At 72.2% G+C, this 55,008-nt stretch carries 54 protein-coding genes (2 of these 54 only partly in view); 33 read left to right on the top strand and 21 right to left on the bottom strand.

The window, feature by feature from the left end; genetic code table 11:
• Positions 1-1,369 carry the 3' portion of a PQQ-dependent methanol/ethanol family dehydrogenase gene (locus ACS5RC_RS01280; RefSeq protein WP_478342015.1) on the top strand. It extends 401 nt beyond the left edge of the window, so only the last 1,369 of its 1,770 coding nucleotides appear in the window; its start codon lies off the left edge, out of view; its stop codon occupies positions 1,367-1,369.
• Positions 1,370-1,510: 141 nt separating this feature from the next.
• On the opposite strand, the gene ACS5RC_RS01275 is transcribed toward ACS5RC_RS01280, so the two are convergent.
• Positions 1,511-2,944 (bottom strand): sensor domain-containing diguanylate cyclase, encoded by a 1,434-nt coding sequence (locus ACS5RC_RS01275; protein WP_478342014.1) that lies wholly within the window; start codon positions 2,942-2,944, stop codon positions 1,511-1,513.
• Between the two features lie 639 nt (positions 2,945-3,583).
• Between ACS5RC_RS01275 and ACS5RC_RS01270 the strand changes: the two genes are divergently transcribed.
• From ACS5RC_RS01270 to ACS5RC_RS01260, 3 genes are all read left to right on the top strand, one after another.
• Positions 3,584-4,498, top strand: a complete 915-nt coding sequence (locus tag ACS5RC_RS01270) for a LysR substrate-binding domain-containing protein (RefSeq protein ID WP_478342013.1) — start codon at positions 3,584-3,586, stop codon at positions 4,496-4,498.
• A gap of 120 nt (positions 4,499-4,618) precedes the next feature.
• Complete coding sequence (locus tag ACS5RC_RS01265) at positions 4,619-5,365, top strand: SDR family NAD(P)-dependent oxidoreductase (RefSeq protein ID WP_478342012.1); 747 nt, start codon at positions 4,619-4,621, stop codon at positions 5,363-5,365.
• A gap of 33 nt (positions 5,366-5,398) precedes the next feature.
• Entirely contained in the window at positions 5,399-5,797 is a 399-nt protein-coding gene (locus tag ACS5RC_RS01260) for a (R)-mandelonitrile lyase (RefSeq protein ID WP_478342011.1), read from the top strand.
• A gap of 268 nt (positions 5,798-6,065) precedes the next feature.
• Here ACS5RC_RS01260 and ACS5RC_RS01255 read toward each other — a convergent pair whose 3' ends face one another.
• Positions 6,066-6,314 carry a hypothetical protein gene (locus tag ACS5RC_RS01255; protein ID WP_478342010.1) on the bottom strand — a complete coding sequence of 83 codons (249 nt, stop codon included), beginning with the start codon at positions 6,312-6,314 and terminating at the stop codon, positions 6,066-6,068.
• 211 nt (positions 6,315-6,525) lie between these two features.
• Between ACS5RC_RS01255 and ACS5RC_RS01250 the strand changes: the two genes are divergently transcribed.
• The 4 genes from ACS5RC_RS01250 (at position 6,526) to atzF (ending at position 10,868) form a co-directional block, all read left to right on the top strand.
• Entirely contained in the window at positions 6,526-6,786 is a 261-nt protein-coding gene (locus ACS5RC_RS01250) for a hypothetical protein (RefSeq protein WP_478342009.1), read from the top strand.
• Between the two features lie 334 nt (positions 6,787-7,120).
• Positions 7,121-8,368, top strand: coding sequence for a NupC/NupG family nucleoside CNT transporter (locus ACS5RC_RS01245; protein ID WP_478342008.1), 1,248 nt, complete (start codon positions 7,121-7,123; stop codon positions 8,366-8,368).
• Between the two features lie 192 nt (positions 8,369-8,560).
• On the top strand, positions 8,561-8,869 hold the full coding sequence (locus ACS5RC_RS01240; RefSeq protein WP_478342007.1) for a hypothetical protein: 309 nt from the start codon (positions 8,561-8,563) through the stop codon (positions 8,867-8,869).
• Between the two features lie 202 nt (positions 8,870-9,071).
• On the top strand, positions 9,072-10,868 hold the full coding sequence (gene atzF, locus ACS5RC_RS01235) for an allophanate hydrolase (protein WP_478342006.1): 1,797 nt from the start codon (positions 9,072-9,074) through the stop codon (positions 10,866-10,868).
• 7 nt (positions 10,869-10,875) lie between these two features.
• On the opposite strand, the gene ACS5RC_RS01230 is transcribed toward atzF, so the two are convergent.
• Positions 10,876-11,754, bottom strand: coding sequence for a polysaccharide deacetylase family protein (locus tag ACS5RC_RS01230; protein ID WP_478342005.1), 879 nt, complete (start codon positions 11,752-11,754; stop codon positions 10,876-10,878).
• A gap of 399 nt (positions 11,755-12,153) precedes the next feature.
• On the opposite strand from ACS5RC_RS01230, the gene ACS5RC_RS01225 reads away from it, so the two are divergent.
• From ACS5RC_RS01225 to ACS5RC_RS01200, 6 genes are all read left to right on the top strand, one after another.
• Entirely contained in the window at positions 12,154-13,161 is a 1,008-nt protein-coding gene (locus tag ACS5RC_RS01225) for a hypothetical protein (protein WP_478342004.1), read from the top strand.
• A 434-nt stretch (positions 13,162-13,595) separates the two neighbouring features.
• Positions 13,596-14,954: an 8-oxoguanine deaminase gene (locus ACS5RC_RS01220; protein ID WP_478342003.1), complete on the top strand. Its 1,359-nt coding sequence runs from the start codon at positions 13,596-13,598 to the stop codon at positions 14,952-14,954.
• A gap of 1 nt (position 14,955) precedes the next feature.
• Positions 14,956-16,587 carry an ABC transporter ATP-binding protein gene (locus tag ACS5RC_RS01215; RefSeq protein WP_478342002.1) on the top strand — a complete coding sequence of 544 codons (1,632 nt, stop codon included), beginning with the start codon at positions 14,956-14,958 and terminating at the stop codon, positions 16,585-16,587.
• 5 nt (positions 16,588-16,592) lie between these two features.
• Entirely contained in the window at positions 16,593-17,681 is a 1,089-nt protein-coding gene (locus tag ACS5RC_RS01210) for an ABC transporter permease (protein ID WP_478342001.1), read from the top strand.
• A 10-nt stretch (positions 17,682-17,691) separates the two neighbouring features.
• Entirely contained in the window at positions 17,692-18,618 is a 927-nt protein-coding gene (locus ACS5RC_RS01205; protein WP_478342000.1) for an ABC transporter permease, read from the top strand.
• A 21-nt stretch (positions 18,619-18,639) separates the two neighbouring features.
• Positions 18,640-19,701: a BMP family ABC transporter substrate-binding protein gene (locus ACS5RC_RS01200; RefSeq protein ID WP_478341999.1), complete on the top strand. Its 1,062-nt coding sequence runs from the start codon at positions 18,640-18,642 to the stop codon at positions 19,699-19,701.
• A gap of 97 nt (positions 19,702-19,798) precedes the next feature.
• Here ACS5RC_RS01200 and ACS5RC_RS01195 read toward each other — a convergent pair whose 3' ends face one another.
• Positions 19,799-20,059 carry a hypothetical protein gene (locus ACS5RC_RS01195; RefSeq protein WP_478341998.1) on the bottom strand — a complete coding sequence of 87 codons (261 nt, stop codon included), beginning with the start codon at positions 20,057-20,059 and terminating at the stop codon, positions 19,799-19,801.
• A 138-nt stretch (positions 20,060-20,197) separates the two neighbouring features.
• Positions 20,198-20,398, bottom strand: coding sequence for a hypothetical protein (locus ACS5RC_RS01190; protein ID WP_478341997.1), 201 nt, complete (start codon positions 20,396-20,398; stop codon positions 20,198-20,200).
• Positions 20,399-20,918: 520 nt separating this feature from the next.
• Between ACS5RC_RS01190 and ACS5RC_RS01185 the strand changes: the two genes are divergently transcribed.
• Positions 20,919-21,167 carry a hypothetical protein gene (locus tag ACS5RC_RS01185; protein WP_478341996.1) on the top strand — a complete coding sequence of 83 codons (249 nt, stop codon included), beginning with the start codon at positions 20,919-20,921 and terminating at the stop codon, positions 21,165-21,167.
• A gap of 98 nt (positions 21,168-21,265) precedes the next feature.
• Here ACS5RC_RS01185 and ACS5RC_RS01180 read toward each other — a convergent pair whose 3' ends face one another.
• Positions 21,266-21,391 (bottom strand): hypothetical protein, encoded by a 126-nt coding sequence (locus ACS5RC_RS01180; protein ID WP_478341995.1) that lies wholly within the window; start codon positions 21,389-21,391, stop codon positions 21,266-21,268.
• Positions 21,392-21,490: 99 nt separating this feature from the next.
• Between ACS5RC_RS01180 and ACS5RC_RS01175 the strand changes: the two genes are divergently transcribed.
• The 9 genes from ACS5RC_RS01175 (at position 21,491) to ACS5RC_RS01135 (ending at position 31,903) form a co-directional block, all read left to right on the top strand.
• Positions 21,491-22,597: a BMP family ABC transporter substrate-binding protein gene (locus ACS5RC_RS01175; protein WP_478341994.1), complete on the top strand. Its 1,107-nt coding sequence runs from the start codon at positions 21,491-21,493 to the stop codon at positions 22,595-22,597.
• Between the two features lie 53 nt (positions 22,598-22,650).
• Entirely contained in the window at positions 22,651-23,811 is a 1,161-nt protein-coding gene (locus ACS5RC_RS01170) for an ABC transporter permease (protein ID WP_478341993.1), read from the top strand.
• 12 nt (positions 23,812-23,823) lie between these two features.
• Entirely contained in the window at positions 23,824-24,741 is a 918-nt protein-coding gene (locus ACS5RC_RS01165; protein ID WP_478341992.1) for an ABC transporter permease, read from the top strand.
• Positions 24,742-24,789: 48 nt separating this feature from the next.
• Entirely contained in the window at positions 24,790-25,818 is a 1,029-nt protein-coding gene (locus ACS5RC_RS01160; protein WP_478341991.1) for a formamidase, read from the top strand.
• The gene (gene biuH / locus ACS5RC_RS01155) at positions 25,815-26,567 is read left to right on the top strand and encodes a biuret amidohydrolase (RefSeq protein WP_478341990.1); all 753 of its coding nucleotides are present in this window, start codon (positions 25,815-25,817) and stop codon (positions 26,565-26,567) included. Before ACS5RC_RS01160 ends, biuH begins: the two co-directional genes overlap by 4 nt.
• Before the next feature lie 29 nt (positions 26,568-26,596).
• Positions 26,597-28,090: an ABC transporter ATP-binding protein gene (locus tag ACS5RC_RS01150; protein WP_478342636.1), complete on the top strand. Its 1,494-nt coding sequence runs from the start codon at positions 26,597-26,599 to the stop codon at positions 28,088-28,090.
• A gap of 465 nt (positions 28,091-28,555) precedes the next feature.
• The gene (locus ACS5RC_RS01145) at positions 28,556-29,032 is read left to right on the top strand and encodes a (2Fe-2S)-binding protein (RefSeq protein WP_478341989.1); all 477 of its coding nucleotides are present in this window, start codon (positions 28,556-28,558) and stop codon (positions 29,030-29,032) included.
• Complete coding sequence (locus ACS5RC_RS01140; RefSeq protein WP_478341988.1) at positions 29,029-31,380, top strand: xanthine dehydrogenase family protein molybdopterin-binding subunit; 2,352 nt, start codon at positions 29,029-29,031, stop codon at positions 31,378-31,380. The genes ACS5RC_RS01145 and ACS5RC_RS01140 overlap by 4 nt, the downstream gene beginning before the upstream one ends.
• 142 nt (positions 31,381-31,522) lie before the next feature.
• Entirely contained in the window at positions 31,523-31,903 is a 381-nt protein-coding gene (locus ACS5RC_RS01135) for a hypothetical protein (RefSeq protein WP_478341987.1), read from the top strand.
• 152 nt (positions 31,904-32,055) lie between these two features.
• On the opposite strand, the gene ACS5RC_RS01130 is transcribed toward ACS5RC_RS01135, so the two are convergent.
• Both ACS5RC_RS01130 and ACS5RC_RS01125 read right to left on the bottom strand, forming a co-directional pair.
• Positions 32,056-32,280 carry a hypothetical protein gene (locus tag ACS5RC_RS01130; RefSeq protein WP_478341986.1) on the bottom strand — a complete coding sequence of 75 codons (225 nt, stop codon included), beginning with the start codon at positions 32,278-32,280 and terminating at the stop codon, positions 32,056-32,058.
• Between the two features lie 215 nt (positions 32,281-32,495).
• Complete coding sequence (locus ACS5RC_RS01125) at positions 32,496-33,206, bottom strand: Sir2 family NAD-dependent protein deacetylase (protein WP_478341985.1); 711 nt, start codon at positions 33,204-33,206, stop codon at positions 32,496-32,498.
• Between the two features lie 76 nt (positions 33,207-33,282).
• Between ACS5RC_RS01125 and ACS5RC_RS01120 the strand changes: the two genes are divergently transcribed.
• Both ACS5RC_RS01120 and ACS5RC_RS01115 read left to right on the top strand, forming a co-directional pair.
• The gene (locus ACS5RC_RS01120; RefSeq protein WP_478341984.1) at positions 33,283-33,795 is read left to right on the top strand and encodes a hypothetical protein; all 513 of its coding nucleotides are present in this window, start codon (positions 33,283-33,285) and stop codon (positions 33,793-33,795) included.
• Between the two features lie 58 nt (positions 33,796-33,853).
• Entirely contained in the window at positions 33,854-34,465 is a 612-nt protein-coding gene (locus tag ACS5RC_RS01115; RefSeq protein WP_478341983.1) for a pyridoxamine 5'-phosphate oxidase family protein, read from the top strand.
• Between the two features lie 79 nt (positions 34,466-34,544).
• Here ACS5RC_RS01115 and ACS5RC_RS01110 read toward each other — a convergent pair whose 3' ends face one another.
• Together ACS5RC_RS01110 and ACS5RC_RS01105 are read right to left on the bottom strand one after the other, a co-directional pair.
• On the bottom strand, positions 34,545-34,982 hold the full coding sequence (locus ACS5RC_RS01110) for a PRC-barrel domain-containing protein (protein ID WP_478341982.1): 438 nt from the start codon (positions 34,980-34,982) through the stop codon (positions 34,545-34,547).
• 126 nt (positions 34,983-35,108) lie between these two features.
• Complete coding sequence (locus tag ACS5RC_RS01105) at positions 35,109-35,654, bottom strand: DUF2721 domain-containing protein (protein ID WP_478341981.1); 546 nt, start codon at positions 35,652-35,654, stop codon at positions 35,109-35,111.
• Between the two features lie 339 nt (positions 35,655-35,993).
• Here ACS5RC_RS01105 and ACS5RC_RS01100 point away from each other — a divergent pair, with 339 nt between their 5' ends.
• On the top strand, positions 35,994-36,368 hold the full coding sequence (locus tag ACS5RC_RS01100; protein ID WP_478341980.1) for an SWIB/MDM2 domain-containing protein: 375 nt from the start codon (positions 35,994-35,996) through the stop codon (positions 36,366-36,368).
• A 179-nt stretch (positions 36,369-36,547) separates the two neighbouring features.
• Here ACS5RC_RS01100 and ACS5RC_RS01095 read toward each other — a convergent pair whose 3' ends face one another.
• From ACS5RC_RS01095 to metX, 5 genes are all read right to left on the bottom strand, one after another.
• Positions 36,548-37,363, bottom strand: coding sequence for an SDR family NAD(P)-dependent oxidoreductase (locus ACS5RC_RS01095; protein WP_478342635.1), 816 nt, complete (start codon positions 37,361-37,363; stop codon positions 36,548-36,550).
• 172 nt (positions 37,364-37,535) lie between these two features.
• Positions 37,536-38,924, bottom strand: a complete 1,389-nt coding sequence (locus tag ACS5RC_RS01090) for an MFS transporter (protein WP_478341979.1) — start codon at positions 38,922-38,924, stop codon at positions 37,536-37,538.
• A gap of 82 nt (positions 38,925-39,006) precedes the next feature.
• Positions 39,007-39,576, bottom strand: a complete 570-nt coding sequence (locus ACS5RC_RS01085; RefSeq protein WP_478341978.1) for a TY-Chap domain-containing protein — start codon at positions 39,574-39,576, stop codon at positions 39,007-39,009.
• Positions 39,577-39,627: 51 nt separating this feature from the next.
• On the bottom strand, positions 39,628-40,326 hold the full coding sequence (gene metW / locus ACS5RC_RS01080) for a methionine biosynthesis protein MetW (RefSeq protein WP_478341977.1): 699 nt from the start codon (positions 40,324-40,326) through the stop codon (positions 39,628-39,630).
• Positions 40,323-41,537, bottom strand: a complete 1,215-nt coding sequence (metX, locus tag ACS5RC_RS01075; protein ID WP_478341976.1) for a homoserine O-acetyltransferase MetX — start codon at positions 41,535-41,537, stop codon at positions 40,323-40,325. The genes metW and metX overlap by 4 nt, the downstream gene beginning before the upstream one ends.
• A gap of 226 nt (positions 41,538-41,763) precedes the next feature.
• On the opposite strand from metX, the gene ACS5RC_RS01070 reads away from it, so the two are divergent.
• The gene (locus ACS5RC_RS01070) at positions 41,764-42,636 is read left to right on the top strand and encodes a chorismate mutase (protein ID WP_478341975.1); all 873 of its coding nucleotides are present in this window, start codon (positions 41,764-41,766) and stop codon (positions 42,634-42,636) included.
• Positions 42,637-42,708: 72 nt separating this feature from the next.
• Here ACS5RC_RS01070 and ACS5RC_RS01065 read toward each other — a convergent pair whose 3' ends face one another.
• Positions 42,709-43,032, bottom strand: a complete 324-nt coding sequence (locus ACS5RC_RS01065) for a YnfA family protein (RefSeq protein ID WP_478341974.1) — start codon at positions 43,030-43,032, stop codon at positions 42,709-42,711.
• Positions 43,033-43,137: 105 nt separating this feature from the next.
• Positions 43,138-44,823, bottom strand: a complete 1,686-nt coding sequence (locus ACS5RC_RS01060; protein ID WP_478341973.1) for a methyl-accepting chemotaxis protein — start codon at positions 44,821-44,823, stop codon at positions 43,138-43,140.
• 150 nt (positions 44,824-44,973) lie between these two features.
• Here ACS5RC_RS01060 and hisC point away from each other — a divergent pair, with 150 nt between their 5' ends.
• Together hisC and ACS5RC_RS01050 are read left to right on the top strand one after the other, a co-directional pair.
• Entirely contained in the window at positions 44,974-46,113 is a 1,140-nt protein-coding gene (gene hisC / locus ACS5RC_RS01055; RefSeq protein WP_478341972.1) for a histidinol-phosphate transaminase, read from the top strand.
• Positions 46,106-47,038 carry a prephenate/arogenate dehydrogenase family protein gene (locus ACS5RC_RS01050; protein ID WP_478341971.1) on the top strand — a complete coding sequence of 311 codons (933 nt, stop codon included), beginning with the start codon at positions 46,106-46,108 and terminating at the stop codon, positions 47,036-47,038. Before hisC ends, ACS5RC_RS01050 begins: the two co-directional genes overlap by 8 nt.
• A gap of 111 nt (positions 47,039-47,149) precedes the next feature.
• Here the strand turns inward: ACS5RC_RS01050 and ACS5RC_RS01045 are convergent, their stop codons facing one another.
• The 4 genes from ACS5RC_RS01045 to ggt all read right to left on the bottom strand — a co-directional run bounded on the left by ACS5RC_RS01045 (position 47,150) and on the right by ggt (position 51,660).
• A complete protein-coding gene (locus tag ACS5RC_RS01045) occupies positions 47,150-48,295 on the bottom strand; it encodes a DUF2125 domain-containing protein (protein ID WP_478341970.1) in 1,146 nt (381 codons plus the stop codon).
• 102 nt (positions 48,296-48,397) lie between these two features.
• A complete protein-coding gene (locus tag ACS5RC_RS01040; protein ID WP_478341969.1) occupies positions 48,398-48,829 on the bottom strand; it encodes a hypothetical protein in 432 nt (143 codons plus the stop codon).
• A gap of 209 nt (positions 48,830-49,038) precedes the next feature.
• Positions 49,039-49,812 carry a lysophospholipid acyltransferase family protein gene (locus tag ACS5RC_RS01035; RefSeq protein ID WP_478341968.1) on the bottom strand — a complete coding sequence of 258 codons (774 nt, stop codon included), beginning with the start codon at positions 49,810-49,812 and terminating at the stop codon, positions 49,039-49,041.
• 78 nt (positions 49,813-49,890) lie between these two features.
• Positions 49,891-51,660, bottom strand: coding sequence for a gamma-glutamyltransferase (ggt, locus tag ACS5RC_RS01030; RefSeq protein WP_478341967.1), 1,770 nt, complete (start codon positions 51,658-51,660; stop codon positions 49,891-49,893).
• A 204-nt stretch (positions 51,661-51,864) separates the two neighbouring features.
• On the opposite strand from ggt, the gene ACS5RC_RS01025 reads away from it, so the two are divergent.
• From ACS5RC_RS01025 to ACS5RC_RS01015, 3 genes are all read left to right on the top strand, one after another.
• Positions 51,865-52,185, top strand: coding sequence for a rhodanese-like domain-containing protein (locus ACS5RC_RS01025; RefSeq protein ID WP_478341966.1), 321 nt, complete (start codon positions 51,865-51,867; stop codon positions 52,183-52,185).
• 214 nt (positions 52,186-52,399) lie between these two features.
• On the top strand, positions 52,400-53,554 hold the full coding sequence (locus tag ACS5RC_RS01020; protein ID WP_478341965.1) for an efflux RND transporter periplasmic adaptor subunit: 1,155 nt from the start codon (positions 52,400-52,402) through the stop codon (positions 53,552-53,554).
• A 146-nt stretch (positions 53,555-53,700) separates the two neighbouring features.
• A protein-coding gene (locus ACS5RC_RS01015) for an efflux RND transporter permease subunit (RefSeq protein WP_478341964.1) crosses the window boundary here: on the top strand, positions 53,701-55,008 show its 5' end (the start). 1,905 nt of this gene lie beyond the right edge of the window; the window shows 1,308 of its 3,213 coding nt (coding positions 1-1,308); its start codon is at positions 53,701-53,703; the stop codon falls past the right edge of the window.

The following is a 55,008-nucleotide window of genomic DNA, read 5'->3' as shown; positions in this document are numbered from 1 at the left end:
GGTGAACCGCGGCGCCGCGCTCTACAAGGACAACGTCTATTTCGGCACGCTCGACGCCAAGCTCGTCGCCCTCAACGTCAAGACCGGCAAGGTGGTCTGGCGCAAGGACATCGACGACTTCAAGGCCGGCTACAGCTACACCGCGGCGCCGATCATCGTGAAGGGCAAGATCATCACCGGCGTCTCCGGCGGCGAGTTCGGCGTGGTCGGCCGCATCGAGGCGCGCGACGCCGAGACCGGCGAGATCGTGTGGAAGCGCCCCGTCATCGAGGGGCATATGGGCGAGCTCAACGGCAAGCCCTCGACCATGACCGGCAAGGTCAACGAGTCCTGGCCCGGCGACATGTGGAAGTTCGGCGGCGGCGCCACCTGGCTCGGCGGCACCTACGATCCCGAGACCAACCTGATCTACTTCGGCACCGGCAATCCCGGCCCGTGGAATTCCTGGCTGCGGCCGGGCGACAACAAGTGGTCGGCCTCGCGCCTCGCGCTCAACCCCGACACCGGCGAGATCGTCTGGGGCTTCCAGACCACGCCGCACGACGGCTGGGACTTCGACGGCGTGAACGAGTTCGTGCCCTTCGACATGCAGAAGGACGGCAAGACCATCAAGGCCGGCGGCACCGCCGACCGCAACGGCTTCTTCTACGTCCTCGACCGCACCAACGGGAAGTTCATCTCGGCGACGCCGTTCGTCGAGAAGATCAACTGGGCCAAGGGCATCGATAAGGACGGGCGCCCGATCTACAACCCCGAGAACCGCCCGGGCGATCCGAGCCAGGCCACCGGCGACGACAAGAAGGGCAAGTCCATCTTCGCGGTGCCGAGCTTCCTCGGCGGCAAGAACTGGATGCCGATCGGCTACAACCCCGGCACCAAGCTGTTCTACGTGCCCTCGAACGAGTGGGGCATGGACATCTGGAACGAGCCGGTGAACTACAAGAAGGGCGCGGCCTATCTCGGCGCCGGCTTCACCATCAAGCCGGTCTTCGACGACCATATCGGCTCCCTGAAGGCGATCGACCCGACCTCCGGCAAGGTGGTGTGGGAATACAAGAACAAGGCCCCGCTTTGGGCCGGCGTGCTCACCACCGCGGGCAACCTCGTCTTCACCGGCACGCCGGAGGGCTTCCTGAAGGCCTTCGACGCCAAGACCGGCGAGGAGGTCTGGAAATTCCAGGTCGGCACCGGCGTCGTCTCCTCGCCGATCACCTGGGAGCAGGACGGCGAGCAGTGGATCGGCGTCACTGCCGGCTGGGGCGGCGCGGTGCCGCTCTGGGGCGGCGAGGTCGCCAAGTCCACGGCCGGCATCAACCAGGGCGGCAGCTTCTGGGCCTTCAAGCTGCCCAAGACCGTGGCCTCGCGCTGACACGGGCGCTCGGGCAGCGGGCCCGACGGCCCGCCGCCTGACCCGCCGGGCCGACAGGGCCCGGCCCTTCGGCCGCCCCCGCCGCCCGGTTCGCGGCGGCGGACGGCGCGCCGGGACACTTCGCCTCCGCTCAGGCCGGGATCAGGCGGCCCAGCGGACCGTATTCCGGCCCGCTTCCTTCGCGTCGTACAGGGCCCGGTCGGCGCGCTGGGCCAGCCGCTCGTACTCCTCGCCCGGGCACGCCGCGGCCACCCCCATGCTCAGGCTGGTGAAGGCGACGGACTTGGCGTCGATCGCGAAGGGCGCGCCGTGGACGCTGGCGCGGATCCGCTCGCACACCGCCTTGGCGAGTTCCAGATCGCTGTTCAGGAGCAGGACCGCGAACTCGTCGCCGCCGAGCCGCGCGACCACGTCTCCCGCGCGGACATGCGCGGTGAGCAGCGCGGCGAGGTGCTTGAGCGCCCGATCCCCGGCCTGGTGGCCCCAGCGGTCGTTGATCTGCTTGAAATGATCGAAGTCGATCGCGATCAGGCTGAGCGCGGACGGACTTGACGCCGGCAACAGCGCCTTGACCTTCGCCTCGAAGCCGCCGCGGTTGAGGATTCCCGTCAGGGGATCGGTGAGGGCGCGCGTCGTCATCGCGTCGCCATGGGCGGCGAGCGCCGCCGTCAGCCGGGCCCGCGCCGACACTTCGGCGGCGACCGGCAGGCAGGTCATCAGCATGACCGCCAGGAAGACCTGGAACGCCTGAGCCTGCGTGGCGGCGTCGGGGGCGATCAGCACCATCGGCCCGTGGCCGCGCATCGTCGCGACGCCCCCGATGATCGCCACCATCATCACGGCGGCCTTCGCTCCGAGGCGCCCGAGCCGGAAGGTGACGAGCATCAGGGGCGGGAAGATCGCGAACAGCAGGGGGCGGTCGGTGGTGAGGAACACCGCGCCCGCGACCGCGCCCGCGACGCCGAGCAGCGCGACCGCCTCGACCCGCTCCCGCGCGGTCTTGCCGGCGCAGGCGGTGACGAAATCCCCGCGGAAGGCGGCCGACAGGCAGGGCGTGAAGACGAGGAGGCCGAGCCCGTCGCTCGCGATCCAGGTGCCGAAGGCCTTCAGCAGCGGTTCGCCGAACACGCACGAGGCCGTCGCGGCGCCCACGATCCCGCTCACGGCCGGCGCCAGCACGCCCGCGATGAGGAGGAAGCGCACCACGGCCTTGGTGGAGTGCAGGATGCCGTCCCCGACGCCCGCCCGGCGCAGAAGCCAGACCGCGAGCGAGACCTCGGCCAGATTGGCCACGCCGTAGAGAAGCGGGCCGACCAGCGTGCCGCGCAGGATCAGGTTCGCCGTCACGTTGGCGACGAAGCCGGCGCTCAGGACCGTGATCCAGCGCGGTCGCGCATCGGCCAGCAGCAGCGCGACGAGAACCGCATTGGCGGGCCAGATCGTCGCGATGTCCCGCCCGTTGCTCGTCAGGGAGATGGTCAGGGCCGCCGCGCCGAAATACAGGAGCGCCGCCGTGAGCCACAGGCGACTGACCTCCCTGCCCTCGTTCTGCGTGTGGAGCCGGTCGTGCATCATGCCGGCATTGAGCGTTGAAGTCGGTGAATGGATTGTTAAATCCATGCATCCGCCAGCATCACGGATTCGTTTACAGCGTTCAACTACGCAAACGCCATCGCGGAACAAGGACGCGTGCCGCTAAACCCTAGGTTTTGTACTTAGGTATTGCTAAAACAGCATTCAAATTTCGGCGGCGATCGACAGGAGAACGCGGCCTCTAAAGGAGGGTTACGCCGGTCGATCCCGATCGGCACCGGCGATCGCCAATGTTCGGCCGATCGCGCTGCGGATGATCGCGCGGCAGACCTTCGCCATCGGATGAGGCGCCAGCCGAGCCGGCCGATGCGGGGATCGCCAACCCCCGGAACGCCACCGCGACCGTCGGGCCGCCGGGGTGGCGCGGGGGCGCCCTGGGGTATCCCTGAGGTATTCCCGCGATGATCGCTCCCCGCGCGCGTCCCGCGCCGCCGAGCCCGGTCGTCCGGCGCGCATCGGCTCGCGGGAAGCGGACAGGATCCTCCGGCCGCGCCTCGGGGTGAGGCGATGGCGACCGGCAAGGCGGTTCGAGCGCAGACTTCCGTCCGACCCCGGTCCCGACCGGCCCGGTCCTGGCCGGAGACGGATTGCGTTCGCGCGAGAAGGCGCTCCACTGCTCCGATGCGGATCGATCGAACCGACCTCGCCGATCTCGGGACCTTCCTCGCCATCGCGCGGCATCGCAGCTTCCGGCGGGCGGGCCTGGAACTCGGCGTCAGCGCCTCCGCGCTCAGCCACGCGCTCAGGGCGATGGAGGCGCGCCTCGGCGTGCGCCTCGTCAATCGCACCAGCCGCAGCGTCACGCTCACCGCGGCCGGAGAGGATCTGCGCGCCGCGCTGGACGCACCGTTCGCGGCGATCGGCTCCGCGCTCGACGTGCTGAACCAGCACCGCGCGCCGACGCAGGCGACGGGGCGGATCCGCCTCAACGTGCTCGAACATGCGAGCACGCTGCTGCTCGCCCCCGTGCTGCCTCTCTTTCACGAGCGCCACCCGCGGATCGCGATCGACGTGCGCGTGTCGAACGACCTGCTCGACGTCGTGGAGGCCGGCGCCGACGCAGGCATCCGATACGGCGGAACGGTCCCGCAGGACATGGTGGCGCAGCGCCTGTCCGCCGATCTGCGCTGGGTGGTGGCGGGCGCGCCCGCCTATCTCGACCGGCACGGGACGCCCGAGCATCCGCGCGACCTCGCGGCGCATCGATGCCTGCGCATCCGCCTCGGCGACGACAGCCTCTACCGATGGGACTTCGAGCGCGCGGACGAGCGGATCGCGCTCGACGTGCCCGGCGCGGTGACCGTCGACAACACGCAGTTCGCCCTCTCCCTCGCGATCGCGGGCGGCGGGCTCGCCTATCTTCCGGAGCCCTGCGTCGAACCGTCGGTCGCGCGCCGCGAACTCCGCATCGTGCTGAGGGACTGGGCGCCGCTGGGCGCCGGCTTCCACCTCTACTATCCCGGGCGTCGGCACGTACCGATAGGATTGCGGCTCCTCGTCGACCTGATCCGCGCGGAGAGGCCGCTCGGATCATGAGGGTCCGGCGTCCGACGATGAGCGTCGCTCATCGCTCCGGTGAGGTCCGGACGGCTGATCGTCGGCCGGCGCGATGTCTAGGTCAGGCGTCTCATCAAGGTCAGCGGAAGAGATCGAGACATGCGCCGTTTCACCGGGAAGGTCGCCTTCGTCACGGGTGCCGCCAGCGGCATCGGCCGCGCCGCCGCCATCGCCTTCGCGCGGGAGGGGGCACGCCTCGCGATCGCCGACCGCCTGGAGGCGCCGATCGAACGGCTCCGCTCCGAGGTCGAAGCGGAGGGCGGCGCGGTGCTGGCGATCCGCTGCGACGTGTCGGTGCCGGAGGACGTCGAGGCCGCGGTGGCCCGCACGGTGGAGCGGTTCGGCCGCCTCGACTGCGCCTTCAACAACGCGGGCGTCGAGAACAGGGCCGCTCCGGTCCACGAGATCGCCCTCGACGAATGGGACCGGATCCTCGACATCAACCTGCGCGGCACGTTCGTGTGCATGAAGCACGAGATCGGGCAGATGCTGCGCCAGGGCGGCGGCGTCGTGGTCAACACCGCCTCCGGCGCCGGCATCCGGGGCGTGGCGGGCGGTGCGAGCTACGCGGCCTCGAAGCACGCCCTCATCGGCCTCACCAAGTCGGCCGCGCTCGACTACGCCAAAGCGAAGATCCGGGTGAACGCCGTCCTGCCCGGGAACATCGAGACCCCGATGATGGAGCGCTTCACCGGCGGCGACATCCAGAAGGCGATCGACCTCGAGCCGGTCGGGCGGCTGGGCAAGCCGGAGGAGATCGCCGAAGCCGTGCTGTGGATGTGCTCGGACCTCGGCTTATTCGTGACCGGCGCCTCGATCTCCGTCGATGGCGGCTGGTCGCTCTGAGGCGCGTTTCGAAGATGATGGAGGCGTGATCGCATGGAGATCAAGCGCAGCGGAAGCCAGCCCTCGGGGGCGGGGCCGTCCGATTGGTTCACCGGCGCGGTGCGGATCGATCCGCTCCACACCGCGCCCGACCCCGCCCGCACCGCGATGGCGAGCGTCACCTTCGAGCCGGGTGCGCGGACAGCATGGCATACGCACCCGCTCGGCCAGACGCTGATCGTCACCTTCGGGCGCGGATTGGTGCAGCGTGAAGGAGGCCCCGTCGAGGAGATCGCGCCCGGCGACGTCGTCTGGTTCGCGCCGAACGAGCGGCACTGGCACGGGGCCACCGCGACCTCGGCGCTGACGCATATCGCGATCCAGGAGCGCCTCGACGGCAAGGCCGTGACCTGGATGGAGCCGGTCACGGACGCGCACTATGCCGGGTCCTAGGCGCCGGCCGTGAGGCGGGCTCTCGGCGCCTGCCGGCGCCGGGCCGATCCTCGCACACCCACCCGGGACGGCTCTTCACAGGGTCGAGCGGATGCCCTCGGGCCCTCACCCATCGGCGCTTCGCCGGACCGGGACGACGGGGCCGAGCCCCCACGGCTGCGGCAGGCCCGGTGCGGCCGTGCCGTCGCCGGGACGGCCATCGGCCGGGCGGGGTCGGGGTTGCGCCGTCGCCGCCCGGCTGCCCAAACGCCCCCCCCGCGAGGCCCGCTCAGCCGACCGCCACGCTCGTCAGAACGCTGACCGCGTTCCGGACCGCGTCGACGATCAGTTCCTCGCTGGGGGTTCCTCCCGCCATGTCGGCGAGGAGAACCGAGACGTCGCGCCGCACATCCTCCCGGATCTCCGGATTTTCCTCGGAGAGTCGCCCGAGCAGGACGCCGACAACGAGTTCCAGCGCCAGCATCTTCGCGTGAATGCGCGAGATGTCGTCGAGCGCCTCGGGGTCATTGGTGTTCATCGTGGATTCCTCGAATAGAGCGTGCTATCGGACTGTATTGCAGTGCACACGCGATGGATCGCACCGCACCCTTGCGGGCGCTCGACCGCGATCCAGTGGCGAGATCAGCGCGCACGACTTGACGGCGCCTGCTAATCCGGATGAAGCGAGCGCGCCGCCCGTGCTGAAGCTTCGGATTGTCCGGACATACGCGCGACACCGGAATTTTCCCTTGATCAAACTCGTCTTCGCGACCTTCGTCGCCCTGGCCACCTGCGCCGTCGCGACCGGCGCCAGCGCCCAGGTCGGCGACATGAGCTGTGCCGATTACCTCAAGGCCGATGCGGAAGCCCAGGCCAGCCTCAGCCCGGCGGACAAGGTCATGCTGCAAGCCGACCCGCAGGCCGCCGCAATCGATGCGAAGATGCGGGCCTATTGCAAGGCCAATCCGAAGGCCTCCTCGAGCGAAGCCGCGATGAAGGCCATGCAGTAACCGCCCTCGCCAAAAACGCCTTCGCCATGAACGCCCTCGCCATGCGCGCTCCGCGCGGGCCGGCGGCTCCTGCGCGGCGCGCGTCGCTGCAGGGCCCGCGCGCCGCGAGGGCTCTCGCGGCTGCCGGCGCAGGTCCCGCCGGGCGCGCGCCTCGGGGCCGCCGGCGCGGGAGACCGGGACCGGGCCGTGATGCGCCCGTCGACGCCGCGCCGGCGACGCCGCGTTGCCGGCGCGCATCGCGGCCGGACCATCGCCGGCCCGGCGCCGGCCGGGGCCTGGTTCTGGCCCGATGCTTCCATCCCGTCCCGGGCCCATCCCGCCCGGCCCGCATCCCATGACCGACCGCCTGCTCCACGCCGGACTCAGCGTCCTCCTCCTCCTCGGCATCGGCCTCCTGTTCTCGGGAAACCGCCGGGCGATCCGGCCCCGGGTGGTGCTCTGCGCCCTCGCGCTGCAGGTCGGCCTCGGCGCGCTCGTCCTGTTCGTCCCCGCCGGGCAGGCCGGGCTCGCCGCCGCCGCGGACGGCGTGCAGACGGTGCTCGGCTACGGCGACAGGGGCGCGGCCTTCCTGTTCGGGGGGCTCGTCGAGCCGAAGATGTTCGAGCTGTTCGGCGGCGGCGGCTTCGTGCTGGCGCTTCGGGTCCTGCCGCAGATCCTCTACGTCTCGGCGCTGATCGGCGTGCTCTACCATCTCGGCCTCATGCAGGCGCTGGCCCGCGGGCTCGGGGCGGCCTTGCGGCGGCTGCTCGGGACCTCGCCGATCGAGTCCTTCTCGGCCGTCATCACCATCGCGATCGGGCAGAGCGAGATCGCCGTCGCGCTGCGGCCGTTCCTGCCGCTCCTGACGGGCGCCGAACTCTTCGCCGTGATGACGAGCGGGGCCGCCTCCACCGCGGGCTCGATCCTGGCCGGCTACGCGGCGCTCGGCGTGCCGATGACCTACCTGCTCGCGGCCTCCGCGATGGCGATCCCCGGTGGGCTCCTCTACGCCAAGATCCTGGAGCCCTCGGTGGAGCCGACGCGGATCGTCACCACCCGCGTCAGCTTCGGGGAGACCCGGGCGGCCAACCTGATCGAGGCCGCCGCCGACGGCACCCAGAAGGGCCTCGCGGTGGCGGTCTCGGTCGGCGCCATGCTGATCGCCTTCGTGGGCCTGATCGCCCTGGCCGACGGGATGCTCGGCGCGGCCGGGCGGGCGCTCGGCTATCCGGGCGCCTCGATCCAGGCCGTGCTCGGACAGGCGCTCGCGCCGCTGGCCTGGCTGCTCGGCGTGCCCTGGGCCGAGGCCGCGCTGGTGGGCGGAGCGATCGGGCAGAAGATCGCCTTCAACGAGTTCTTCGCCTATGCGGGGCTCGCGCCGACGCTCAAGAGCGGCGCCCTCGATCCGCGCAGCACCGCCATCGTCTGCTTCGCCCTGTGCGGCTTCGCCAATTTCGCCTCCGTGGCGATCCAGCTCGCGAGCTTCTCGAGCCTCGTGCCCGAGCGGCGGGCCGAGATCGCCCGCTACGGCCTGCGGGCGATCCTCGGCGGCACCCTGTCGAACCTCACGAGCGCGGCGATCGCCGGGCTGTTCGTCGGATGATCCGGACGTGGCCCGGAAGGCGCAGCCCCTGACAAAAACCGGCGTCCCGTCCACAATTCCATTGCGTTGAGCGCAACCTCGGCGCGAAGTCCCTGCCCCGACGCGGTGATTCCCTGACGCGCACCGCGCGGGCCGGCGGCCGATGCGGGCCGCTGCGCCGATCCCGAGAGAGCCCGATTTCCCTGTAGAGCGATGCCCACGATCGTGCCGATATCAGCGATACTCTCGATCGGCGCGGCGCTCCTGTGCGGGGGCCTCCTCGCCCTCGCGGTCCCGTGGCTCCCGATGCTGCTGGTCAGCATCCTGCTCTTCCTGGCCTGCCTGATCGTCGAGATCGCCCTCGGGACCGGCGTGCCGGCCGCCTTCGGCTGGTCCTGCCTGGCGCTCGTCGCCCTGCAGGGCGCCTACGTCGTCGTCGGGCGGCTGTCCTACGGCAGCCGGCGCCACCCGGTGCTGATGAAGAACAGCCCGCTCGCGCCCGGCGATCCGCGGCGGAAGTAGCCGAGCGCGGACACCGGGCAGGGTGGCGCGGATTTGCCGTCGTCCGCGCTGAAACTTGGGCAGATCGCTCCCGGCAAAACCTTGACCGCGCCGTTCGCGCCTCCGTAGCGTGACGCCCGTGCGGCCGCGTCGGCCCCGGCTTGCGCGCGGATGTCCGGGCGGCCCGGCGGGACCGCGGCCGTCCCCGAGGAGAGCCGACGCGATGCTGCCCACCATCCTCGATCTGTCCAGCCTGCGCGCCCTCTACGCCGAAGGGCGCCTGACGCCCCGGACCCTCGCCGAGGCCGTCGCGGACCGGATGGAGGCCTATCCGGACAAGGCGGTGTTCATCCACGCCGTCCCGCGGGCGGCGCTGGTCGCAGCGGCCGAGGCGCTGATGCGCGACCATCCGGAGCCGAACGCGCTGCCGCTCTGGGGCGTGCCCTTCGCGGTGAAGGACAACATCGACGTGGCGGGCCTGCCCACCACCGCGGCCTGCCCGGACTTCGCCTACACGCCCGGGACGGATGCCGCGGTCGTCGCCCGGCTCAGGGCGGCCGGCGCCCTGGTCACCGGCAAGACCAATCTCGACCAGTTCGCCACCGGCCTCAACGGCACCCGCTCGCCCTACGGCGCCCCGCGCAGCGTGTTCAGCCCCGAGCACGTCTCGGGCGGGTCGAGCTCGGGCTCGGCCGTCGCGGTGGCGGCGGGGCTCGCGAGCTTCGCGCTCGGCACCGACACGGCGGGCTCCGGCCGGGTGCCTGCGGCCTTCAACAACCTCGTGGGCATCAAGCCGACGCCGGGCCTGCTCTCGACCGCGGGCCTCGTCCCGGCCTGCCGCAGCCTCGACTGCATCACGGTCTTCGCCGGCAGCGTCGCCGACGGGATCGCGGTGCGGCGCCTCGCGGAGGGGTTCGATCCGGAGGATCCGTTCTCCCGGCGCATCGCCCCCGTCGCCCTGCCGGAGAAGCCCCGCGTCGGCGTGCTGGCGCCCGCCGAGCGGGAATTCTACGGCGACACCGAGACCGAGCGCCTCTACGACGCGGCGGTGGCCCGCCTCGCCGATCTCGGCGCCACGCCGGTGCCGTTCGACTACGCGCCGTTCCGCGAGATCGCCGCGCTGCTCTACGACGGCCCCTGGGTCGCCGAGCGCCTCGCGGCGGTGGAGACGTTCTTCGCCGAGCACGCGGACGCGTTCGATCCGAGCGTCGGGGCGATCGTAGGCTCGGCCACGGGCTACTCGGCCGTGGACGCCTTCAAGGGACGCTATGCGCTGGAAGCCCTGCGCCGCCGCACCGAGGCGGCCTGGGCCGCGGTCGATCTCCTGCTCGTGCCCACGGCGCCCACCACCTACACGGTGGCCGAGATGCTGGCCGAGCCGATCGCGCTCAACGCCCGGCTCGGCCGCTACACCAACTTCACCAACCTGCTGGGCCTCGCGGGGCTGGCCGTGCCGGCGGGCTTCCGGGCGGATGGGCTGCCCGCGGGCGTCACCCTGATCGGACCGGCCGGGTCCGACGAGGCGCTCGCGCCGCTCGCGGACGCGCTCCACCGCGCGGCCGGCACCGGCATGGGCCGCGACCGCGCCGCCGCGCCGGGCCCGGTGCCGCCGGTCAGGGGCGACGCGCTTCAGATCGCCGTGGTCGGCGCCCATCTCTCCGGGCTGCCCCTCAACGGCGAGCTGACGGGCCTCGGCGCGCGCCTCGTGCGCAAGGCCCGCACCGCACCCGACTACCGGCTCTATGCCCTGCCGGGGACCCGGCCGGCCAAGCCCGGGCTCGTGCGCGAGCCGGGCTTCGGGGGCCCGGGCATCGCCGTCGAGGTCTGGGCGCTCGAGCCCTCCGCCTTCGGGCGCTTCGTCGCGGCGATCCCCGCCCCCCTCGGGATCGGCACGATCAGCCTCTCGGACGGCAGCCGGGTGCAGGGCTTCCTGTGCGAGGCCCACGCCGTGGCACAGGCCCGGGAGGTCACGAGCTACGGCGGCTGGCGCGCCTACCAGGCCTCGGCGGAGGGCCGCTGACCGGGCCTCACGGCCCCCGGAACGGCAGGGTCGCGGCCTGCTCGGCGATGGCGCCGGCCGTGGTCAGCCAGACCGCGTCGCGGGCCTTGGCGATGTGGGCCAGCGCCTGGCGCAGGGGCCCGAGCCGCTGGGGCTGCCCCACGATGTAGGGATGGAGCGCGATGCCCATCACCAGCGGCGCCGCGCGGGACTGCTCCAGCATCTCCTCGAAGGCGTCGACGATCGCCTCGGCGAATTGCCGGCCCGTCTCCTTGCGGGCGACGACCGCCGGGATGTCGTTCAGCTCCTGCGGATAGGGCACCGCCAGGATGCGCCCGCCGCCCCGCGTCGCGAACCAGGTCGGCTGGTCGTCATGGGCCCAGTCGAGCAGGTAGCGGTAGCCGGCCTCCGCCAGCAGGTCCGGCGTCACGGCCGATTGCGAGATCCAGGGCCCGAGCCAGCCCGCCGGCGCCTTACCCTCCTCCCGGGCGAGGATCCGCGTGGCCTCGGCGATGAGGGCGCGCTCCTCCGCCTCGCCGAGGATGCCCTGGCGCTCGGCATTGGTGCGGCCGTGGGCGACGATCTCGTCGCCGCGCGCCCGGAACGCCTCGATCAGGCCGGGGCAGTCCCTGTAGAGCCGGCTGTTGACGAGCACGCTCGCGGGCATCCGGAGCCCGTCCAGCATGTCGCGGATCCGCCACGCGCCGACGCGGTTGCCCCAGTCGCGCCAGGCGTAGTTCAGCACGTCCGGCTGCGGCCCGCCCGGGGCGAGCTCCGCCCCGAGGCCGGAGCCGAAATCGAAGGTCTCGAGGTTGAGGGCGACGTAGACGGCGAGGCGCTTGCCCCCGGGCCAGTCGTAGACCAGCCGTTCCGGCAGCGCGCTGTAGCGGTAGCGGCCATGGTCCATGCGGGGTGTCCTCTCGGGTGGCGTGTCGGGTGGCGTGCCCACGAAGCGGGCGGCATGCGGCACGCCCTGAGGCAGGCCGCGCGCGCTGCCTATCCAGGATGCCGCCCGCGCCCCCGGTCAAGCCCCGGCCGCGGCCCGGATGGCGGCGCGGGCGAGCCCCGACAGGCCTTCGCGGAAACGTCCCGGCGGGACGGGCGGGCGCCCGGCTATCCCGTTGGCGAACGGTCGCTTTCCGGCCCGGCTCGGGGATCGCGCCGGCACGCGGGCGGACGGGGACCGATCCCAAACTGTTGCGGATTTGTGACTCGGTCTCGCCGCAGCGCGGCATAACGCGCCGATGGCATATCGGTTGCTGTTAAAACCTCGCAATTTTTCGAGAGCGGAAGAGGAATACAGGTCATGGTGGGGAAGGGGTTTGCGGCTGCGGCGCTGTCGCTGGCACTTATCGGCAGCGCGTCCGCTGCGGATCTCGCGGACAAGAAGAAGGCGCCGGTCGTCCCGGAGACCAAGGAGGTTCCGTTCTTCCTCTTCGCCGACACGCAGATCAGCTATCGCTACCAGTTCCCCGCGGCCAATCCGGGCAGCCAGATCCAGCGGGCGGACGGCAGCTTCCGCAACCGCGACGCGCCCAAGCAGATCCTCAACATCTCGCACGCCGATGCCTGGGCCTACGGGACCAACTTCTTCTCGCTCGACATCCTCAAGTCCGGCTCGCAATACCCCGCCGGCACCACCAACCCGCCCGGCAGCATCGCCGCGCCGTTCTTCGAGAGCTACGGCAACACCGAGGCCTACGGTCTCTACCGCGGCACGCTCAGCCTCAACGCCCTCAGCAACACCAAGGCCTTCACCATCCCGGGCCTCGTCAAGGACGTGTCGCTCGCCTTCGGCTTCGACGCCAACTCGCAGAACGATGCCTTCGGCTCGAAGAAGCGCGACGTGGTGGGCGGCCTGAACTTCTCCTTCGATGTGCCCGTCGGCTTCCTCAACCTCTCCGCCCACGCCTACAAGGAGTGGAACCGCAACGGCTTCAACCTGCAGCCCGATCGCGACCAGAGCTTCAACACGGTTCCCGAGTTCGAGATCGTCTACAACTTCCCGCTCGCCTTCACGGGCCTGCCGCTCAGCATCGCCGGCTTCAACAACATCGTCCTGCCCAAGGGCCGCGGCATCGCGCGCGGCAATTTCGGCGACTACGCCTTCAACCCGCCGCGCGGGCTGGAATTCCTGTCGCGCACCAACCTCGTGCTGGATCTCGGCAAGCTGGTCTACGACCAGCCCAACAAAGTCGATGTCTTCATCGGCTTCCAGTACTGGCTGAACAAGTTCGGCAACGTCGAGACCGCGACCTTCAAGGGCACCGAGGAGAAGAGCTTCCTCGCCGGCGTCGCCTTCCACGTGTTCTGAGCACCGGCGGGGGCGTCGCAGGGCGTGGATGCGCCCCGCGGCGCCTCCCCTCCCCTGCGGCCGGCGGCGTCAGACATCGTGCGCGCCCGCTGCGCCGTCGCCCGCGGAGGCGCGGGTCCGTCCCTCCCCCTCTGCGGGGAGGAGAATGCCGGGCGCAGCGGGGCGGCCGGGACGAGATCCCGCAGAGCGGGGCGCGCCGGTGCAGGACACGCCCGGCATCGACGCTCAGCCCGGGCCGGAAGCCGGCGTTCCTCGTGCGGGACTGCGTCCGGGCCCGACGCCCACACCAGCCGAGCCGGGGATAGGTCCGCCCCTCGGCGGCACGGACGATGCGTGACCGCGACGGCCGCCTTCGGATGAGGTGGAGGGCCGAAGGGCTTCGGGTAGAACGGTTCCGACACCGCGCACGGGCGCTGAGGACCCAAGGGGATCGGATGACGGAATTCGGGACTGAGCCCCGCCTGTGGATCCGCGATCCCCTCGCCATCCTGGCCGAGGGGGCCGGCGGCGGGATCGTCGTCGCGGGCACGCGCATCGTCGAGTGCGTGCCGAGCGGGGCCCAACCGGCCGCGGCCGTGCAGGCCGTGTTCGACGCCTCCCGGCACGTCGTCATCCCGGGCCTGATCAACACCCATCACCACGTCTTCCAGACGCTGACCCGGGCGCACCCGATCGCCATCAACAAGCCGCTCTTCCCCTGGCTGAAGGCGCTCTACACGATCTGGGACCGCCTCACCCCGGAGGCGTTCCGCCTCGCGACGCGGCTCGCCTATACCGAGCTGCTGCTCTCGGGCTGCACCACGGCGGGCGACCACCATTACCTGTTCCCCAAGGGGCTGGAGCAATCCGTCGACATCCAGGTCGAGGAGGCGCGCGCGCTCGGCATCCGCGCCTTCGTGACCCGCGGCTCGATGAGCCTGTCGGACAAGGAGGGGGGCCTGCCGCCCGGCTCGCTGACGCAGGACGACGACACCATCCTGGCCGACAGCGAGCGGGTGCTGAACCTGTTCCACGACGCGCGGCCCGGCGCGATGGTGCAGATCGGGCTGGCGCCCTGCTCGCCCTTCGCGGTGACCAAGCGCCTGATGCGCGAGAGCGCGGCGCTCGCCGAGCGCCACGATTGCCGCCTCCACACCCATCTGGGCGAGACCCTCGACGAGGATGCCTATTGCCTGGAGCTGTTCGGCCAGCGCCCGGTCGAGTATCTCGAGGAGGTCGGCTGGCTCGGGCCGCGCACGTGGCTCGCCCACGGCATCCACTTCAACGACGCCGAGGTGGCCCGCCTGGGCAAGGCCGGCGTCGGCGTGTGCCACTGCCCGACCTCGAACATGACGCTGGCCTCGGGCCATTGCCGCACCTGCGAGCTCGAGGCCGCGGGCAGCCCCGTGGGCCTCGGCGTCGACGGATCGGCCTCGAACGACAACTCGAACCTGATCGAGGGCGTGCGCCACGCCGTCATGCTGAACCGCCTCCGCTACGGGGCCGAGGCCGTCACCCATCTCGACGCCCTGCGCTGGGCGACGGCGGGCTCGGCCGCCTGCCTCGGCCGCTCCGACATCGGGCGGATCGCGCCGGGCTGCGAGGCCGACCTCGCCCTGTACACCCTGGACGAGCTGCGCTTCTCCGGGGCGCACGACCCGCTGGCCGCCCTCGTCCTCTGCGGCGCCCACCGCGCCGACCGGGTGATGGTGGCCGGCTCCTGGCGCGTCGTCGACGGTCAGCCCGTGGGCGTCGACACGGGGGCCTTGCGCGAGGCCCATACCCGCCTCGCCCACGCGCTGTTCGGAACCTGAGATGGCGGCAGACCCCAGGACCGCGCCGACCGCGCCGACGCTCCCGCCGCGCATCACCGGCCCGACCCCGCTCTACGGCGCCTACGGCATCGTCAAGCGCTTCGGCAGCTTCACGGCGAACGACGGCATCGATCTCGAGATCCGCGCGGGCGAGATCCACGCCCTGCTCGGCGAGAACGGGGCCGGCAAATCGACCCTGATGAAGATCCTCTACGGCCTGCTGGAGCCGACCGAGGGCGTCGTCACCTACAACGGCGACGCGGTGCAGCTGCCCAACCCCGAGGCGGCGCGGCGCCTCGGCATCGGCATGGTGTTCCAGCACTTCTCGCTCTGCGAGAACCTGACGGTGGCCGAGAACATCGCCCTGGTCATGCCGCGCGACCTCGCGCCGAAAGCGCTGGCCGCGCGCATCGCCGGGCTCGGCGCCGCCTACGGCCTCCATCTCGATCCGGAGCGCCCGGTCTGGTCGCTCTCGGCGGGCGAGCGCCAGCGCATCGAGATCGTGCGCTGCCTGCTGCAGGACCCGCGCCTCGTCATCCTCGACGAGCCGACCTCGGTGCTGACGCCGGGCGAGGCCGAGACCCTGTTCGGGGTGCTGGAGCGGCTGCGCGACGAGGGCCGGGCCCTGCTCTACATCTCGCACCGGCTCGACGAGGTGCGCCGTCTCTGCGCGCGCGCCACCATCCTGCGCGGGGGCAAGGTCGTCGGTGCCTGCGACCCGCGCCAGGAGAGCGCCCGCTCGCTCGCCGCCCTGATGGTGGGCACGCAGGTGCGCGCGGTCGAGGCCCGGCCCGCCGCCGCGCCGGGCCCCGAGCGCCTGTGCCTCGACGGGCTGACCCTGCCGGCGCCGGACCTCCACGCCACGGGCCTCAAGGACGTGTCGCTCTCGGTCGCGGGCGGGCAGATCCTGGGCATCGCGGGGATCGCCGGCAACGGGCAGGCCGAACTCTTCGCCGCCCTCTCCGGCGAGAGCCGCAGCCCGGAGGCGGCCTCGGTGCGGATCGACGGCCGGTCGGCCGGGCATCTCGGCATCAACGCCCGGCGCCGGCTCGGGGCCGCCTTCGTGCCCGAGGAACGCAACGGCCACGCGGCGGCGCCCGGGATGAGCCTGTCGGAGAACGCGCTGCTGTCGCGCCACGCCACCGCGCCGCTCGCCCGGTTCGGCCTGCTGCGGCTCGGCTCGGCGCGCGCGCTCGCCCGCGCGGTGATCGAGGCCTTCGACGTGCGCAAGGCCGGGCCCGACCCCGCCGCCGGCACGCTGTCGGGCGGCAACCTGCAGAAATTCGTGGTCGGGCGCGAGATCCTGGCCGGGCCCGGCATCCTGGTGATCAACCAGCCGACCTGGGGCGTCGACGCGGCGGCGGCGGCCTTCATCCATCAGGCCCTGCTCGACCTCGCCGGACAGGGGACCGCGATCCTGGTCATCAGCCAGGACCTCGACGAACTCTTCGCCGTCGCCGACCGGATCCAGGTCCTGCACGCCGGCACCCTCTCCCCGGCCGTGCCCCGTGCGGAGACCAGCCGCGAGGCCATCGGCCTGCTGATGGGCGGCTCGGCCGGCCCAGCGTCGTCCGGCCCGGTGCCGGCCTCCGCCGCGATCCGCGAGGACGCGGCCCTCGTCCCGGTGCCCTGACCGCCATGCGCCTCGATCTCCGGCCCCGCAGCCGCCGCTCGGCCCTGCTCACCGCGCTCTCGCCGGTGCTCGCCTTCGCCGCCGCCGTCCTCGTCGGCGGCGGTGCCGTGGCGATGCTCGGGGTCTCGCCGGGGGCGGCCTTCGTCACCTACTTCGTCGCGCCCCTGAGCGAGGTCTGGTCGCTGCAGGAGGTGGCGCTGAAGGCCGCGCCCCTCGCCCTGATCGCGACGGGCCTCGCCTTCTGCTACCGGGCCGGCCTCTGGAACATCGGCGCCGAGGGCCAGTTCGTGGTCGGCGGCCTCGCGGGCGGCTGCGTCGCCGTGGCGACGCAGGGGACGGAGGGCCTCACCCTCTGGATCCTGCCGGCGATGCTCTGTGTCGGCACGCTGGCCGGGGCCGCCTACGCCCTGATCCCGGCGCTCCTGAAGGTCCGGCTCGGCGTCTCGGAGATCCTGACCAGCCTGATGCTGGTCTACGTCGCCGAACTCCTCCTCGACTACATGGCCCGCGGCCCCTTGCGCGATCCGGCGGGCTACAACTTCCCGCAGAGCGTCGCCTTCGATGCGGCGGCGCGCCTGCCCTACCTGATGGAGGGCGAGACCCTGCACGCGGGCGTGCTGATCGGCTTCCTCGCGGTGGTGCTCGCCACCCTGGTTCTCGCCCGCACGCTGTTCGGCTTTGAGGTCCGCGTCGTCGGCGCCAGCCCCCGTGCGGCGCGCTTCGCGGGCTTCAGCGACGCGCGCCTGACGCTCGCGGTCTTCGCAATCTCGGGCGGCGCGGCGGGGCTGGCCGGCATCTCCGAGGTGGCCGGCCGGATCGGCCAGCTCCAGCCGACGATCTCGCCGGGCTACGGCTTCACCGCCATCATCGTGGCGTTCCTCGGGCGGCTCTCCCCGCCGGGCATCCTGGTCGCGGCCCTCGTCATCGCCCTCACCACGATCGGCGGCGAGGCCGCGCAGATCGACCTGCGGCTCCCCCTCGACCTCACCCGCGCCTTCCAGGGCCTGCTGCTCGGCCTCGTGCTCGGCGCCGACGTCCTCACCCGCTTCCACGTCCGCCTCGTGCCGGGCGGCCCGGCGGCCCCGCGCTCCTGAGGATGCCCCGATGAGCCTCGACCTCGTGCAGATGGTGCTGGTCACCGTCCTGGCGGCGGCCGCGCCGCTGATCATCGCGGCGATCGGCGAGCTGGTCGCCGAGCGGGCCGGCGTGCTCAATCTCGGCGTCGAGGGCATGATGGTGCTGGGCGCCGCGACGGGCTTCGCCGTCGCGGTCGAGACCGGCTCGACGCTCGTCGGCACCCTGGCGGGCGCCGGGGCCGGCGTCGCGCTCGCGGCGGTGTTCGGCATCCTCACCGTGGGGCTCGCGGCGAACCAAGTCGCCTCGGGGCTCGCCCTCACCATCATGGGGCTCGGCCTCTCGGGCCTCGTCGGCGCCTCCTACGTGGGCATGAAGCGCGATCCCGCGCCCCATCTCGCCGTCCCGGGGCTCAGCGACCTGCCGGGGATCGGGCGCCTCCTGTTCGGGCAGGACGCGTTCGTGTACGCGGCCCTCGCCCTCGTCGTCGGGGTCCAGTGGTTCCTCTGGCGCACCCGGGCCGGGCTGACCCTGCGGGCGATCGGGGACGACCACACCGCGACCCACGCCCTCGGCCTGCCCGTGCGCAAGGTCCGCTTCCTGGCGGTGCTGTTCGGCGGCGCCTGCGCGGGCCTCGCTGGCGCCTACCTGTCGCTCGCCTACACCCCGTTCTGGGCGCCCGCGATGACGGCGGGGCGCGGCTGGATCGCGCTGGCCCTCGTGGTCTTCGCCTCCTGGCGCCCGTTCCGGGTCGCGGCCGGGGCGCTGCTGTTCGGCGGCACCACCGTGCTGCAGCTCCACGCCCAGGCCGCCGGAATCGGCCTGCCCGGCCAGCTTCTCTCGGCCGTGCCCTACCTCGCCACGATCCTGGCCCTGGTCTTGCTGTCGCTCGGCCGCCGCCAGGGCGGCTCCCTCGCCCCGGCCGCGCTCGGGCGCGACTTCACCCCGCACCGCTGACAGACGAGGATATTGAGGACCATGCGGAAACTCGGCGGCGCGCTGATCGGCGCCCTCTTGCTCGCCCTCGGACCGGCCCGGGCCGAGGACAAGCTCAAGGTCGGATTCGTCTATGTCGGCCCGGTGGCCGATTTCGGCTACTCGTTCCAGCACGACCAGAGCCGCAAGGCCCTGGAGGCCGCGCTCGGATCCAAGGTCGAGACCACCTATCTGGAGAACGTGCCGGAGGCCGACAGCGAGCGCTCCATCGAGAAGCTCGCCCGCTCCGGCGCCGGCCTGATCTTCACCACCTCGTTCGGCTTCATGGAGCCGACCCTGAAGGTCGCCAAGAAGTTCCCCAAGGTGAAGTTCGAGCACGCCACCGGCTACAAGCGCGCGCCCAACCTCTCGACCTACTCGGCGCGCTTCTACGAAGGCCGCTACGTCTGCGGGAAGATCGCCGGCAAGCTCTCGAAGAGCGGCACGGTGGGCTACATCGCCTCCTTCCCGATCCCCGAAGTGGTGAGCGGCATCAACGCGTTCATGCTCGGCGCGCAGTCGGTCAACCCGAACATCAAGCTGAAGATCGTCTGGGTGAACACGTGGTTCGACCCCGGCAAGGAGGCCGAGGCCGCCAAGGCGCTGCTGGCGCAGGGCGCCGACATCCTGACCCAGCACACCGATTCCGCCGCGCCGCTGCAGGAGGCCGAGAAGCAGGGCAAGCTCGCCTTCGGCCAATCCTCCGACCAGCTCCGCTTCGCCCCGAAGGCACAGCTCACCTCGATCGTGGACGATTGGAACGGCTACGTCATCGCGGAGACCAAGGCCGTGCTGGCCGGGACCTGGACGAGCCACGACACCTGGGGCGGCATCAAGGACGGCATGGTCGTGCTCGCGCCCTTCACCAACATGCCGGACGACGTGAAGGCGCTGGCGGAGGCCACCAAGACGGACATCGCCGCGGGCAAGATCCACCCCTTCGACGGGCCGGTGACCAAGCAGGACGGCACGGTCGCGGTGAAGGCGGGCGAGAACGCGCCCGATCCGATGATCCTCGGCATGAACTGGTACGTGAAGGGCATCGAGGACAAGCTGCCGCAATAACCTGCGGGCCCGGCAGAACCGATAAAGCCGCCGGATCGCTCCGGCGGCTTTTCATATTGAGCGGTCCCCCGTCGGGGATTCCCGCGTCGGGCCCCGCTCAGGGACGCGGCGGCACCTGCCCCGCCGGGACGGGTCCGCGGGCCGCCTCGGGCGGCACGCCGGCGGGCGGCGCCACGGGCACGGCGTCGCCGCTGCGCACCGCGTTCATCTCGTTGCGGGGCCCGGCCAGGCCCTCCGTCCCGCCCGGTGCCGTGGCCGGGTCGCGCCCGGCCGGCGCGCCGGTGGATTGGGCAAGCGCCGGCATCACGGCACCGAGGGTACAGCAGAGGCCGAGCGCGGCCATCAGGGTCATGCGCATGGTGGTCAGGGATCTCCGATCGAAAGCGGCCCGGCAGACAACATCAAGCCGTTGCGATAACTGGCAAAATCGATCGCCGGCGGATTCGTTCCGCGCGCGCCTGCTCGTTCTGTGGGCGGTGCCTGCCGGGTGAGGTGCCTACCGGCGGTGCCTGCGGTGCCGCCGCGCCGTCCCGCGCCGACCGCCCGGTGCGGTCAGCCGCGATTGACCGGCCGGCGGCGTGACGGTGCCCTGGGCCCGGACCCCGACGCCCGTCGCGACCACGCCGCTTCCGAGCAGGAACACGGCGACGGCCCAGGCCGCCATCGGAAGGGACAGGCCGACGAGGAACGGTGGCATGGCGGCGGGCTCCGGAGGCGGGGGACAGGACGCCCGCGATGCCGCGGCCGCAGCAATAGCCGTGCCCTCGGCGCTTCGCCCGCGCGGCTTCGCCCTGTCCCCGGGCGGAGGCCCCGGGCGGTCATTCTCCGCTGGCGTCATTCGGGCGCGAAGGCAGATCGGCCGCGCGCCGGAGCTTTGAAACCGATGGCCGGGCGACGGAGCGGGCCCCTGTTGCCGGCCTCGGACGCCGCAACGCTCCGTGCCGGAGCGCACACGGCGTAAAGTTTCATGCCACACCGGGTCTACGCCGGGAAATTTCTCGGCACGCCCACGCAAGTCTCTATTTCGACACGGAAAATCTGTACTTCCTGCAATCCCGCCGCCCGCCCGTGCCCCGGAAAACTCGGTCTCACCCGTGATCGCATGCGACCTTGATGGGCATTCGCTGTTGAATTTTGCGCCAAGGCTGCACAAAATCCAGGAACCCGTGAGGCTCCCGGCACTTGGGCTGCACACGACAAGAACTTGGAATCCTCCCATGATCGCACGCATCCTTCTCGGCGCCGCCCTCGGCCTCTCGGTCTCCGGCGCGGCTCTCGCCCAGAGCTACACCGCTCCGGCCGGCATCCCGCCAGTCACCGCCCCCGGCGGCATCGAGGGCCGGGCCGCCCTTCCGAACATCGTCGATGCCCAGGGCGGCACGCTGCAGGGCTACGGCCCGCGCGACACCTTCACCACCGGATCGGTGCGGCGCGCGCCCGCCGATCACCTGCGCTACGGCCGCTGAGCCGGGCGGACCTGCCGGGTCCCGCGACCTGATCGGTCCCGGACGAACAGAACGGACATCCTGAGGGCCGGCGGAGACGATCCGCCGGCCCTTTCGCGTCACGGCTCGGAGCGCAGGGGCGTCGCCGGCCGCCGTCCGGGCGCCGGTCCCTTGGCGAAAAATTCGGCAGCATCCGCCGGAATGATGGGCTGTCGATCAATCGTCACCAGCGTGTCGCGCAGCAACCGGCGCTGGAATCCTGCCGCTAATCTCGGCTTTCGAGGGACCCACGCTACGCTTAAGCTTTCGCCTCATCCCGAATCGCGTCGGATGGAGCGGTGGTTGTGACTGACGATTTCTTGTCGCGTCGGCGTCTTCTGGGCGGAGCGGCCCTGCTCGGCCTCGGCGCCCTGGCGCCGATCCGCGCGCGCGCCGCGGCTCCGCTCACCGTCGGCTTCATCTATGTCGGGCCGAAGGACGATTACGGCTACAACCAGGCCCACGCCCAGGCCGCGACCATCCTCAAGGCCCTGCCGGGCGTGCAGGTGGTCGAGGAAGAGAACGTCCGCGAGACCACCGACGTCCAGAAGACCATGGAGAGCATGATCAACCTGGACGGGGCCGGGCTGATCTTCCCGACGTCCTTCGGCTATTTCGATCCCCATGTGCTGATCGAGGCCAAGAAGAATCCCAAGGTGCAGTTCCGCCATTGCGGCGGCCTCTGGACGGACGCCAACCCGAAGAATGCCGGCTCGTATTTCGGGTACATCGCCCAGGGACAGTACCTGAACGGCGTTGCGGCCGCGCATGCGTCGAAGTCGAAGAAGCTCGGCTTCGTGGCGGCCAAGCCGATCCCGCAGGTGCTCAACAACGTCAACGGCTTCCTGCTCGGCGCCCGCAGCGTCGATCCGTCGATCACCCTGCAGGTGATCTTCACCGGCGAATGGTCGCTCGCGGTGAAGGAAGCCGAGGCGACGAACGCCCTCATCGACGGGGGCGCCGACGTCATCACCTGCCACGTCGACAGCCCGAAGGTGGTGGTCGAGACCGCCGCCCGCCGCGGCGCCTTCGTCTGCGGCTACCATGCCGACCAGTCCGCCCTCGCCAAGGACAAGTACCTCACCGGCGCCGAGTGGAACTGGGCCTCGATCTACAAGGGGTTCGTGGCCGACATGCAGGCCGGCAAGGCGCCGCCGAACTTCGTGCGCGGCGGCCTCGCCGACGGCTTCGTAGCGATGAGCCCCTACGGCCCCGGCGTCTCGGAGGCGGCGCGCAAGAACGTCGACGCGGTGAAGGCCGAGATGATGAAGGGCGGCTTCGCCATCATCAAGGGCCCGCTCAAGGACAACAAGGGCAACGAGATCGCCGGCCCCGGCAAGTCCTACGCCGAGAACGCCCTCGAGCTGGAGAAGACCAACTACCTCGTCGAGGGCGTGAAGGGCTCGGCCTGACGCGGGATCTGGCACGGTTTCTGCCGCGTCCGCCGGGTTCACAGGGAGAGGGCATGGTCGCCGACACCGCCCCGCATGCCGGCCTCGGAGAATCCGAGCCCGGCGCGCCGCCCGCCACCCTCCAGGTTCGGGCTTGGCTCGCGCGGCGGGCCGAGGGGCTGGCGATTCCCCTCGGCGCGGTCGCGGCCGGGTTCCTGCTGTTCAGCCTGTTCCTGCTGGCCCTCGGCAAGAGTCCGGCCGGCTTCCTCGACATCGTCTGGCGCGGCGGCTTCGGCTCGCCCTTCGCCCTGCAGAACAGCCTGCAGCGCGCGGCGCCCCTCCTGTTCGCCGCGCTCTGCGTCGCGCTGCCGGCCCGGCTCGGCCTCGTGGTGATCGGCGGCGAGGGCGCGATCGTGATCGGCGGCGTCGCGGCCGCCGCCGCCGCCCAGCCGCTCCAGGGCGCTCCGCCCGCCCTCGCGATTCCCCTGATGGCGCTCGCGGCGGCGGCGACCGGCGCGGTGTGGATCGGCCTCGTCGGGGTGCTGCGCGCCTATCGCGGGGTCAACGAGACCATCTCCAGCCTGCTGATGTCCTACATCGCCATCGCCCTCTCGAACCACCTGATCGAGGGCCTGCTGCGCGATCCCCAGAGCCTCAACAAGCCCTCGACCCGGCCGATCGGCGAGGCCTTCGCGGTGGGGCCGATGCCCGGCATGGAGGTGCATTGGGGCCTCGGCGTCGGCGTCGTCGCCTGCTGCCTCGCCTACCTGCTGACCGAGCGCACCACGATCGGTTTCGCCGCGCGGATCGCGGGCGGCAACGTGCGGGCGGCGCGGATCCAGGGCCTGCCCGTAGGGCGCCTGATCGCCGCCTTCACCGCCCTCGGCGGCGCCTGCGCGGCGCTCGCGGGCTTCTTCGAGGTCACGGCGGTGCACGGCAACGCCAACGCCTCGCTGGTGGCGGGCTTCGGCTACACCGGCATCCTCGTCGCCTTCCTGGCCCGGCAGAACCCCCTGGCGATCCTGCCGGTCGCCTTCCTGCTCGGCGGGATCGAGGCGTCGAGCGGGCTGATCCAGCGCCGGATGCAATTGCCGGACGCCACCGTCCTCGTCCTCGAAGGGCTGCTCTTCCTGGCGGTGCTGATGAGCGAGACGCTCTACGGGCGCTTCCGGATCTTCAGCCCGCATCTCTGGTCCGAGAAGCGGGCGGCGCGCGTGCCCGCGGCGCAGGCCTGAGGGAGAGGGCGGATGAGCGGCGATCTCGGCCTCTGGACGGTGCTTCTGGCGGTGCTCGGCGGCGCCATCCGCGTCTCGACGCCGTTCCTCTTCGTCAGCCTCGGCGAGACCATCACCGAGCGCTCGGGCCGGATCAATCTCGGGCTCGAGGGCACGCTCGTGTTCGGGGCGATGTCGGCCTACGCCACCGCGGTGATGACCGGTTCGCCCTGGGCCGGCGTCGCCGTGGCGGGCCTCGCGGGCGGCGGATTCGGCCTGCTGCACGGCTACCTCTGCCGCTTCCCCGGGGTGAACGACGTGGCGATCGGCATCGCCCTGATGCTGTTCGGCTCGGGCCTCGCCTTCTTCCTCGGCAAGGCCTTCATCCAGCCCTCGGCCCCGACGCTGCCCGCGATCCCGTTCGGATTCTGGTCCGACCTGCCGCAGGTGCAGGCGGCCCTGCGCGTCAACGTGCTGTTCCTGGCCGGCGCCGCGCTCGCCGTCCTGCTGTGGTGGGGCTTCCGCAACACCAAGGCCGGCCTGATCGTGCGCGTCGTCGGCGACAGCGCCGACGCGGCCCGGGCCATGGGCTACGACGTCGACCGGGTCCGCCTCCTCGCCACCGCCGCGGGCGGCGTGCTCGCGGGGATCGGGGGCGCCTACCTCTCCCTCTATTATCCGGGCTCGTGGAACGAGGGCATCTCCTCGGGCCAGGGCCTGATGGCGGTGGCGCTGGTGATCTTCGCGCGCTGGAACCCGCTCGCCTGCTTCGGCGCGGCGCTGCTGTTCGGCGGCGCCGGGGCGCTCGGGCCGGCCCTGCAATCGGTCGGCGTCACGCAGGGCTACTACCTGTTCTACGCCGCGCCCTACGTTCTCACGCTCGTCCTGCTCGTCGCCACCTCGTCGCCGGACCGCGCCCTCGCCGGTGCCCCGGGGGAACTGGCCAAGTAACGTCCTCGGGGACGATCGCGTCGCGTCACGAAAGCCGGGAGAAAACCCATGAACGGCCTGGGTGGACTGAACAAATCGCCGAACGGCGTCGTCCTCGGACTGGTGCAGCTGCAATTGCCGGTGGTGCGGACGAAGGAAGAGCTCGCGGCGCAGACCGACCGCATCGTCGCGATGGTGGCCAAGGCGCGGGCGAACCTCGCGACCATGGATCTCGTGGTCTTCCCCGAATACGCCCTGCACGGCCTCTCGATGGACACCAACCCCGAGATCCTCTGCCGCCTCGACGGGCCCGAGGTCGCGGCCTTTTCCGAGGCCTGCCGGGCCAACCGGATCTGGGGCTGCTTCTCGATCATGGAGTTCAACCCGCACGGCAATCCGTACAATGCCGGCCTGATCATCGACGACCAGGGCGCGCTGAAGCTCTACTATCGCAAGATGCATCCCTGGGTGCCGGTGGAGCCGTGGGAGCCCGGCGACCGCGGCATCCCGGTGATCGAGGGGCCGAAGGGCGCCAAGATCGGGCTGATCATCTGCCACGACGGCATGTTCCCCGAGATGGCGCGCGAATGCGCCTACAAGGGCGCCGAGATCATGATCCGCACGGCGGGCTACACCGCGCCGATCCGCGATTCCTGGCGCTTCACCAACCAGGCGAACGCCTTCTGCAACCTGATGGTGACCGCCAACGTCTGCATGTGCGGCTCGGACGGCACCTTCGACTCGATGGGCGAGGGCATGATCGTCAACTTCGACGGCACGGTCATCGCGCACGGCACCACGGGGCGCGTCGACGAGATCATCACCGCCGAGGTCCGGCCCGATCTCGTGCGCGAGGCGCGCCTGTACTGGGGCGTCGAGAACAACATCTACCAACTCGGCCACCGCGGCTACACGGCGGTGACGGGCGGCGCCCAGGATTGCCCCTACACCTACATGCACGATCTCGCCGCCGGCCGGTACCGCCTGCCCTGGGAGGACGCGGTGCAGGTGGTGGACGGCACGAGCTGCGGCTTCCCCGCCCCGACCCGCTCCTACGGCGCCGGCCAGACCCCGGACGCCCGGGAGGCCGCCGAGTGAGCGGCATCCCGTTCCCCGCCGCCGAGGACACCGTCGCCGAAGTCGCCGCCGGCCGCTACGCCGTCGCCGAGCCCTATCCCTGGCCCTACGACGGCGACCTCCGGCCCGAGAACACCGCCCTCGTCATCATCGACATGCAGACGGATTTCTGCGGGCCCGGCGGCTACGTCGACGCGATGGGCTACGATCTCGGCCTCACCCGCGCGCCGATCGGGCCGATCGGCCGGCTGCTCGCCGCCGCGCGGGCCGGGGGCTACCGGGTGATCCACACCCGCGAGGGGCACCGGCCGGACCTCGCCGACCTGCCCGACAACAAGCGCTGGCGCTCGCGCCGGATCGGGGCCGGCATCGGCGATCCCGGCCCCTGCGGCCGGGTGCTGGTGCGGGGCGAGCCCGGCTGGGAGATCATCCCCGAGCTGGCGCCGCGGCCGGGCGAGCCGGTGATCGACAAGCCCGGCAAGGGCTCGTTCTGCGCCACCGACCTCGAGCTGATCCTCGGCCGCCTCGGCGTGCGCAATCTCATCCTCACCGGAATCACCACCGACGTCTGCGTCCACACCACGATGCGCGAGGCCAACGACCGCGGCTTCGAGTGCGTGATCGTCTCGGACGCCACCGCCGCGACCGATCCGGGCAACCACGAGGCCGCGCTCAAGATGGTGACCATGCAGGGCGGCGTCTTCGGCGCCGTCGCCACCTCCGCGTCGATCCTGCGGGCGATGGGCCAGGCGTCTGGAGCGGCGTCGTGAGCGGCGCCATCGCGGTCGAGACCGTCGGCATGACCAAGCGCTTCGGCGCCTTCGCGGCGCTGGAGGACGTCTCGATGAAGATCGAGGCCGGCGGCTTCCACGCCCTGCTCGGCGAGAACGGGGCCGGCAAGTCGACCCTGGTCAAGTGCGTGATGGGCTTCTACGCGCCCACCGCCGGCTCGGTGCTGGTCGACGGACGCGAGGCCGAGATCACCAATCCGAAGGGGGCGCAGGCGCGCGGCCTCGGCATGGTCTACCAGCACTTCACCCTGGTGCCGTCGCTCACGGGGGCGGAGAACCTCGTCATCGCCCGCTCGGACGCCCCCGCGGTGATCGACTGGGCGGCCGAGCGGGCGCAGCTGAAGGCCTTCATGGCCGGCATGCCGTTCCGGCTCGACCTCGACCGCCCGGTGTCGGAGCTCGCCGCGGGCGAGAAGCAGAAGCTCGAGATCGTCAAGCAGCTCTTCCTCAAGGCCCGCTTCCTGATCCTCGACGAGCCGACCTCGGTGCTCACCCCGGCCGAGGCCGAGGAGGTGCTGGGGCTCCTGCGCGGCATGTGCGACCGGGGCGCGCTCACCGTGCTGATGATCAGCCACAAGTTCCGCGAGGTCGACGCCTTCGCCCGCTCCTTCAGCGTCCTCCGCCGCGGGCGCCTCGTCGGCGGCGGCGCGGTCGGCGCCGTCCCGCGCGAGGAGATGGCCGCGATGATGATGGGCGAGCGCCTCGTGCGCCAGCCGATCGCCCGGGTCGGCGCGGCCGATCCCGCCCGCGAGGTCCTGCACGTCGACGGCGTCACCGCCACCGACGTCTCGGGCCTGCGCCACATCGCGGTGGACGACCTGCGGGTGCGGGCCCGCGAGATCGTCGGCATCGCGGGCGTCTCGGGCAACGGCCAGAAGGAACTCGCCGACGTGCTGGGCGGGCAGATCCGGGCCAGCGGCGGGACGGTGCGGGTCGCCGGCGCGCCCTATACGGGCAGCCGCGCCGAGAGCCGGGCCCGGCGGGTGCGCTTCATCCCCGAGGAGCCGCTGCGCAACGCCTGCGCGCCGCGCATGTCGGTGACCGAGAACCTCGCCTTCCGGGCCTTCGACCGGCGCGGCGACGACCCGGACAAGCCCCCGACCCTCTGGCTCGACCGGGGCGCCATGCGCCAGCGCGCCAAGGACCTGATCGCCCGCTTCAAGGTGAAGACCGCCTCCTCCGAGGCCGCGATCGCCACGCTCTCGGGCGGGAACGTCCAGCGCGCCGTGCTCGCGCGCGAGCTCACCGACCCGGTCGATCTCCTGGTCGTGGTCAATCCCTGTTTCGGCCTCGATTTCGCGGCCGTGTCCGAGATCCGCTCGCGCATCGTCTCCGCCCGCAACGGCGGCGCGGCGGTGCTGCTGATCAGCGAGGATCTCGACGAGATCCTCGAGCTCTCCGACCGCATCGTGGTGATGTCGGACGGCCACCTCGTCTACGAGACCTCCGCGGCGGCGGCCGATGTCGGCGTGATCGGCCAGCACATGGCCGGGCATCACTGATCCCTGCACCGCGCGGCGGAGGCCGGACAGGCGAGGCCGGGCCAGATCCGGCCGCGTCAAGCCGGTCTGGCGTGAGACCGATCCTACAGCCCCGCTTCCGGCGCGGGTCCGTAGCGTTCGGCACGTGCGGAACGGCACGTGCCATGCCCTGCACGCAGGCAGTGGGCCATTAGAGGCAGCCACCTTGCGTTGCACACCGTCGCCGGCCTGTCCTAGATTGAAGCTATTCTGAGTAGGCGAGACCGGCCGGGGGCTACGGCTCCGTCCGGCGCGACCAGAGGGCCCGCCCGCGGGCAGCTTCTTTTCGATGCCGCGATCGGACGTCGCGGATGCATCCGCATCCGCCGCGCGCCGGTTGTCCCGTGGACACGCGTCCGACGGGCGCGACCCCGGACTCGATCGACCGCCGCTCGTGCGGGGTGGGCCATCGACCCGCGCCCAAACCGGCCAAGACAGGACGAAGCGATGATCAAACTCACGGTGAACGGAGCGCAGCGCAGCTTCGACGGCGATCCCGACATGCCGCTGCTCTGGTACCTTCGCGACGAACTCGGCCTCACCGGCACCAAGTTCGGCTGCGGCGCGGCACTCTGCGGCGCCTGCACGGTCCATGTCGGCGGCTCGGCGGCCCGCGCCTGCGTCACCCCGCTCTCGGCGGCCGAGGGCCAGGACGTGATCACGATCGAGGGGCTGTCGCCGGACGGCAACCACCCGGTCCAGGCGGCGTGGCGCGACCTCAACGTCGCCCAGTGCGGCTACTGCCAGTGCGGCCAGATCATGCAGGCGGCGGCGCTCCTGAAGGATACGCCCAAGCCCACCGATGCCCAGATCGACGAGACCATGAGCGGCAACATCTGCCGCTGCGGCACCTATCCGCGCATCCGCGCGGCCATCCATCAGGCCGCCGGCCAGCAGCCCGCCAGCAAGGGAGAGCGCCTGTGATCCACGATCTCAAGCGGATGGCCGAGCAGGCCGCGGATACGGCTGCCATTCCCGCCTCCGGGCCTGCGGTCCTGGCCAATGTCAGCCGCCGCGCCATGCTGGGCGGTCTCGGCGCCCTGGTGCTGGCCCTGTCGCTGCGCGACAGCGCGCGGGCCGAGGAGCCGGCGGAGGAGGCCCCGAAATTCGGCGCCGACGGCATGCCGCACGGCTGGCGCGACGACCCGAAGGTCTTCGTGGCGATCGCTCCCGACGGGACCGTGACGGTGACGAACCATCGCTCCGACATGGGCCAGGGCGTGCGCACCTCGGTCGCCCTGGTGGTGGCCGACGAGCTGGAGGCCGATTGGTCGAAGGTGAAGGTGGTCCAGGCCTGGGGTGACGAGGAGCGCTTCGGCAATCAGGACACCGACGGCTCGCGCTCGCTGCGCCACTTCTTCCAGCATTTCCGCCACGCGGGCGCCGCCGCCCGGCTGATGCTGGTCCAGGCCGCCGCCCAGCAATGGAAGGTCCCGGCCTCCGAGGTGAAGGCCGAGAACCACGTGCTCGTCCACGCCAAGTCCGGGCGCAAGCTCGGCTACGGCGAGGTCGCGGCCGCCGCCGCGGAGCTGCCGGTCCCGGCCCGCGAGAGCGTGGCCCTCAAGGACCCGAAGGCCTTCCGCTACATCGGCACCGGCAAGATCGGCCTGATCGACAACCGCGACATCACCACCGGCAAGGCGATCTACGGCGCCGACACCCATCTCGACGGGATGCTCTACGCCGTGGTGGCGCGCCCGCCCGTCTACGGCGGCAAGATCGCGAGCGTCGACGATTCCGAGGCCCTGAAGGTCCCGGGCGTGGTCAAGACCCTGCGGATCGAGGGCGGCGAGATCCCGTCCGAGTTCATGCCGCTGGGCGGCATCGCGGTGATCGCCAGGAACACCTGGGCGGCGATGAAGGGCCGCGACGCCCTGAAGATCACCTGGGACGACGGGCCGAACGCGGGCTACGACACCGACGCCTTCCGAAAGGAGCTGGAGGCGGCGGCGCGCAAGCCCGGCAAGGTGGTGCGCAACCAGGGCGACGTGGACGGGGCGATGGCCAAGGCCAAGACCCGCGTCTCGGCCGAGTACTTCGTGCCCCACCTCGCCCAGGCGCCGATGGAGCCCCCGGCCGCGATCGCGCGCGTGAAGGACGGGCGCTGCGAGGCCTGGGCCTGCACGCAGGGCCCGCAGGCGGCCCATGACCGCCTGGTCAAGCGCCTGAACCTGCCCGCCGATCAGGTGCGGGTGAACGTGACGCTGCTCGGCGGCGGTTTCGGCCGCAAGTCGAAGCCCGATTACGTGGTCGAGGCGGCCCTGTGCTCGCAGGCGGTCGACGGCGCCCCGGTGAAGCTGACCTGGACCCGCGAGGACGACCTCCACCACGGCTACTACCACACCATCTCGGTGGAGCACCTGGAGGCCGGCCTCGACGAGAAGGGCATGCCGGTGGCGTGGCTGCACCGCTCGGTGGCGCCGACGATCGGCTCGATCTTCGCGCCCGATCCCAAGCACGAGTTGCCCTTCGAGCTCGGCATGGGCCTCGTCAACACGCCCTTCAACCTGAAGAACATCCGGCTGGAGAACCCGGAGGCCGCGGCCCACGTGCGCATCGGCTGGTTCCGCTCGGTCTCGAACATCCCGCACGCCTTCGCCATCCAGTCCTTCGTGGCGGAGCTGGCGCACGCGGCGGGGCGTGACCCGAAGGAATACCTGCTCGACCTGATCGGGCCGGCGCGCAAGGTCGACCCGACCGAGATCGGCGACGTCTGGAACCACGGCGAGGATCCGAAGCTCTACCCGATCGACACCGGGCGCCTGCGCCGGGTGATCGAGACGGTGGCCGACGGCGCCAAGTGGGGCCGCAAGATGGAGAAGGGCCGCGGCCTCGGGCTCGCGGGCCATTACAGCTTCGTGACCTACACGGCGGTCGCGGCCGAGGTGGAGGTCGACGACAAGGGCGAGGTCAAGGTCCACGCCATCGACATCGCCGTCGATTGCGGGCCGCAGGTGAACCCGGAGCGCATCCGCTCGCAGATGGAAGGCGCCGTCGTGATGGGGATGGGCCTCGCGCTCACCTCCGAGATCACGTTCAAGCAGGGCCGCGCCCAGCAGAACAACTTCGACGGCTACGAGATCATCCGGATCGACGCCGCCCCGAAGGTGGTGCGCGTCCACCTCGTGCCCTCGGGCAACTACAACGGCCCGCTCGGCGGCGTCGGCGAGCCGGGCGTGCCGCCCGTCGCGCCCGCGATCGCCAACGCGGTCTTCGCGGCGACCGGCCGGCGCGTGCGCCAGCTGCCGATCCGCGGTCAGCTGAGCGCCTGACCTCCGGTCGGGGGCCTGACCCGCGGTCGGGGAGCCCGACCTGCAGTCGGGGGTCTGATCGCGGAGCCGCAGCGCGGCTCGGAACGTTGGCATGCCGCGGACCCGGAAGGGCCCGCGGCATCTTCATGTGAGGACTCCACCGATGAAGCGTATCGCGTTGCTCGCGGCCGCCCTGGCCTGCGCCGCCCCCGCCGTCACCCAGGCGGCCTCCCCTTGCGCGCAGCGGATCGACGCCCTGTCGAAGCGCGTGAAGGCGCAATCCACCGAGGCGATCTCGGCCTCGACCGGCGGCAAGGAGAGCGCGGCGCGCCGCGAAGGGGAAGGGCTGACCGGTCCGGCAGGCGAGAGCGACCGCCGCGCGGCGCCCCCCGAGAAATCCGCGGAGGCCGGCAAGGGCGGCGACGCGGCACAGCAGGCCAAGGTCGCGCTCGACGAGGCGCGCACGGCGGACCAGAAGGGCGATCAGGCAGGCTGCGAGGCTGCGGTGGGCCGGGCCGAGCAGCAGCTCAAGGCCGCGCCCTGAGGGGTGGGGCCGGCCCGAACCGGGCGGCCCTCGGAACACGGCGGCTTCGCACGCGCCCTCGGTAGGACATGGCCGCGGGCGCGGCGCGGGTCAGGCCCGCGGGCGGGCCATCCTGTGGCCCGGCGGGCCGTCCCGCGGCCCGGACTGGGCTTTCAGCTGCTCGCGACGGCCAGGGCGTGCTCGTTGCCGTTCAGGCCGGCGCAGAGATCGTCGATCTCGGTCAGGTCCAGAGCCTCGCCGGTGTGGCTTGCGATGGCGTCGATGAGATGATCCTGGCGCGGGTCGAAGGGATGCCCCTGCATCCGGTAGAATTGATAGTAGCGCAGGGCCGCCAGTACAGTATCGCGCTCGCGTGCAGTTACGGTGAAGTTCTGCATGGGTCGCTCCGCCCCCCTGTGGCTTCAACGAAGGCCTGGGCGCGACCGCGGCGTCGCGTCCAAGCTCAACGGTTGTAACCGTCGCGACGCAGATCAGTCCATGTCTTGACAATTGATCTTTGGCTGATTCGCGCAAAAAAGTATGTGGCGCGCAAGTAGGCGCAAGGCCAAGGGCCAAATTCAGGAAGAATATCAGAGCTATAGGATCCTCGACGTCAGTATCCCAGCTCGCTGAAGTAGGCCGGCACCACCGTGCTGGCGGGGCCGTAGCGGGCGGTGTCGAAGGCGTCGGCGTTGTCGGAGGGCTCGAGGTTCAGCTCGCAGGTCGGGATCCCGTGCCTGCGCGCGAGACCGACATAGCCGGCGGCCGGATAGACGGACCCGGAGGTGCCCGCCGCCACGAAGAGGTCGGCGCCCAGCAGCGCGGCCTCGATGCGGTCGAGGTGCTTGGGCATCTCCCCGAACCAGACCACGTCCGGCCGCAGCGCCGCCCGGCCGCACTGCGGACAGGCCGCATCGCGCGGCAGGTCGGTGCGCCGCTCGGAGACATGCCCGCAGGCCGTGCAGCGCGCCTTCAGCAGCTCGCCGTGCATGTGCACCACGCCCCGAGAGCCCGCCCGCTCGTGCAGATCGTCGACGTTCTGGGTGCAGAGGAACAGGCTGCCGCCCTGAGCGGCGAGCGCGGCCTCGGCCCGGGCCAGCGCGGCGTGCGCCGCGTTCGGCGCGGCCGCCACCACGCCGCGGCGGCGATGGTCGTAGAAGTCGAGCACCGTGTCGGGATCGGCCGCGAAGGCCTCGGGCGTGGCGAGCTTCATCGGATCGAAGCGCGCCCACAGGCCGCCGCGGTCGCGGAAGGTGCCGAGCCCCGATTCCGCGGAGATGCCGGCTCCGGTCAGGACGAAGATGCGTCGCGGCTGTCCTGGCATGGCTGTCCCGTGGTGGTGCCGGGCTGTAGCATGGCCGGCGCGCGGCCGGGAGACCGGCGCCCGCGCGGGAGCCCGCATGCACCTCCTCGGCCGCCTGTTCCTCGCCAGCTTGGCCCTGCTCCTCGCGGTGCCGGTCGGCGCGGCTGCGCTCGTCCTGGCGCTGGTGCTCGATCCGGTGGCGAGCGTCTGGCTCACCACCGGGGCGCTGGCCGGACTCGACGCCGCCCTGTCCGACCTCGCTGCCGGATTGCCGCCGGAGAGCCTCGGCCTCATGCTCGCGGGCCTCGCCAAGGCGCTGTTCTGGCTCCTCGTGGTGCCGCCGGTGCTGGTCGCGGCGATCGGCGAGGGGCTGCGCCTGCGCGCCCTGCTCTGGTACGGCCCCGCCTGCGGCCTCCTCACCGCGGTGCTGCCGTGGCTGACCCGGGGTGCGGCCCGCCCCGGCGGCGCGCCCCTCGCCGAGGCCCGGCTCACCGCGATCCTGTTCGTCGCGGGCGCCTGCTCGGGCCTGGTCTACTGGCTGGTCGCCGGGCGCGGCGCCCGGCCGGACCCGGCGGCCGCCCCCGACCACCCCGCGCCGGCGGCGCGATGAGACCGGGCGGTCCGCTCTCGTGCCGCCCGCACCCCGATCCTCCCGCGAGGGCCCGACCATGTCCGAGACGATGAGCCCCGACGCGATCCGCGCGCATTACGGGACGCCGACGCCGCGATCGAGCGCCAAGCAGCTCGCCCATCTCGATCCGCATGCCCGCGCCTTCATCGCCCTGTCGCCGTTCCTGGTGATCGCTTCGGCGGACGCGCAGGGGCGCTGCGATGCGACACCGCGGGGCGACGCGCCCGGCTTTGTCGCCGTGCCGGACGCGCGGACGCTGCTCATCCCCGACCGGCCGGGCAACCGCCGTGTCGACACGATGCTGAACGTCGCGGAGAACCCACGGATCGGGCTGATCTTCTTCGTGCCGGGGATCGACGAGACCCTGCGGGTGAACGGCCCCGCCGCCATCGTGACGGATCCCGAGGTGCTGGCGCCCCTGTCGGCGCAGGGGAAGCTACCCTGCGCGGCCCTGCGCGTCGTCGCCGAGGAGGTCTATTTCCACTGCGCCAAGGCTCTGATCCGCGCGAGTCTGTGGGCGCCGGAGACGCGCGTGGCGCGCACGGCCTTCCCGTCGCTCGCCGAGGTGTTCATGAACCAGATCCCGAACCTCGACCGCGCCGAGACGGAGGCCTCGATCGCCGAGGGCTACCGCTCGCGGCTGTACTGAGCCGGCGCGCCCTGCCGCAACGCCGCGCGGCGGGGTCGGCGCGGACGGACATCCCCGCCCGCAGGGGCCGGGGACCGGCTCAGGCCGTCGGGGCGCGGCGGGCGCCGTAATAATCGTCCAGCCGGCCGCCATAGCCCGGGTCGGCGAACCCATCCTCGCCCGGACCGTGGCTCGGGGCGCCCGCGAGGACGCCCGGGTCGATATCGACCACGTAGCCCCCGAGTTCGGTGCTGTAGGTGAGCGCCCGCCAGGGCAGCGGGTGATGGTTCTCGCCGAGGCCGAGGAAGCCCCCGAAGGCGAGGACCGCGTAGGCGACCTGACCCGAGACCTTGTCGACCATGAAATTGTGCACGGCGCCGAGATGGCGCCCCTCGCGGTCGTAGACCGCCGTGCCCTCGACCTTGTTCGAGGCGATCAGGCGCGAGGTCTCGTCGATGGCGACGCCCTCCCCACTCGGGTCGAGCTCCATCGTCCCGGTCTTCCGGATGCTGCGCTCGGTCGGCAGATCAGTCGGCATGAAGGCTCCCGCATGTCGGCACCGCCCCGGGGCCCGGACCCGGCCTCGGGCGCCGGCGCGAGGCTCCGGGATGACGGCCTCGGGATACAGCGCGCGACGGCCGCGGGCGGTTCCGCGCGGCGTCGATCAGCGCGAACGCGCCGCCTCTTCAGGCTGCGCCGCCTCTCCAGTCTGCGCCGCCTCTCCAGTCTGCGCCGCCTGGGCCCGGCGGGCGGCGACGCGGCCGCGGGCGGCGCTGCTCGCCAGCAGCATCTCGAGGCCGAAGGTGAGAAGGGCGAGCAGGGTGCAGAGGATCGCCGAGCCGAACAGACCGAACAGCAGGTTCGCCACCGTGGCGTCGCGCAGCGCCCCGACGAACAGCGTGAGGACGGCGCCGCAGGTGGAGACGCCGGCCAGCGCCGCGAGGATGACCGCGGCATCCAGGGTGAGGGAGCGCAGGTGCAGCCGGTCGAGGCGGCGGCTGAGGATGGCGCGCTCCGCGTCGCTCGCCCCCGCGAGGAGGCCCGAGACCTTGTCGGCCTGGTCCGCCACGCGGGCGAGCCGGGCTCCGAAGACGTTGAGCAGCGTCGCGATGCCCGACAGCAGGAAGACCGGCGTCAGGGCGAGCTGGATGACATGGGCTGTGTCCTCGAGGGTGCCGGGCGGGATCGGGCTCTGCATCGGCGCGGGCATGCACCGATCGGCTCCGGCCCGCAACGCCGGCTCCGCGGGACCGGCCGCGGGCAAAGCGAGGCACCCGCCCGCGCCGGGGTCGGGGCGGCCCCTGCCCGTTCGACGCCGGGCGAAGGTTTCGCGGGGGCGAATGCTCGATAATCCTTCGGCGCGGGCCGACAGAACACGCCCTGGACGCCCATTCGGGCCCGCTGGGCGCTTGCCCTGTGGATGAAGTCGGCTTTGCCTATGAATTCCCCTTGGAACGCCTGCCGCACCGCTTAGTTGTTGCTGCTATGCTGCCCCCGGCTGCGGGGCTGCCTCGGTCAGGCACGCAGCCCGCAAACCGGAGGAAGATTCATGGCGACGAAGACGACGGAAAAGGCCGCACCGAAGACGGCGAAGACCAAGGAGGCGCCCGCCGCCGCGAGCAAGCCGGCCGCCACCAAGGCCGCCGCCCCGAAGGCCACCAAGGCCGCGGCCGGCGCCAAGCCGAACGCGCTGCAGCAGCCCCTCAAGCCCTCGGCCGAACTCGGCGCCATCGTCGGCACCAGCCCGCTGCCGCGCGGCGAGGTGGTGAGCAAGGTTTGGGAATACATCAAGAAGCACAACCTTCAGAACCCGTCGAACAAGCGCGAGATCGTCGCCGACGACAAGCTGAAGAAGGTCTTCGGCAAGGACAAGTGCAGCATGTTCGAGATGAACAAGCACCTCGCAGCGCACCTGAAGGCCTGATCCGCCGCCTCCCGCGGCTCCTCGCGCGCCCGGGACCTTACGGTGTCCCGGACGTGCGGCGGGAGCGGGTCCATTGCGAGAGCGCCTTCCGACGCGGCGGTCGCCCGTCCGTCGAGGGACGGCCCGCAAAACCCGGGACCGGGAGGCGCCGACCTGATGCGATCCGGTCGGAGACGGCGCTACACGATGGTGTTGAGGACGCCGCCATCGACCCTCAGGGCCGCGCCGCTCGTGGCGCTCGCCGCCGGGCTGCAGACATAGGCCACCATGTTGGCCACCTCCTCGACGCTGGCGAGGCGCCCGATCAGCGAGGTCGGCCGATGCTCGGCGATGAATTGCCGCCCCATCGCGTCGAGATCGGACTCGCCCGCGCCCGTGCTCCCGGCACCGTCCTTGGCCATCTGCTTCATGAACTCCGCCACGCCCTCGGACAGGGTCGGGCCGGGCAGGACGCTGTTCACGGTGACGCCGGAGCCCGCCACCGTCTGCGCGAGGCCGCGCGCCACCGAGAGCTGGGCGGTCTTCGTCATCCCGTAATGGACCATCTCGATCGGGATGCTGACGGCCGACTCGCTCGCGATGAACACCACCCGGCCCCAGCCGCGCCCGACCATGCCGGGCGTATAGGCCCGTGACAGGCGGATCCCGCTCATCACGTTGACGTCGAAGAAGCGGTGCCAGTCGGAATCCGGGATCTCGAAGAAGGGCTTCGGCTCGAAGATCCCGGTATTGTTGACCAGGATGTCGATCTCCGGCAGCGCCGCGACCAGTGCGTCGACCCCTTCGGCCGTCGCGACGTCGCCCGCCGCGGCGAAGAACCGGCCCGTCCCCGCCTCCTGCCGCAGGCGGGCGAGCGCCGCCTCGACCCGCTCGGGGGTGCGCCCGTTGATGCCGACCTCGGCCCCGAGATCGGCCAGCGCCCGGGCGATGGCGTAGCCGATGCCGCCGGTCGAGCCGGTGACGAGGGCCCGGCGCCCCGTGAGGTTCATGTCCATGACGATGGTCTCCTGCGGTGGGATCTGCCAGATCGAGATGTCGGCGGCGGCCCGCAAGACCAAGCCTCATCGGTCGTGACCCATGAGGTTCGGCAAATGCCAGCCGCCGCACCGCCGCGCGGCCCTTCTCTCCCCCTCCACGACGCGAGGGAGACGCGCGGCCCCTCCGGCGTCAGCGGACGGGCGCGCGGCGCAGCACGCTGGTGAGGATGCCCGAGAGCGCCAGCGCCGCCGCGCACCAGAGCGAGAGGCCGACCGCGCGGCCGGGTCCCAGCCCGTGCGTCAGGCCGAAGATCACGGCGACCAGGGCCGCGCCGAGGGATTGCCCGGTCAGCCGCGCGGTCGATTGCATCCCGCTCGCCCCGCCGCTGCGCTCGCGCGGGGCGGAGGTGATGATCACCCGGTTGTTGGGCGACTGGAACAGGCCGAAGCCGAGGCCGCAGAGCACGAGGCGCCACGCGATGTCGAGGGTGCCGGGATTGGGCGGCAGCAGGGCCGCGCCGACGAGCCCGGAGGCCATCAGGGCGAGTCCGAGCCCGCCGAGCAGGCCCGGCGGGTAGCGGTCGGCGAGCCGGCCCGAGAGCGGCGCCATCGCGGCGATGGCGAGCGGCCAGGGCGTCAGCAGGAACCCGGCCTGGGTGCCCGAGAGGTGGAGCACGTCCTGGAAATAGAAGGGCAGCGCGATGTAGGCGATCATCTGGGCCGAGAAGGCCAGGATCGAGGAGGCCATCGACAGGGCGAAGGCCGGGATGCGCAGGAGATCGACCGGCAGGAGGGGCGCGGGCAGCCGGATCTGGCGGCGCACGAAGACGGTGCCGATCGCGAGCGCGCCCGCAAGCTCGGCGATCGCCAGCCCGCGCGTCTCCGCCTCGCCGAGCCCGTCGACCCCGACGATCAGCAGGCCGAAGGTGAGCGCGTTGAGCGCCGCGCTCGGCAGGTCGAAGCGGGCGCCGCTGCGGGGCGTCGCCGGCAAGGTGCGCGCGGCGACGGCGAGGGCCAGCAGGCCGACCGGCAGGTTCACCAGGAACAGCCAGGGCCACGCCGCCACCGAGAGGATCGCGGCGGCGACCGTGGGGCCCGCCGCGGAGGCGACCGCGACCATCAGGGCGACGTTGCCGACGCCGCGCCCGATCATCCGGTGCGGGTAGATGAAGCGCACCAGCGCGATGTTGACGCTCATCACCCCGGCGGCGCCGAGGCCCTGCGCGATGCGGGCCGCGATGAGCACCGGCAGGCTCGGCGCCAGGGCGCAGCCGAGGGAGGCCACGACGAAGACCGCGAGGCCCGCGAGGTAGACGCGCCGATAGCCCAGGATGTCGCCGAGCGAGGCGAAGGGCAGCAGCGCCGCGGTCACGGCGATCTGGTAGCCGTTCACCACGAAGATCGCCGAGGCCGGGGTCACGGCGAGGTCGCGCGCCATCACGGGCAGCGCCACGTTGACGATGGCGCCGTCGAGCACCGCCATCGTCATGGCGAGCGCTACGGCGAGCATCGCCAGGAGCCGCTCGCGGACCGGCAGGCCGTCCTGCACACCGGTCCCGGATCCGGCCGCCTCGGCCATCCTGAGCGCGCTCCTCGATAGGGGTGGATGAGGTCCCACCTCTCGCCGACCGGAGGGCGCCCGTCGAGATGGCCGGTGTGCCCTATGTCACGCGGCGATCAGCGCCCGGGTGCCGCGTGACCGGCCGGCAGGCCGCGCCCGCCCCCTCCGCTTCTGGCGCCGTGAACCGCAGGCCGTCGTCGAGGGTCGCGCCGTAGACCGTGCTCAGGACCTCGAGCATCAGCACCGCCACGGGCTCGAGCCCGGGCGGCGTGCCGAGATCGATCTCCCGCCGGAAATTGCCCGCGGGGTCGGGCCGGGTGAAGCCGAAGCTGCGCAGGATCGCGACCGCAGGCGGGGTCAGCAGGTCGGGGTTCGCCGTGTAGGCACCAGACGACGCCTCGCACAGCATACGGGTGTCGTCGAAGCCGAACATGCACTGGACGTAATGGTCGGGCCGAGCGCGCAGGTCGATCGCGAGGAACCGGTTGCGCGAGGTGCTGCGCGGGCCGCGCTCGTGGATCCGCCGCAGGCGCTCCACCACGTCGCAGCGGTGCCGGGCCACGAACCGATCCGTCTCGGAGGCCGGCGCCGGGCGGGTTGCCGAGAGGCCGCAGAGAAGCCCCAGGACCGCGACGGCGGCGATCCGGCCGAACCTTGCCCGTGTCTGCATGATCGTCCCCCGCAACCGCACCGGCTGCCGCCAAACCGCGCGACGGGCACCTTACGGGCGCGCCGCGTCCGCCCGATCGCGGCGCAGCAGGAACACCCCCTGCGCGCCGATCAGGTTCCACACCCACCAGGGCATCGAGAAGCGCATCGGGCGCCCGCGCGCGTCGAGCGCCGCCGCGGTCTCGATCCGGGCGCCGACCACCCGGCAGAGGCCGACGAAGTCCCGGATGGTGCAATGATGGATGTTGGGCGTCTCGTACCAGCTCTCGGGCATGATCTCGGTGACCGGCATCCGGCCCCGGAAGGCGAGTTCGGCCCGCACGCGCCAATGCCCGAAATTCGGGAACGAGATGATCACCTGCCGGCCGATGCGCAGCAGGTGCTCCAGCACGATGCGGGGGTTGCGCGTCGCCTGGATGGTCTGGGACAGGACCACGACGTCGAAGGCGCCGTCGGGATAATTGGCGAGGTCGGTGTCGGCGTCGCCCTGGATCACCGGTAGGCCGCGGGCGAGGCAGGCGTTCACGCCCTCGCGCGACAGCTCGATGCCGCGCCCGTCGACGCCGCGGCGGTCGCGCAGCAGGGCGAGCAGGCTGCCGTCGCCGCAGCCGATGTCGAGGACGCGGGCGCCGGGCGGCACGAAGCCCAGCACCACGAGGTGGTCGACGCGGACGTCGCCCCCCGCCGCGCCCTCGCGCGGCAGCGCCCCGGTGGCGTCCCAGGGCGCGCCGGCCGTGCCCGGCCCGCTCACAGCCCGCGCGCCCGGGCGGCGGCGTCGATGAAGCCGCGGGCGGCCGAGAACATCGCCGGCTCGTCGAGCAGGAAGGCGTCGTGGCCCTTGTCGCTCTCGACCTCGACGAAGGCGACGGGCGCCGAGGCCGCGTTCAGGGCGTGCACGATCGCGCGGGAATCGGCGGTCGGGAACAGCCAGTCCGAGGTGAAGGAGATCACGCAGAAGCGGGTCTTGCTGCCCCGGAAGGCGTTGGCGAGCACGCCGCCATGGTCCTCGGCGAGGTCGAAGTAATCCATCGCCCGGGTCAGGTAGAGGTAGGCGTTGGCGTCGAAGCGCTCGACGAAGCTCAGGCCCTGATGGCGCAGGTAGCTCTCGATCTGGAAATCGGCGTTGAACGAGAAGGTCGGCGCCGAGCCGCCCTGGAAGCGCCGGCCGAACTTGCGGTGGAGCGCCGGCTCCGACAGGTAGGTGATGTGCGCGCCCATCCGGGCCACGCCGAGGCCCTTGGAGGGCCGCGAGCCCGCCTCGAGGTAGCGCCCCTCCGCCCAGGCCGGGTCGGCCATGATCGCCTGCCGCCCGACCTCGTGGAAGGCGATGTTCTGGGCCGAGTGGCGCGCCCCCGTGGCGATCGGCATCGCGGCGAAGACCCGCTCCGGATAGAGCGCCGCCCATTGCAGCACCTGCATCCCGCCCATCGAGCCGCCGATGCAGAGGAACAGGTCGCGGATGCCGAGATGGTCGAGCAGCATCGCCTGCGCTCGGACCATGTCGCGGATCGTGACCAGGGGGAAGTCGAGCCCGTAGGGCAGGCCCGTCGCCGGATCGAGGGAGGCGGGCCCGGTCGAGCCCATGCAGGAGCCGACGACGTTCGAGCAGACCACGAAGTAGCGCTCGGTATCGATGGGCTTGCCGGGGCCCACGAGGGTCTCCCACCAGCCGGGCTTGCCCGTGACGGGGTGGCGATGGGCGAAGTACTGGTCGCCCGTCAGCGCGTGGCAGATCAGCACCGCGTTGCTGCGGTCGGCGTTCAGGGTGCCGGCGGTCTGGTAGGCGATCTGGAACGGCGCGAGGTTGACGCCCGCGTCCATGGCGAGCGGCCTGTCCGCGCCGAAGAGGGCGACGGGGCTGCGCGGCTCGAGCGCCTGGGAAAGGTCCAGGCTCGGTTGCATCCCGCGGCCGGGCTCGACGGCGGTGTCCGGCCTCAGGGCGGTGTCGGGCGAGGTGTCCATGAGCGTTCGACTGCGGAAGGCTGCCGCGGAGCGGGATGGGCGCGCGGCGCGCTCCGATGAGGGCTGGAGGTAGTCCCTGGGACCACGAGCGTCAACGAAGGCCCCCCTCCCCTCCGTTCAAAGGGCCGCCGGCTGTCGGCCGCGGGGGCGGGCACCGGCTGGCACTCGGCCGCCGGGAATCGTAAACACGGGGCCTCGCCGCCGCCCGGCCGAACACGCGACACCGATGCGCCTCCCCAGCAAAGCCACCGCCCGCGACGATCTCGCCGCGCTCCGCGCCGAGATCGACCGGATCGACGCCGAGATGCACGCCCTGCTGATCCAGCGCGGCGGCATCATCGACCGGCTGATCGCCGTGAAGGGCGGATCGGCCTCGGGCTCGGCCTTCCGACCGGGCCGCGAGGCCGCGATGATGCGCCGCGTGGCCGAGCGCCACCGCGGCCTGCTCCCCCTCGACACCGTGGAGGGGATCTGGCGGGTGATCATCGCCACCTTCACCTACGTGCAGGCGCCGTTCTCGGTCCATGCCGACATCTCGGGCGGCGACCCGGCGATGCGCGATTCCGCCCGCTTCCACTTCGGCTTCACGGTGCCCTACCGGCCGCACCCGACCTGCGCGGCGGTGATCGAGGCCGTGGCCGCCTCGCGCGGCGATCTCGGCATCTTCCGCTTCGAGCCGCGCGCGGCCAACGGCGACGTGCGCGCGCCCAAGGGCGAGGCGTGGTGGGAGGGCCTGATCGGCGAGGGCCGCCCGAAGGTGATCGCGCGGCTGCCCTTCATCGAGCGCCCGACCCATCCCGCCGGCACCCCGGTCTTCGTTGTGGCCAAGCCCCTCGACGACCCGGCCGCAGCCCAGCGCGACTGGGTGCTGCACGCCGCCCGCGCCACCGCCTGGACGCCCGACACCGAGCGTGCCCTGCAGGATCTCTACGGCGAGGTGGTGGGCCGGGCCAAGCCCCGCGGCGAGACCGAGCGGCTGCTGATCGCGGTCCCCGGGGGCGTCGGCGCGCGCCAGCTCCACGAGGTTCTCGACCGGGCGGGCGCGGGCCTCACCACCCTGGACGAGACCGGGAGCCACGCGGCCCGCTTCCGGGTCTGAGGGGCCGGCTCCGGCGGCGAGAGCGGGGACCGGGCCTCTGCCGGTGACGGGCGTGCCGCGACGGGCGTGCCGTCAGGCGCGCGGACCGAGCAGGATCACGCCCATCCCCGCGAGGCAGAGGGTGCCGCCCGCCAGGTCCCAACGGTCGGGCTGGTGGCCCTCGGCCCACCACAGCCACAGGATCGATGCGGCGACGTACACGCCGCCATAGGCGGCGTAGGTGCGCCCGGCCGCGTCGGCTTCCGCGAGCGTCAGCAGGTAGGCGAACAGGCCGAGCGAGGCGAAGCCGGGCACGACCCACCACGCCGATTTGCCGAGCCGGAGCCAGGCCCAGAACGCGAAGCAGCCCGCGATCTCGGCGAGCGCGGCCGCGGCGTAGGCGAGGAGGGTGCCCATCCCGCCCTCGTCACACGGATCGCTCGCGAGGCCAAGCGTCGCGGCCGTCCTGGCCGGGGGCGATCGCGGGGTTCGGACCCTGGCCGCGACGCCGCGCCCGCCGCCTCAGGCGGCCCGCACCGTGGCGAGGAAGCGCCCGACCTCGGCGCCGAGGTGCTCGGACTGACGCGACAGCGCGGAGGCCGAGGCCAGCACCTGCGCCGCGGCGGCCCCGGTCTCCTCGGCGGCGCCGGCCACGCGGGCGATGTTGAGGGTGACCTCGCCGGTGCCGGTCGCGGCCTGGGCGACGTTGCGCACGATCTCCTGGGTCGCCGCGCCCTGCTCCTCCACCGCCGCCGCGATGCTCGTCGCCACGCCGTTGATCTCGCGGATGCGGCCCGCGATGCCGCCGATCGCCGCCGCGGCCTGTCCGGTCGAGCCCTGGATCTGCGCGATCTGCCGGCCGATCTCCTCGGTGGCCCTGGCCGTCTGCGAGGCCAGCTCCTTGACCTCCGCGGCCACCACCGCGAAGCCGCGACCGGCCTCTCCGGCGCGGGCCGCCTCGATCGTGGCGTTCAGCGCCAGCAGGTTGGTCTGCCCGGCGATCGAGGAGATCAGGCTCACCACGTCGCCGATGCGCGCGGCCGAGGCGCTCAGGTCCTGCACCAGACCCATCGTCCGGTCCGCCTCGCCGACCGCCGTCCCGGCGAGGCCCGCCGAGCCGTCGACCTGCCGCCCGATCTCGGACACCGACGAGCCGAGCTCCTCCGCGGCGGCCGCGACGGTGGTGACGTTGGTGGCCGCCTCCTCGGCGGCGGCGGCCACGCTCAGCGATTGCCCGGCGGCGGATTCCGCCAACCCGCTCATGCTCCGCGCGGTCGCCTGAAGCTCCATCGCGGCGGCACCGACGCCCGCGACGACGCCGCCGACGGCACGCTCGAACCCGTCGGCCATCTCCTGCATCGCGGCCCTGCGCTGGGCCTCGGCGCCCGCGCGGGCCTGGACGGTCTCGGCCTCCAGCGTGCGGCTGCGGATCAGGTTGTCCTTGAACACCTGGACGGCCCGCGCCATCGCGCCGATCTCGTCCTGGCGGCCGAGGGCCGGGATCGCGATTGCCGCGTCGCCCTCGGCGAGGCGGTTCATCGTACCCGTCATGGCGCGGATCGGACGGCTCACCAAGCGGGCGGACCCGACCGCGGCGGCGGCGGCCACGAGGGTGGCGAGGCCGACGACCGCGAGGATGACGGTCCAGGCCGAATCGTAGGCGGCGAGCGCGGCGGCGCTGTCCTGCGCGGCGGCGGCTTCGACCAGCTCGACGAGCTTCTGCAACTCGCCGAGGACGGCGGTGACGCCCTTCGACATCGTGGTGTTGTAGATCCGCTGCGCCTCGGTGAGATCGCCGGCACCGGCCTTGGCGAGGATGTCGGCCTGGAGGCCGTTATAGGCCTGCCACTGCCGCTCGAAGGCGGCATAGAGGGCGGCTCCCTCCGCGCTGGCGGGCAGGGCCTGGTACTGCCGGCGGAGCGCCGCGAGTTCGCCGTCGCGCTTGGCCAGCGTCGCCGTGACCTCGTCCCGGAGGGCCGGCGTGTCGGCGGTGATCAGGCGACCGCCGTTGATGCGCTGACGCAGGACCAGGACCTGGATCTTGCCCAGGAGCTGCGTGGCGGGCAGCCTCTCGGCTCGCAGGGCGTGGGCCGCGGCGTTGACGCTGCGCAGCTCGTACAGGGAGGCGGCCCCGAGCCCGGCCATCAGCAGGAACAGGAGCCCCAGGCAGGCGCTCAGCTTGCTTCCGATGGAGGTCAATCCCCGCATGGATCTAGTTCCCGATCCGCCGCTGGCCCGCGGCGGTCGGCCACGCTAACCCCGGATTGGTAAAGAATTCTTGCCCTCGAGAGCCGGGCTTCATCCCGTGCCGAAATGCTGTAGACGGACGCCTTGCCATCTGATCCCGCGACCGCACCCATGTCCGCCGCACCGCTCACCAATCCGACCGCACCTCCCGTCCCACGCCCCGTCCCGCGCCCCGGCGTGATGGCCATCGAGGCCTACGTTCCGGGAAAGAGCGGAGCGCCCGGCGCCGCCAAGGTGCACAAGCTCTCCTCGAACGAGACGCCGCTCGGGCCGAGCCCGGCCGCGATCGCGGCGGTTCGCGACGCCCTGGACGGGCTCGCGCTCTACCCGGACGGCACGGCCGCGCGGCTGCGCGGGGCGATCGCCGAGCGCTACGGCCTCGATCCGGCCCGGATCGTCTGCGGGGCGGGATCCGACGAGCTGCTCTCGCTGCTCGCCTACGCCTATCTCGGACCGGGCGACGAGGGGCTCTACAGCGAGCACGGATTCCTGGTCTACCGCATCGCCATCCTGGCGGCGGGCGCGACGCCGGTGGTCGCGCCCGAGCGCGAGCTCACGGCCGACGTCGACGCCCTGCTGGCGCGCGTCACGGATCGGACCCGCATCGTCTACCTCGCCAACCCCAACAACCCGACCGGCACCTACCTGCCCTTCGACGAGGTGCGGCGCCTGCATGCGGGCCTGCCGCCCCAGGTGCTGCTCGTGCTCGACGGGGCCTACGCGGAATACGTGCGCCGGAACGATTACGGCTCCGGGCTCGACCTCGTGCTCGAGGCCGACAACGTGGTGATGACCCGCACCTTCTCGAAGATCCACGGCCTCGCGGCCCTGCGGATCGGCTGGATGGTGGCGCCCGCCCACGTGGCGGAGGCGGTCAACCGCATCCGCGGCCCCTTCAACCTCTCGGCGACGGCGATCGCGGCAGGCGCGGCGGGCATCGCCGACGACGCCCACGTGGCCGCGGCGGTGGCCCACAACACGGCATGGCTGGCGCGCCTCGACGCCGGCGTGCGGGCGCTCGGCCTCGCGGTGACGCCGAGCGTCGCGAACTTCCTGCTCGTGCACTTCCCCGACCTGCGCGCCCGCTCGGCCGCGGCGGCCGACGCCTTCCTGTCCGCGCGGGGCGTGATCGTCCGGCGGGTCTCCTCCTACGGGCTGCCGAACGCCCTGCGGGTCACCGTCGGGAGCGCGGAGGCCAACGAGGCCTTCCTCGACGCCCTCGGCGCCTTCGTGCGGGGCTGGGATGCCTGAGGCCGCTCCCGCGCTCGGCCGGCTCGCCATCGTCGGCCTCGGGCTGATCGGCTCCTCGATCGCCCGCGGCGCCCGCCGCTACGGCCTCGCCGAGACCATCGTGGCGATCGATTCCGATCCGACGGTGCAGGCGCGGGTGCGCGCGCTCGACCTCGCCGGGACGGTGACGGGCGATCTCGCGGCGGGCGTCGCCGAGGCCGATCTGGTGATGCTGTGCGTGCCGGTCGGGGCCGTCGGCCCGGTGGCCGCCGAGATCGCCCCGCACCTGAAGCCCGGCGCGGTCCTCTCCGATGTCGGCTCGGTGAAGGGCTCCGTGGTCGCGGCGGTGGCGCCCCACCTGCCCGAGGGCGTCGCCTTCGTGCCGGGCCATCCGGTGGCCGGCACCGAATATTCGGGGCCCGACGCGGGCTTCTCGACGCTGTTTGCCGAGCGCTGGTGCATCCTGACCCCGCCGGAGGGCACGGACCCCGCCGCGATCGCCCGGGTCCAGGCCTTCTGGGAAGGGCTCGGCGCCATCGTGGAGTTCATGACGCCCGAGCACCACGACCTCGTCCTGGCCATCACCAGCCATGTGCCGCACCTGATCGCCTTCAACATCGTGGGCACCGCCGCCGACCTCGAGGCCGTGACGGAATCCGAGGTGATCAAGTTCTCGGCCGGCGGATTTCGCGATTTCACCCGGATCGCGGCCTCCGACCCGACCATGTGGCGGGACGTGTTCCTGACCAACCGGGACGCGGTGCTGGAGATGCTCGGACGCTTCAACGAGGATCTGGCCGCCCTCGCCCGCGCGATCCGCTGGGGGGACGGGGAGGCGCTCCACGCGCTGTTCACCCGGACCCGCGCCATCCGGCGCGGCATCGTGGCGATGGGCCAGGAGACGGCCGAGCCGGATTTCGGCCGCCGCCCCAAGCCCGAGGCCTGAGGGCACCCGCGGGGTGCGGGAGCCCCGCCCACCGTCCCGCGATCGCGACCCGCCCGCGCGGTCGCGGCCAGAGGGAGGCCGTCCGACGATCGGGCGTTTGGCGAGGCGCCCTCAGTAGAGCGGCTGGAGCCGGACGTTCGGGATCGCGAAGGGCCCGAGCATCACGCGGCCTTCGGTCAGGCGCAGGGGCGGCAGCGGCTTGAGCGCCGCCTCGCCGGGCGAGGCGGCCTCTGCGCCGGGCGGCGGGCGCAGCGAACCCAGCAGGCCGCCGATCAGGTTGCCCACGAGGGCACCGCGATCGGCGCCGTAGCGCTGCCCGACGATGCCGGCGACGAGGGCCTCCAGCCCGGAGGCCCGCACGGCGATCTGCCCGGCCGCGCGATGCGCGTCGTCGAGGTCGAGGCTGCCCTTGGCCTGGAGGCGCCGGTCGCCCTTGGCGATCGAGAGCCCGGCGATGTCGAGGCTGCCGTCGGCCTGCCGCCAGGTTTCCAGCTCGCGCGCGACCGTGCCGGTGCGCAGCACGGTCGCGCGGTTCACCGTCGCGTCGAGGGCGACGTCGGCCGGATCGGCATTTCCCACGAGCGCGTCGAGCTGCGGCACGAGGGCCTGGGCGAGCCGGAGACTGATGTCGACGGCACCGTCCGAATCGAATCGCCCCGGGGTCGGACGGGCATGCAGCTCGAGGTGCTTGGCCGAGACCGCGATCGGTTCGGGGGTCCCCCCGGCGACGCGGACCTGGGGAGCGTCGACCGCGAGCGAGGCGCGCACGAAGCCGTCCGCCGCGCCGTGGAAGCTGCCCTGCAGGGCGGACCAATCCGCCTCGCCGGTCAGGTCGCCCTGCGCGACGCGGAACGGGCCCTTGGCCTCGAACAGGGCGTGGCGCGGCTGGTAGACCTGCACGACGGCGGTCAGCGGCCCGAGGCTGAAGCGGCTGTCGGAGCGATCGAGCGAGACGGAGGCGCAGCGCAGCTCGAGCCGGAACGGAAAGCCGGTGATCGTGCGGTCGGCGCAGGTCCAGTTCCGCCCGGCGGCCGTCTCGCGGGCGAGCCAGCCGTCGATCTCGCGGCCGGCGCGGTTCTGCAGGTAGAACCAGCCGCCCGACCAGATCACGGCGACGACCGCGAGCAGGATGTAGGGCAGGAACAGCCCGCGGCGGGAGCGCCGGCCGGGTGCGGGGCCGTCCGGGGGCGGACCGCCGGATCCGCGCCGGGCCGGGTCCGTCCGGCTCGCCTCGTCCTGCACCGGGCCCTGCACCATCGCGTCCGCTCCCTTGCCCCGCCGCCCTCGCGGGCTCACGCACGCACCGCGTGCCGGGGCGCAACAAGCCGGACGGGCGGGGCGAAAATAGGACGCGGGGCCTCAGGCCGGCTCGGTCGCGAGGTCGTCCACGATGGCGGCGCGCGCCGCGTCGTCCTCGGCGAGGCGGTGCACGTGCATCTCGGTGGCGCCCCGTTCCCGCACCCGGGCGAGCCAGGTCCGGCCGAGATGCGCCCGCGGGCTCTCGCCCGAGGTCGCGACCGAGACCAGCTCCGCGATGCCGGCCGGGTCGCGCCGGACCGCCAGAACCACGGCCGGGCCGACCTCGTCGAGATCCGGCTCGCCGAGGCTGTGCACGCCCACCACGTAGCGCTTGCCGGAACGGCCGCGCCAAGCCGAGAGCGCCAGGGCCGGGCTGCCGCGCAGGCCGGCCGTCGTCCTCAGGCGTTCTTCCCGCACGTCCTGCCTCCGTGTGCGATCGTCCTTCAGGTCGCGGAGCGCGGCCGACCAGGACAGGGCTCGTTTGTTCTCCATTTGTTCTAAACTATCCCGCGTCATCCACAGGCGTCAAGGGCGACGCATCCATGGGTCTGAGGTGGGAACGGAGCAAGTTATCCACAAGCGGGACACGGGGGCGCAGGGGCCGCCGGAGCATCGGGTGTCCGAGAGCGGACGGTCCCGCGCGCGACGTCGGCGGTTCGCCGACCGTGCCCACGGCCCGGACGCCGTCCGTGTCGGGTCGCTCAGGCCGGCCGCGGAAGCTTGGGCTTCGGGTCGGGGACCGGATGGCCGCATGCGGCGAGCTCGGCGCGGGCCTTGGCGAGCAGCGCGTTCGAGGCCGTCTCGATGCGCGCCTCGATCTCGGTCATGAAGTCGGCCCGCGCGAGGCCCGGCGGGATCGTGGGCAGGAACTCGATCACCGCGGTGCCGGGGCGCCGGACGAAGCCGCGCCGCGGCCAGAACAGGCCGGTGTTCAGCGCCGCGGGCAGGCAGGGCACGCCGAGGCCGACGTAGAGATGCGAGAGGCCCTGCTTGTAGGCGGGCTCGGCGTTGGGCGGCCGGCGCGTCCCCTCCGGGAAGATGATGAGCTGGCGCCCGTGCGCGATGGCGTCGGCTGCGGCCGCGTTCATCAGCGTCATGGCGCGGCTGCCCTTGGAGCGGTCGATCGCCACCATGCCGCCGCGCGACAGGAACCAGCCGACCACCGGGATGAAGAGCAGCTCGCGCTTCAGCACGTAGGCGAATTCCGGGAACACCGTGCAGAGCGCCAGCGTCTCCAGCGCCGATTGATGCTTGGCCCCGATCAGGAGGGGCCCCGGCGGGATGTGCTCGAGCCCGCGGAACTCGACCCGGATCCCGGCGCAGACCCGCAGCAGCCACAGCGTCGTGCGGCCCCAGAGCCGCGCGATGCCGAGCACCGACCGGCGCGAGACCAGGGCGGGCAGGCCGAGGAGCGCGATCAGCGTGGTGGCCGCGTAGAAGGCGAGGTTGAAGGCGAGGGAGCGCAACGCGAGCATGGGGACCTGTCCGAGGCGGTCTGCTTTAGCGCGCGTTGCCGCACCGGACCAAGAGGTCCGTCAGTATCAAGAGGCTCGTCAGTAGCCGTCGGCCAGCGTGCTGCGCTGGCGCGGGTCCGCGGCGCCCGCGAGGAGGCCGTCGAGGCGCATCACCGAGTTGGCGGAGCCCGAGCTCGCCCCGACCTTCACGCTGTGCCCCTTGGCCCGCAGCAGCGCGAGGGTGTCGGGCGAGAGGCCCTCCTCGGCCATCAGCACGTCCGGGCGCCACTGGTGGTGGATGCGCGGGGCATCGACCGCCTCGGCGAGGTTCATGCGGAAATCGACGAGGTTGACGATCACCTGCAGCACCGTGGTGATGATCCGGCTGCCGCCGGGGCTTCCCGTCACCAGGAAGAGCTGCCCGTCCCGGAACAGGAAGGTCGGGGTCATCGAGGAGAGCGGCCGGGCGCCGGCCGCCACCGCGTTGGCGTCGCTGCCGACCAGCCCGTAGGCGTTCTGGGCGCCGGGCTTGGCCGAGAAGTCGTCCATCTCGTTGTTGAGGAGCACCCCCGTGCCCTCGGCGACGAGCCCCGTCCCGTAGGAGAAGTTCAGCGTGTAGGTGTTGGCGACCGCGTTGCCGGCGGCGTCGACCACCGAGAAATGCGTGGTCTGGTCGTGCTCGAAGGGCAGCGGGTCGCCCGCCCGCACCGCGTCGGCCGGGCGCGCCCGCTCCGGGTCGATCTGAGACCGCAACCGGTCCGCATAGGCCTTGGCGAGGAGGCCCTTCACCGGGATGCTCACCCGGTCCGGGTCGCCCAGGAAGGCGGCCCGGTCGGCGTAGGCCGGCTTCATCGCCTCGGCCAGAGTGTGAAGCGCGGCGGCGCTGCCCGCGCCCATGCGGGCGAGGTCGAAGCCCTCCAGGATGTTGAGGATCTCGATCAGGTGGACGCCGCCCGAGGAGGGCGGCGGCATCGAGACGACCTCGTAGCCGCGGTAGCTCCCGCGCACGGGCGCGCGGATCTTCACCCCGTAGGCGGCGAGATCCTCCGGCACCATGATGCCGCCGGCCCCCCGCACGGCCGCGGCGATCCGCTCGGCGATGGGGCCGGTGTAGAAGGCGTCGGGTCCGCGCTCGGCGATCGCCCGAAGCGTCCCGGCGAGATCGGCCTGGACCAGGGTGTCGCCGCGCTGGAGCGGCTTGTCTCCCCGGAAGAAGACCGCCCGGGAGGACGGGTACTGGCCGAGGAGGCCGGCCGCGCGCGGCAGCGAATCGGCGAGCCCCCCCTCGACGCCGATGCCCTCGCGGGCGAGGCGCTCGGCCGGGGCGATCAGGTCGGCGAGGGTGAGCGTGCCCGAGCCGTAGAGCCGGTGCGCCTCGGCGAGGCCCCGCACGGTGCCGGGCACGCCGACCGCCTTGCCGCCCTTCGTCGAGGCGGCGCGGTCGGGCTCGCCGTCGGGACCGAGGAACATGCCGGCGGTCGCGGCCTGCGGGGCGGTCTCGCGGTAGTCAATCGCCACCGTCTCGCCGCGCGCGGCGAGATGCACCATCATGAAGCCGCCGCCGCCGAGATTGCCCGCCCGCGGCAGGGTGACGGCGAGGGCGAAGCCCACCGCCACGGCGGCATCGACCGCGTTGCCGCCCCGTTTCAGGATCTCGACGCCGATCCGCGTCGCGCGCGCCTCCTGCGAGGCGACCATGCCGCGATGGGCCAGCACCGGCAGCATCCGGGCGTCGTCCGACTGGATCGGCGGCGCCTCGGGCACGGCGATCCCCTGCGCCCCGGCCGCCCCGCCGCCGACGGGCGCCCAGAGCAGCGCGGCGAGGAGGGCGGGAAGCAGGGCGAGGCGGGCACGGGTCGGCTGTCGCATGCCCCTGACTTAGCGCATCGCGCGGCCTCGCGGCAGGCTGGGGCAGGCCCGGACGGCACCCGCCCGCGTGTTGCGCCGCCCAGGTCCGACGCCTAAGGAGGGACTGACGAATACGGAAAAGCGTCAGCCGGCGGATTCGCAGGCGCAGCGGCTTCGACGGAGCGGCCGGGCGCCCGTGGCTCCGCGCTCTCCGGAGGGATGTCGATGCGGGTGGTCGATCTCGATCGGGATGCGGTCAAGCGGGGCTTGGCCGAGGGCACGATGCTGGTGATCGACGTGCGCGAGCCGTACGAATACGCCGCGGGACATATCCCGGGCGCGGTGACGCACCCGCTCTCCAGCTTCGATCCGGAGGCGATCCGGGCCCTGATCGCCGAGGACGGGCGCCGCCCGGTCTTCGCCTGCGCGGCCGGCGTGCGATCGCTCCACGCGCTGCACGCGGCCCAGACCGCGGGGGTCGCCGTGGAGGAGCATTACCGCGGCGGCTTCAAGGATTGGTACGCCGCCGGTGAAGCCGTTGCGTAGCCGCCCCGCCGGCCCGGCCGCCGCGGCGGCGGACATCCCGTCCGAACCACCGTGTGTGCTGCCGCACTCCGGTGACGGCGCCAACGGATTAGGGCGCAGGATGCCGGGCAGGTCCGCCCCCTCTGCGCAGACCCGTCCAGACTCCTCTGACCACGCATCGATCCCGGCCGCGGCGCCCCTCGCCCGCGGCGGCCCGACGCTCAGGGACCCCGATATGCGAAGCCGGCTCGCCCGCCTCACCCCCGTCCTCGCCGCGCTCCTCGTGGCGGTCCCGGCGCTCCTCGGCGGCACGGCGGCCCGCGCCCAGGCCCCCGGCGGGCCGCCGCCGAAGGTCACCGTCGCCAAGCCGGTGGTGCGCGAGATCGTGGAGCAGGACCAGTATACCGGTCGCTTCGACCCGATCGAGTACGTCGAGGTCCGGGCCCGCGTCACCGGCTACCTCGAGAAGATCAACTTCATGGACGGCGCCACGGTGAAGAAGGGCGACGTGCTCTTCATCATCGACCGCCGGCCCTACAAGGCGGCGCTGGAGCAGGCCCAGGCGGCCCTCACCTCCGCCAAGGCCCGGCTCTCGTTCTCGCAGACCGATCTGGAGCGCGCCCAGACCCTGTCGAAGGGCGGCAACATCTCCGAGCAGGTCACCGACCAGCGCCGGCAGGCCTCCCAGACCGCCCAGGCCGACGTCGACAGCGCCGAGGCCGCGCTCCGCAACGCCCAGCTCAACTACGACTTCACCGAGGTGAAGTCGCCGATCAACGGCCGCATCGGCCGCCGCCTCGTCACCGAGGGCAACATCGTCATCACCGACCAGACGATGCTGACCACGATCGTCTCGCTCGACCCGATCTATTTCGGCTTCACCGTCGACGAGAAGTCGTTCCTGAAATACCAGACCACCCTCGGCATCGGCATGGGCCAGACCCAGCGCGGCAAGGGCGTGCCGATCATGATCGCGCTCACCGGCGAGGAGAAGCCGACCCGCAAGGGCACGCTCGACTTCGTCGACAACCGCGTCGACAACGCCACCGGCACGGTGCTGCTGCGCGCCACCGTCGACAACCCGGACGGATTCATCAAGCCGGGCCTGTTCGGCATCGTGGCGATGCCCGCGACGAAGCCGTTCCAGGGCGTGATGATCCCCGACGACGCGGTCTCGGCCAACCAGGACAAGCGCATCGTCTACGTGGTGTCCGACGACGGCACCGCCCAGGCGCGCGAGGTCACCCTCGGGCCGAAGGTCGACGGCTACCGGGTGATCCGGGCCGGGCTGAAGGGCGAGGAGACCATCGTGATCAACGGTCTCTCCCGCGTCCGTCCGGGTGCCAAGGTGACGCCCGAATCGACGACCCTGCCGCCGAGCAAGACCTGATGCGGCCCCGCGCCCGGACCCCAGGCTCCCGGCGCCCGGCCCGCGAAGATTCGAGAATCGCCGCGCGGCGGTCACCCGCAGCGGCGCGCCGCAGACGACGCAGGCCGCCGCCGCCCGTGAGGGCGCGGTGCCGAGAGGTTTGACCCATGCGTTTCGCACATTTCTTCGTTGACCGGCCGATCTTCGCCTCGGTCACGTCGATCGTCTTCCTGATCCTCGGCTACGTCTCCTACCTGGCGCTGCCGGTGGCGCAGTACCCGGAGATCGTGCCGCCGACCGTGACCGTGCGCGCCTCGTTCCCTGGCGCCAACGCCGAGACCGTGGCCGCCACGATCGCGACGCCGATCGAGCAGGAGGTCAACGGCGTCGACAACATGCTCTACATGACGTCGCTCTCCACGAACGACGGCAACATGCTGCTGACCGTGACGTTCAAGGTCGGCACCAACCTCGATATCGCGAACGTGCTGGTGCAGAACCGGCTCTCGGTGGCCCAGCCGCGCCTGCCGCCGGACGTGCGCAACCTCGGCGTCACCGTGCGCAAGGCCTCGCCCGACCTGATGCTGGTCGTGCACCTGCTCTCGCCGAACAAGACCTACGACCAGAACTACCTCGCCAACTACATCTACCTGAACATCCGCGACGAGCTGCTGCGCCTCGACGGCGTCGGCGACATCACGATCTTCGGCGGCAACGAGTACGCCGAGCGCATCTGGCTCGACCCGAACAAGCTCGCGGCCTACGGGCTGACCACCACCGACGTCACCACCGCCCTGCAGGAGCAGAACGTGCAGGTGGCGGCCGGCGCCCTGAACTCGCCTCCGGCCGCGACGGGGCAGGCCTTCCAGCTCATCGTGCAGTCGCAGGGTCGCTTCCAGAGGCCGGAGGAATTCGCCGAGGTGATCGTCAAGGACTCCGACGGGCGCCTCGTCCGGGTCAAGGACGTGGCCCGCGTCGAGATGGGCCAGAAGGACTACACGACGAACTCCTTCCTCAACGCGACGCCCGCGGTCGGCATCGGCGCCTTCCAGCGGCCCGGCACCAACGCGCTGGACGCGGCGGCCTCCGTCCGCAACGTGATGGAGAACTTGAAGAAGAACTTCCCGCCGGACGTCGAGTACCGCATCGCCTACAACCCGACCGAGTTCATCGAGGAATCGATCCAGGAGGTCTACAAGACCCTGTTCGAGGCGGTCGGCCTCGTGGTCATCGTGGTGCTGGTCTTCCTCCAGAGCTGGCGCACGGCGCTGATCCCGGTGATCGCGATTCCCGTGTCGCTGGTAGGCACCTTCGCGGCGATGGCGGCCTTCGGCTTCTCGCTGAACAACCTCACCCTGTTCGGGCTCGTGCTCGCCATCGGCATCGTGGTCGACGACGCCATCGTGGTGGTGGAGAACGTCGAGCGGAACATGGCCGAGGGGCTCTCGGCGGGCGAGGCCGCGCACAAGACGATG

The organism is Methylobacterium sp. HJ2 (genome assembly GCF_056431005.1).
This window is presented reverse-complemented; position numbering and strand designations above follow the sequence as displayed.

Coding starts and splice junctions, on each gene's coding strand:
- atzF (WP_478342006.1), top strand. CDS start 9,072: ATGCTGCCCACCATCCTCGATCTGTCCAGCCTGCGCGCCCTCTACGCC.
- ACS5RC_RS01090 (WP_478341979.1), bottom strand. CDS start 38,924: ATGGCCGAGGCGGCCGGATCCGGGACCGGTGTGCAGGACGGCCTGCCG.
- ACS5RC_RS01245 (WP_478342008.1), top strand. CDS start 7,121: ATGACCGACCGCCTGCTCCACGCCGGACTCAGCGTCCTCCTCCTCCTC.
- ACS5RC_RS01220 (WP_478342003.1), top strand. CDS start 13,596: ATGACGGAATTCGGGACTGAGCCCCGCCTGTGGATCCGCGATCCCCTC.
- hisC (WP_478341972.1), top strand. CDS start 44,974: ATGTCCGCCGCACCGCTCACCAATCCGACCGCACCTCCCGTCCCACGC.
- ACS5RC_RS01145 (WP_478341989.1), top strand. CDS start 28,556: ATGATCAAACTCACGGTGAACGGAGCGCAGCGCAGCTTCGACGGCGAT.
- ACS5RC_RS01050 (WP_478341971.1), top strand. CDS start 46,106: ATGCCTGAGGCCGCTCCCGCGCTCGGCCGGCTCGCCATCGTCGGCCTC.
- ACS5RC_RS01230 (WP_478342005.1), bottom strand. CDS start 11,754: ATGGACCATGGCCGCTACCGCTACAGCGCGCTGCCGGAACGGCTGGTC.
- ACS5RC_RS01265 (WP_478342012.1), top strand. CDS start 4,619: ATGCGCCGTTTCACCGGGAAGGTCGCCTTCGTCACGGGTGCCGCCAGC.
- ACS5RC_RS01215 (WP_478342002.1), top strand. CDS start 14,956: ATGGCGGCAGACCCCAGGACCGCGCCGACCGCGCCGACGCTCCCGCCG.
- ACS5RC_RS01165 (WP_478341992.1), top strand. CDS start 23,824: ATGAGCGGCGATCTCGGCCTCTGGACGGTGCTTCTGGCGGTGCTCGGC.
- ACS5RC_RS01170 (WP_478341993.1), top strand. CDS start 22,651: ATGGTCGCCGACACCGCCCCGCATGCCGGCCTCGGAGAATCCGAGCCC.
- ACS5RC_RS01150 (WP_478342636.1), top strand. CDS start 26,597: ATGACCAAGCGCTTCGGCGCCTTCGCGGCGCTGGAGGACGTCTCGATG.
- ACS5RC_RS01020 (WP_478341965.1), top strand. CDS start 52,400: ATGCGAAGCCGGCTCGCCCGCCTCACCCCCGTCCTCGCCGCGCTCCTC.
- ACS5RC_RS01100 (WP_478341980.1), top strand. CDS start 35,994: ATGGCGACGAAGACGACGGAAAAGGCCGCACCGAAGACGGCGAAGACC.
- ACS5RC_RS01195 (WP_478341998.1), bottom strand. CDS start 20,059: ATGCGCATGACCCTGATGGCCGCGCTCGGCCTCTGCTGTACCCTCGGT.
- ACS5RC_RS01035 (WP_478341968.1), bottom strand. CDS start 49,812: ATGCTCGCGTTGCGCTCCCTCGCCTTCAACCTCGCCTTCTACGCGGCC.
- ACS5RC_RS01085 (WP_478341978.1), bottom strand. CDS start 39,576: ATGCAGACACGGGCAAGGTTCGGCCGGATCGCCGCCGTCGCGGTCCTG.
- ACS5RC_RS01275 (WP_478342014.1), bottom strand. CDS start 2,944: ATGATGCACGACCGGCTCCACACGCAGAACGAGGGCAGGGAGGTCAGT.
- ACS5RC_RS01225 (WP_478342004.1), top strand. CDS start 12,154: ATGGTGGGGAAGGGGTTTGCGGCTGCGGCGCTGTCGCTGGCACTTATC.
- ACS5RC_RS01135 (WP_478341987.1), top strand. CDS start 31,523: ATGAAGCGTATCGCGTTGCTCGCGGCCGCCCTGGCCTGCGCCGCCCCC.
- ACS5RC_RS01130 (WP_478341986.1), bottom strand. CDS start 32,280: ATGCAGAACTTCACCGTAACTGCACGCGAGCGCGATACTGTACTGGCG.
- ACS5RC_RS01040 (WP_478341969.1), bottom strand. CDS start 48,829: ATGGAGAACAAACGAGCCCTGTCCTGGTCGGCCGCGCTCCGCGACCTG.
- metX (WP_478341976.1), bottom strand. CDS start 41,537: ATGGACACCTCGCCCGACACCGCCCTGAGGCCGGACACCGCCGTCGAG.
- ACS5RC_RS01025 (WP_478341966.1), top strand. CDS start 51,865: ATGCGGGTGGTCGATCTCGATCGGGATGCGGTCAAGCGGGGCTTGGCC.
- ACS5RC_RS01190 (WP_478341997.1), bottom strand. CDS start 20,398: ATGCCACCGTTCCTCGTCGGCCTGTCCCTTCCGATGGCGGCCTGGGCC.
- ACS5RC_RS01065 (WP_478341974.1), bottom strand. CDS start 43,032: ATGGGCACCCTCCTCGCCTACGCCGCGGCCGCGCTCGCCGAGATCGCG.
- ACS5RC_RS01045 (WP_478341970.1), bottom strand. CDS start 48,295: ATGGTGCAGGGCCCGGTGCAGGACGAGGCGAGCCGGACGGACCCGGCC.
- ACS5RC_RS01105 (WP_478341981.1), bottom strand. CDS start 35,654: ATGCCCGCGCCGATGCAGAGCCCGATCCCGCCCGGCACCCTCGAGGAC.
- ACS5RC_RS01205 (WP_478342000.1), top strand. CDS start 17,692: ATGAGCCTCGACCTCGTGCAGATGGTGCTGGTCACCGTCCTGGCGGCG.
- ACS5RC_RS01115 (WP_478341983.1), top strand. CDS start 33,854: ATGTCCGAGACGATGAGCCCCGACGCGATCCGCGCGCATTACGGGACG.
- ACS5RC_RS01270 (WP_478342013.1), top strand. CDS start 3,584: ATGCGGATCGATCGAACCGACCTCGCCGATCTCGGGACCTTCCTCGCC.
- ACS5RC_RS01120 (WP_478341984.1), top strand. CDS start 33,283: ATGCACCTCCTCGGCCGCCTGTTCCTCGCCAGCTTGGCCCTGCTCCTC.
- ACS5RC_RS01210 (WP_478342001.1), top strand. CDS start 16,593: ATGCGCCTCGATCTCCGGCCCCGCAGCCGCCGCTCGGCCCTGCTCACC.
- ggt (WP_478341967.1), bottom strand. CDS start 51,660: ATGCGACAGCCGACCCGTGCCCGCCTCGCCCTGCTTCCCGCCCTCCTC.
- ACS5RC_RS01200 (WP_478341999.1), top strand. CDS start 18,640: ATGCGGAAACTCGGCGGCGCGCTGATCGGCGCCCTCTTGCTCGCCCTC.
- ACS5RC_RS01255 (WP_478342010.1), bottom strand. CDS start 6,314: ATGAACACCAATGACCCCGAGGCGCTCGACGACATCTCGCGCATTCAC.
- ACS5RC_RS01160 (WP_478341991.1), top strand. CDS start 24,790: ATGAACGGCCTGGGTGGACTGAACAAATCGCCGAACGGCGTCGTCCTC.
- ACS5RC_RS01060 (WP_478341973.1), bottom strand. CDS start 44,823: ATGCGGGGATTGACCTCCATCGGAAGCAAGCTGAGCGCCTGCCTGGGG.
- ACS5RC_RS01110 (WP_478341982.1), bottom strand. CDS start 34,982: ATGCCGACTGATCTGCCGACCGAGCGCAGCATCCGGAAGACCGGGACG.
- ACS5RC_RS01095 (WP_478342635.1), bottom strand. CDS start 37,363: ATGGACATGAACCTCACGGGGCGCCGGGCCCTCGTCACCGGCTCGACC.
- ACS5RC_RS01070 (WP_478341975.1), top strand. CDS start 41,764: ATGCGCCTCCCCAGCAAAGCCACCGCCCGCGACGATCTCGCCGCGCTC.
- ACS5RC_RS01260 (WP_478342011.1), top strand. CDS start 5,399: ATGGAGATCAAGCGCAGCGGAAGCCAGCCCTCGGGGGCGGGGCCGTCC.
- ACS5RC_RS01185 (WP_478341996.1), top strand. CDS start 20,919: ATGATCGCACGCATCCTTCTCGGCGCCGCCCTCGGCCTCTCGGTCTCC.
- ACS5RC_RS01240 (WP_478342007.1), top strand. CDS start 8,561: ATGCCCACGATCGTGCCGATATCAGCGATACTCTCGATCGGCGCGGCG.
- ACS5RC_RS01125 (WP_478341985.1), bottom strand. CDS start 33,206: ATGCCAGGACAGCCGCGACGCATCTTCGTCCTGACCGGAGCCGGCATC.